This is a genomic window from Methylophilus sp. Leaf408, from assembly GCF_916856905.1.
Classification (GTDB): domain Bacteria; phylum Pseudomonadota; class Gammaproteobacteria; order Burkholderiales; family Methylophilaceae; genus Methylophilus.
The window spans coordinates 518,088-560,165 of the sequence record NZ_CAKASK010000002.1; the positions used below are offsets into that span (position 1 = coordinate 518,088).

A 42,078-nucleotide genomic window follows, 5' to 3' on the forward strand; every position below is an offset into this window, starting at 1 on the left:
GGCGAGCAATTGCTGCAAGCTATCCGCAATATCAGCAAGTTGCCGATAAAATATGTGATCAATACCCATGTGCACCCAGACCATACTTACGGTAATGCTGCTTTTCAGGGAGAGCCTGTCCACTTCGTCGGCCATGAAAAACTGGCCAACACCATGTTGCTACGCAAAGAGCAGTACGAAAAACTTAATGCCAACCTGCTGGGCGAGGCAGGCAAAGCCAGCACCACGATTCCTCCCGATACCGCTGTGCATGACCAATTATCACTGAATTTAGGCGACCGCGTATTACAACTGAAATCGCAAACGGTCGCGCATACGCATACCGACCTGACCGTGCTGGATAGCAAAACCAATACCTTGTTCACCGGCGACCTGGTATTTGCGCAACGTACACCAGTGGTTGAAGGTGATATCAAAGGCCTGATCGCCGTACTGGAGAAAATCAATCAGACTCGATACGCACTGATTGTGCCAGGTCATGGCTTAGAAAGCCCTGACCAGAAAACGATTATTGGTGATGAATTGCGTTACCTCAACCTGTTGTTAGCCGACGTCCGCGCCAGCATCAAAAAAGGTATCAGCATGGAGCAAACCATGGACACTGCTGCCGAATCTGAACGCCAAAAATGGCTATTGTTTGATATTGCCAACCGCCGTAATGTGAATGTGATTTACCCGCAGCTCGAATGGGAGTAAGGCATTACCTGATAACAAGAGATATTCACTTACCTTTAAAACCCTGCAAAATTTGCAGGGTTTTTCTATTTTGAGTCTGTCGTTTCTGCAAATCATGCATAAAGGTGCATGCTGTCTTTATGACATCAACACATAAATAACAACAAAAAACCATTTAAATATCATATAGTTAATGACAAATCACTTTTAAATAATCTTCTATGGCATAACGCTTGCAAAGATACCCCTGAATTTATCAAAAATAATTAGGGAAGTCTTTGTGAAGCATCCATTCTTACGCGCCTATGGCCTGTTTCTGCTGCTGGGCGGTTTAACACAATTCCTGCTTTGGTTATTTGGCGCATCATCCCTGGAAGGATTCAAGGATGCCGTCATTGTTTCCGCTTTGTGGTTGATTCCGCTGTGGTGGCAACCGCAACGGTTGCGCTTTTGGAGCGCAGCGATTGCAATTTTTATCGGTATCTCTGCCTTACCTGGTATCGCTTACTTTTTAATTTATCGTCAAGAGCTGACCCAGAGCTTGATGATGATTTTGTTTGAATCAAACAAAAGTGAATCTCAGGAATATCTGCACAACTATTTTTCCTGGTGGATCTTGCTGGTACTGCTGGCTTGTATCGTCATCCCCGCGCTTTACTGGCGCACATTAAAACCGGCGCAACTGTCGAAATCACGCGCAGCGGTTTATTCATTAATTACTGTGTTGATCGCTTTTTCCTCCCCGTTAAAACATGTGGTTAACAATCAATGGATGTACGCTTATAAGAGCTTTAACAAACATTTCAGCGGCGTGCCACCTTACCAGTTAGCCTTGGGTTACCTGAATTACCAGCAGCAGTTGGATGAAGTTAACCAGACTTTGCTGACCATGAACAAGATTCCGCCTCTGGCGCAATTATCTGAACAAGCCAAGCCGGGGCCAACCACTGTGGTGCTGGTGATTGGTGAATCTACTTCGCGTTTGCATATGGGTTTATATGGTTATGGCCGCGATACCAATCCTGAACTCAACAAAATTAAACATGAGCTGACAGTGTTTGAAAATGTATATTCTCCACGCCCGAACACCATTGAAAGCCTGCAGCAGGTGCTGACATTTGCCAATCAGCAGCATCCTGACGATTACAAGACTAAGCCATCACTGGTGGCGATGATGAAACAGGCTGGCTACCACACTACCTGGATCACCAACCAGCAGACCCTGACTGGCCGCAACACCATGCTGACAACGTTCGCCAAACAGGCAGACAAACAATATTTCCTGAATAACGAGCGCCGGCAGAATGCTTACAGCTTTGATGAAAAGGTATTGGCACCGTTTGCTGAAAGCCTGAACGATCCGCATCCGAAAAAACTGATCGTGGTGCACCTGCTAGGCACACACATGAAGTACAGCTACCGCTATCCGGAAAAGTTTGATGTGTTCAAAACCACCCAAGGTTTGCTTGCCACCGGGCTGGATGAAGAAAAAACCGCATTGATTAACAGTTATGACAATGCTATCCGCTATAACGACTGGATCATGTCGCAGCTGATTTCTACACTGAAAGCCAAGCAACAACATAGTCTGCTGGTTTACTTCTCCGACCACGGTGAAGATGTGTACGACACTGCGCCGCACGACTTCCAGGGACGTAACGAAGCCGCGCCTACCTTACCTATGTACAGCATACCGCTGATCATCTGGCATTCGGATAATTGGTTTAACGCTAAGAAAGTGTTAGCTAATGTGGATACGCATCAGCAATATGACAATGCCGACCTGATATATACCCTGGCCGACCTGGTTGGACTGTCATTCGATGGTTTTCGCCCGGATGAGAGTATCGTCAACGCGCAATTCCTGCCTGATAGCATCCTGGTGGGCGACCCCTATATTGGCAAATTGCAAACGTTACCGGGCACAAAACATTTTCCTGACAGTGAGGTCGCCACATGGAACGCTGGCTTACCAACAAGGGATTAGCCGGGTTATGGCTGCTGCTGGGTGCAAGTGCCCTGGCGATTTTCGCCATGGCGAATTACACCCCGCTCGATTTGATGCTTGCAGACTGGATGTTCGACTTTAGCCGCGGCCAGTTTACTGACCAGCACGTATTTTTCTATGACACGGTCATGCATAGTTATGCCAAATATTTGCTATTGAGCGTGTGGCTGGTGCTATTGGTGTTTGCCATGTTGCCGGGAAGATTGCGTCCAAGCTGGTTATCTCCTGCACAAAAATACCGCTTGCGTTGGGTAGCCGCACTGGCCATCGCGCACAGTAGCTTGGTGTCATGGCTAAAACATCAGATGCCGCATGCCTGCCCGTGGGATATCACGCGCTATGGTGGCACTGCAGACTGGTTTCCTGCATTTGCTGCACACACTTCCCAAATGGCTGGCCATTGTTTCCCCGCCGGGCATGCCAGCAGTGGCTTATGGCTTTCTGCCCTGTGTTTATGCTGGTTACCGCACCACCCACGTAAAGCTTTGGCGGTGATGGTAGCCGGGCTATCGGTTGGTTTTATGCTTGGCTGGAGCCAGCAACTTCGCGGGGCGCATTTCCTCTCGCATACGCTGACATCCATGTGGCTGATGTGCGCTTTGCTGTTGTGCGTATTGTCATTTTCCAGCAGCAATTACCTCATTCGTATTTATCCCAATAACGCTTACTCTAAACGCAGTTACCCATGAAAAAATTTTCCTTGTCCGCGGTGTTCCGCCATTTATTCACCCGACAGATATTAATGATCTGGGGTGTGACGTTGTGGCTGATGGCATTTGATAACTATGCGCTGGTTTCACATTTAAGCCAGCTGTATCCACCACTAGGTGGCCAAAGCGGTTTGCTGCTCAGCCTGTTGCTGTTTTTTACGCTGGTTACCGCCATCTGGCTATTACTGATCAGCCATGGCCGCAGTGCGCGCTGGTTATTGGCATTGATACTGTTCAGCAGTGCATTCGCCGGTTTTTACATGCAGGAGTTTGGCATCATCATCGATACGGTGATGCTGGACAACTTGCTACAAACCGACAATAAAGAGATTGTCGGCCTGCTCTCCTGGGACATGCTCTTTTTTGTCATTGAAATTGGGGTAGTGCCTGCTTTATGGATGCTGTTCAGAGCGCCGCAAGAATGGTTTCAACGTGATAGCCTGCGAATTCGCGCTCTGCACCTGGGGTTTTTAGTGGTGGTGATGGTGGCGACTGTGTGGCCGAACTCTGCCGGATACGCCAGCTTTATCCGCGAGCACAAACTGGCCCGAATGTATGCAAACCCCAGCTTTATGCATTACTCATTAATTAAATGGACTAACCAGCACCTCAGCATTCCCGAGAGTCAGGCGCTGGAACAGGTCGCCACAGATACACAAAGAGTTGGCGCTAACACTAAACACGAGCTGGTCATCATGGTGGTCGGTGAAACCGCGCGCTATGACCGCTTCTCGCTGAATGGCTACCATAAACTGACTAATCCGCGCTTGCAGCAGGAAGATGTAGTCAGCTTTAAACAGGTGACTTCGTGCGGTACTTCTACCGGTGTATCGGTACCTTGCATGTTTTCCATGCTGGGCAGGCAGCAGTATTCGGCGAAAAAAGCCAGACATATGGAGAATGCGCTGGACATTTTGAAAGAACATAATGTCAATGTGTTATGGCGTGATAACAATTCAGACTCAAAAGGTGTGGCTACGCGTATGGCTTACCAGGATTTTCAATCACCGGCACAGAATACAGTCTGCGATACCGAATGCAGGGACGTTGGTATGTTAAATGGCCTGGACCAGTACATCCAGTCTCACCATGGCCAAGACATCATGATCGTATTGCACCAGATGGGTAATCATGGGCCGGAGTATTATCGTCGTTATCCGAAAGCATTCGAAAAATTCACTCCGGTGTGCCGCAGCAGCGATTTATCCAAATGCAGCCAGCAGGAAATCGATAATGCCTATGACAACGCTATTTTATATACCGATTATTTCCTGAGTGAAGTCATACAGCTTCTGAAAAAATACGACAACAGTCATGAAACCGCCATGTTATATGTAGCTGACCACGGAGAATCTCTGGGAGAGCATGGGCTTTACCTGCATGCAGCACCTTATATGATTGCGCCTAAGGAGCAGACTCATGTACCGGCCATTTTATGGCTGGGCAAACAGTTTGATTATTCGATTAACCAGATCAGGCCTTACCAAAATTACCCGCTTAGTCATGATGACGTGTTCTGCACACTCTTGACAGCCTATGAACTCAAATCCAGCACTTGCCATTCGCATTACAGTTGGCTGGTCGCAAACCCGGTGGTGCGTGCAGAGCCCAAATTGCCGCCGCTGCCATTACAGCCGGAGCAGCCACTTGCGCCACCTGCTGTCGTTATCCGTGAGCAGCCAGGTGGGAATCTACAGACAAAGCTGGATCAACCACCGGCGCCGGAACAGGCAGGCAGAATGAAGGCGATAAAAAATGTCGCATTAAGGCGTAGCAGTACTGCAACGTAAAGCGGGCGCTTCACCCAGTATCTTATTGGCCGTCACCCATATGACCGGCTTCACCCGCTCATCGACCTTGCATGCATCTATGTAGCCAATAGCGCTTTCAGTGTAAGCGACGTAACGTATCATCGCTTCTTGTGATTCCACGGTATACGGCGGCTGGATACCGTGGAAATACTGCTCATTCCAGTAACCTACTTGCGACCTCGGACTACTGTGCAATACCTGCTGCGAAAAGCGCAAGCGTAACGGATGGTCACTGGACAAATTGGCCGGATGTAAAGGTTTACCATGGTTGTCATACAGCTTCTTGCGCCAATAAACGGATGCCAGATCATTGGTAGCCACCGGCACCGTATAGGCAGCCTGAGCTGACACAATCACCGCAATCACCGGCTCGTCAGCCAGGGCGAGGCCGGGCAAAAAGCCAGCGACTATGATCCAGATGCTGAGCAAAAAGAAACGCATCAATACATCATCGCAAACGAAGTAGTGAATCCGCGCGGTATATCCTCATATTCGCCATTACCGCCTACGACTTCAAATTTTAGTAACTGGTTTGGTTTTAGCCTTTTGGTTACCCCTATGATCCAGCGCTCGGCGTTGGAGGTGTCAGGCTGATGCAGGCTTTCCAGCCGGGTGATCCAGTACCAGTCATTTTTGATCAGGTAGGCACTTTGCAGGTAAAAACCACTGCCGCCACCCTGGCCATGGTCAATCTTGCGGGTATACGCTTCGCCACTCAGTTCCCAGCGGTTAAACTCGATCAGGAAATCCACACCGAGCAGGCTGTATTTAGGTCCAAACGACTGTTCTTCGCGATACGTGGCGTAATTCAGGCCTATGGTATTCAGGCCGGCATTTTCATCAGTGAAATTGAATACATTATTGAGGGCAACCCGTGCACCACGCATGTCCTTGTACTGCGTTTCACCGCGGCTTTCCGGTTGCGCATTCATAGTCGCGCTGTAAATCTGGTAATCCAGCGAGCGCTCCTGAAAAGGCAATGTGCCAAAAAACTGTATGCCGCTGGTAAAGGTGGGAAACAGCTCAGTAGTTGCCAGAGGCCGGCTAGCTGTCCATACCAGTGGCGATGCATGCAACTGGTTCCATCGGCCTAACGGTGTGAGGAAACGGCCCAGTCGTACGTTGGCACGTTCGGTTAGATTCACATCAAAATACAGACGCTCGGGATTGATATAGGCGTCGCGGAAATCCAGTCCCTGGCGGTGGTTATAACTGGCTACATCTTCCAGGTCCAGTTCGCCGAAAAACTTGATACGGGTGTTTTTATCCCAAGTCACGATCATCGCCAACTCGTTCCAGTTCAGCCGGGTGGTTTCTGTGCGTGGTATATGCAAATCCACACTGGTATATCCCCCAATGCGGAAGCCATCCCAGAAAGAGGAATCTTCCTCCGCCAACAGTGGCTTGCACATCATGCATAGGCTGATTACACTGACCGCGCAACGCAATAAAATGGTGGACATACACACTTTCCGATTAAGCTAATGCAACGCCAATAGTAGAAACCGTATTTTCTCATATTCCATGCCTAAACATTCGCCTTTAACCATCCGAAAAATGCTGCTAATCGCATTTTTGCTGGCAGGATTATTGCCGGCACTATTGGTGAGTGTGCTCAGCTTTTACCAGGCACGCACCGCGTTGCGCACCGAAATAAAACATGACCTGAAAACGACAGGTAAAGCAGTAGGCGAACACATAGACCGCGTGCTGTTTGAACGTGTGCAAAACGTGCGCAGCTGGAGCCAGCTGGCGATCATGCAAGACATGCAAATTGGTGACATTGATAAGCGGCTATCTGTCTTTCTCGAAGAAACCCACTTAAGCTATGCCGCTCAATATATTTCGATTGACGTGGTCGACCTGCAATCCATCATTGTTGCCTCCAGTAATCCGCAGCACATCAACCAACGGCTTACCAGCCCGCCAGTCTGGTTCTCGTTTAAAGAAGACGATCAGCCAATCACCATCTATCATTTGCAAAATGATCAGTTGATGATTGCTACGCCCGTTTATTCTGATTTGACCCTGCAACCTATCGGCCACCTGATTGCCACGTTTAACTGGTCAGTGATCCAGAACTTGCTCAACCATGCCGCTCAACACTCCACTGAGCTTGCCTTGGTAGATGAACATGGCCGACTGCTGGCACAGTCCAGAAACTGGTCACAACCACGCTACAACCTGCATACGCATATCCCCATTGAAAGCACACTGCCAATTTACGGCTGGGAAGTAAAACTCAACAAAGAACATGATGTTGCCGTCGCTCCGGTACACCGCCTGGGGCTTATTTTCATGATCCTTTTAGTGGTGATCCTGTTTTTCTCTTTACTGCTGGTGCGGCCGATTGCAAAGCGCATCACGCAACCGCTGGAAGAACTGATCCGCTTTGTACAGCAATTGCGGCGTCCGAATGTGGTTGCCCCGCCGCTGAGTGGCCCGGTGGAGGTACAGGCGCTGCACCAGACATTCACTAAAATGGCCGCCGAACTGGCCGAGTCTGAACAACAATTGACACGCGCAGCCAAACTGGCAGTGGTTGGGGAAATGGCCGCGGCCATGAGTCATGAGGTGCGTACACCATTAGGCATCATGCGCTCATCGGCTGATGTACTGAAACGCGAACCTACACTGAGTGAAGATGGCCGCGAAGTATTGGGATTTATTATTTCCGAGACCGAGCGCCTGAACAAACTGGTGACGTCGCTGATTGATTCGGCCAGGCCGCGCTTGCCGAGCAAAACGCCACTGGAGCTGCAATCTCACTTGCAACATGTTTGCGATATGTTGCAAAAACAGGCACAGGATAAACATATCCAGCTGTCATTAAATGCACCCGAACCAGTGACTATTGCCGCCGACCAGGACCAGATGACCCAGGTGCTGGTCAACCTGATTATCAATGCCATCCAGATATTGCCCGAGCATGGCCAGGTAGCCATTTCTTTATCTCATGACCCACTTTATGCCTATCTATCGGTGGCAGATAATGGGCCTGGCGTGCCACCAGCGCAGCAGGCACATTTATTTGAAGCTTTTTTTACCCAGCGTGCCGGTGGTGTAGGGTTGGGCCTGGCGGTGGTCAAACAAATCGTCGAAGCACACGGTGGTACAATCACCTACAGCACCAGCCCGTGGCAAGGCGCACAATTCAACCTTGCCTTTCCGTTTGAATAAAGTCCTGAAATTTAAGTCAGAATAAGGCATGACAACCCCAATCACTATCCTCGCCGTTGATGATGAGCCGAATATGCGGCGCCTGCTGGAAATCAGCCTGCGCCAGGCCGGTTATCGTGCCCTTTCAGCTGGCAATGGACGCGAGGCGATGGCGTTTATCCAGCAACAGCAGATAGACCTGGTGGTCAGTGATTTACATATGCCAGGCATGAATGGCCTGCAATTGCTGGAAACCTTGCGCAAAGAACATGAGCATTTGCCCTTCATTATGGTGACTGCACAAGGTGAAATTAAAACTGCAGTTGCAGCAATGAAACTGGGTGCCAGCGATTATATTTTGCGCCCGTTTGAGCTGGAAACACTGGAAGTCGCCATTGATAAAGCCCTGACGCTCAAACGTATCAAGCAGGAAAACAGGTTTTTCAAAGAAACCCAGCAACCGGATATTACCGGCCTGGTAGGCAATAGCCTGGCCATGCAATCACTGAAACAGATGATTCAACAAGCCGCGCCGGAAAAGGCAACGGTATTTATCGTCGGTGAAACCGGCACTGGCAAGGAGCTCGTTGCCAAAGCCCTGCACGAAGCCTCTCCCCGCAATTCGGCGTTATTTGTAGCCATCAACTGCGCAGCTATCCCGGCAGATATTCTTGAATCCGAATTGTTTGGGCATGAGAAAGGCGCTTTCACCGGCGCAGTGAAAGAACGCATTGGTAAATTTGAACTGGCCAATGGCGGTACGCTTTTTCTGGATGAAATTACCGAAATGCCTATTCAATTACAGTCAAAATTACTGCGGGTATTGCAGGAAAATGTCGTCGAGAAACTAGGTGGTAACCGGCAGGTTGCGCTGGATGTGCGGGTTGTTGCCGCAACCAATCGCGACCCAATCCAGGCGGTCAAGGAAGGCAAGCTACGGGAAGATCTTTATTACCGTTTAAACGTGCTGCAATTGCAGATTCCGCCATTGCGTGAACGTAACGACGATATAGGATTACTGTCGGAGTTTTTTCTTGGTAAACGTCAGTGCCAGCTGAGTGAGAGCGCCAGACTTTGCCTGCAACATTATGCATGGCCAGGCAATGTGCGTGAACTGGAGAACATTCTCGAACGCGCCGCGATTCTGGCAGCGAACCAGACCATACAACCGCAACATTTGCCAGCGGATATTGGTAAACAACTCCCCGAGTCATCCATTGAAGTAGCTTCAGATAGCAATGCGCTTTCTATCCCCCGCACCACGGAAGCCATGGAAAAGCGACTGATTTCACAGGCTCTGGAAGCTTGTCAGGGCAATAAAACCAAAGCGGCGAAGCTGCTAGAAATCAGTGAGCGTTCACTCTGGAATAAACTCAACCAATATGGGCTTCGTTAAGTGATTTCACATACTTCACTAGCTGTTTAAATCAGCCTTCCACACATAAGCATCCATCGCCAGAATGCCGTAAGTGGTTTCTGGCGTGAATCTTTTTGGTACACCCTGCCCACTGCCTGCCGCGACAAACAAAGGCATCAGGTGATCTTCGCTCGGGTGCGCCTGTATTGCTTGACGATTCTCCGTGCGGTAATTTAATAATGTTTGTGCTTGTTCTCCAGCCAGCTGATCGGCAATCCAGTCGGCAAACGCATTCACATAAGCTAACGGTGCCGCATCGCGCTGCCCGGTAAAAAGGTCTGACAAGTTGTGCGTAATAGCACCCGAAGCAAGGATCAGCACATTCTGATCATGCAAATCCTGTAATGCCCGGCCCAGCGCGAATTGCGCTGCCGGTGTACTGCGGCTCTGTATTGATAGTTGCGTCACCGGAATATCGGCTTCGGGATACATCAGCGACAACGGTACCCAGGCACCGTGATCCAGGCCACGATCAGCTTGCGTTTGCGCTTGAATATCATGCGCCGCTAATAACTCAACCACTTTGTTAGCCAATGCGGGTGCGCCAGGAGCCGGGTAATGAATGCCATATAATGCCGCCGGAAATCCGGCAAAATCATGAATGGTTGGTGGATGCGCTGCCAGACTGACCATAGGCACGCGCGTGTCCCAATGCGCAGAGATGACCAGTATAGCGTCCGGCCTAGGCAAGGATTCTGCCAGGATTGACAGCATTTTGCCGGTCTCCCCTGGTTCCAGCGCCAGCGTCGGCGCCCCATGCGAAACGAACAAGGTCGTCATCTAGCAGCCCCCGGCTATGTGACTTTATGAACGACGGCGATTATCCAGACTGTAAGCACCGGCGCCGAACGCGACTACCAGCAATAAACCACCCACAATCGTTAAGTTTTTCAGGAACATGATCTGTTGCATCTGGTCAGCCAGATTGAAATGGAACAGAAACGCCGTTGCCAGCGTAAACAGGGCAATACCGGCAGCAGCCCAACGTGCTTTAAAGCCCACCAGCAAAGCAATACCTAACACCAGCTCTACAAACAATGCTATGCCATAAGCGACTTCCGGCATAGGTGCGCCTACACTTTGAATGTAGCCGATGGTGCCTTCAGGATTGGCTGCTTTGCCAAGGCCGCTGATAATAAAAATGTGTGATAACAAAACACGGCCTAAAACGCTGACTGCTGATTGAAATGAATTCATGTTCTACTCCTCCTGTGAATGAGTGGGCATTAGCCATTGAAATAAACTTGTCATGCTGATGACTAATACGTTGTATTGTATTCCTGAATAGAAAAATTGATAATCCCTGTTATTTAAGTATCACTGTCTCATTTAAGTTGACAATATATGCATTCATTTGAAGAGATGCGTTTTTTTATTGAAGTGGTCAAACATGGCAATTTCACCAGCGCTGCTAAAGTGCTGGGGATTTCCAAACAGCTGGTCAGCCGTCGTATCATTGCGCTTGAAGCGCGTTTGGGTGTGCGTTTATTGCAACGCACCACGCGCAAGTTATCACCCACAGAAACGGGAAAAGTTTTTTTCCAGCGTGCTCAGCATATTTTGCAAGCCATGCATGACGTAGAGGTTGAAATCAGTCATCGTTCGGATAAATTACGCGGCTTACTCAAAATCTCCACCCCGCTTTCATATGCCAACTTACGGTTGGCGCCTGCGCTGACCGCCTTTATGCAATTGCATCCCATGCTTGAAATCTGGCTGGATGCAGATAACCGGCAAGTGGACATCGTCAGTGAAGGTTATGACATGGTCATTCGTGTCACTGACCAGCCGGAAGAAGGGATGGTGGCGCGCAAACTGGAAGATGCTGCCATGCGTTTTTGCTGCAGCCCGGACTATATCGCGCGTCATGGCGCACCCCTATCTCCACATGCATTAACATCGCATGCGTGCCTGACACACCGTGCCAGCGAGTGGATATTCAACGAAAACGACCAGCTGCAACGTATTCATATACAACCACGCTTAAGATCCAACCATGGTGAGGTGTTGCGCGATGCCGCGATTGCAGGACTGGGTATCACAGGCTTACCCGCATTTTATGTGATGGAGGCGCTACAAAACGGAAAGCTGGTAGAGGTGCTGGCTGATTACACCATACAACAGGCGGGTATTTATGCCATGTATCCTTACCATAAGCAGGTTTCTGCGAACACGCTGGCATTGGTGGCACATTTGCAGCAATGGTTCGGATCAGGTGAAACCAGATCCGAACTATTGAGCGCTGATCACTGATTAAGAACCAATCGCTTGCCTTTATCCACGCTGTAACCGCCAGGCCCAAAGGCGATGACAACAAGCAGGCCGCCAATAATGGTGATGTTTTTCAGGAACATGATGACCTGTACCGGATCGGCCATATTGCTATGAAACGTCAGCGCCGTGACAAAGGTAAAAATGGCGATCCCCGCTGCCGCTAGTTGCGACCGAAATCCGACTAATAACGCGATGCCTAATCCCAGCTCCACGAACAATGCCACCGCATAGGCTATCTGCGGTAAAGGTAAATGAGCACTTTCAATATAGGCGATAGTACCCGCAGGATCCAACAATTTAGTAATGCCGCTGATAACAAAAATTAAAGACAATAAAACACGCCCCATAAAACTAACCCAACGCTGCCGAACATTCATACTGAATCGCTCCTAATCGTTTTTGGACTCGCCGCCCGCTCGATTCTTTGATCGCTACGGACATCGGTATGATGCATGCCGGTGAAAGGCAGAGTTTGTTACCACCCAGCTAATCAGCCCTCCCTGAACACCGGTGTATCACATTTGTTACTCTGCACCATTCTTGGCTGAAATGCCAGCATGATTTGACTTTGTAATTTAACAATGTTAAGTTAACGTTGTTAACAATAAATTCCGCTACCGAATTCATGCCCCCAAAAGTAAAAACAGATGCTGAAAAACTGGCTATCCGCACCGTCATCATCGATGCGGCACGAGACCTGTTTATTCATCACGGGGTAGATGCAGTGACCATGCGAGGCGTGGCGAACAAGATCGGCTATTCAGCCACCAGCATTTACCTTTACTTCAGTGACAAGGAACAATTACTGCGTGCAGTGGTGGATGCCGATGCACTTAAGCTGGCACAGGCGCTGCACTCTACTTTAGCCATCAGCGATCCGCTGGAACGGTTTTTGCAGTTTGCCCAGCATTATGTGCAGTTTGCGCTGGCTAACCCCAATCATTACCGCATGATGTTCATGACGCCACATCTTCCTTGCGACCCGGCCTTATCAAGCATTGAACAACATAACCCTGAGCAGGACGGCTATGCCCAGCTGATAGGGGTGGCTACCAGCGCTTGTGCGGCCGGCATATTTAAAGATGAATTTAATCATCCTGTTCTCCTGGCACAAACCGTATGGGCATCCATGCATGGGTTGTGCGCATTGCAGATCAACATGGCCGATGATGCCTGGATCAATTGGCAGCCCATCGAAGCCCGTATCGATTTCATGATGCGCATGTGTTTACAAGGATTGTTGAAAGTTACTCCACATGAATAACGCTTTTTTATTGACGCTATGCTTCAGCCTGCTACTGGGTGCCTGCCACAAGGAAAACCAGGAAGTTGCCGCCCCACGCCCGGTATGGGTGATGAAGGTGGGTACTACAGATACTCATGCAAGTGGGAGTTACACCGGTGAAGTTCGCTCGCGCTACGAATCCAGCATCGGCTTCCGCATTGCCGGCAAGATTACTTCTCGTGATGTGAATGTGGGAGACATGGTTAAGAAAGGCCAGTTGATTGCACGGCTGGACCCGAATGATTCCCGGCTTAACGCGCAGGCAGCCAGTGCCGAGGTGCAGACTGCGCAGGCCAACCTGTCACTGGCAAAATCAGAACTAGCCCGTCGCGAGCAGCTTTACCAAAAACAATTCATTTCCAAATCCGCACTGGAAAGCTACGAGACCCAGGTCAAAACCTCGCAGGCTCGCCTGGCACAAGCCCAATCGCAAGCGGCAGTCAGCCAGCACCAAACCGCCTACACACAACTACTCGCTGATCGTGCAGGGGTAATCGGCATGATTCAGGCAGAACCTGGACAAGTGGTTGCCGCCGGGCAGACCGTTGCGCAAATTTATGATTTGCAGACACTTGAAATCCAGATTTCTGTACCGGAAACCACCATAGCGGAGCTGAAGATCGGGGATACGGCACTGGTCACGCTTAAGGAATCAGCACAGCCATATACCGGACGTATCCGTGAAATTTCACCAGCGGCTAACAGCCAGACACATGCTTTCGATTTACGTATCCAGCTACTCAATATTGATCATCGCATCAAGCTGGGAATGACTGCAGACGTAATGTTCTCTGAGGCGAATACCGCGCAAAAAATTATCGTCCCTTCCACCGCGGTGACGCAAAATGGTCAACAAGCAGCAGTCTGGGTAATTGATCCGCAACAGCAAGTACATCTGCGCCCGGTCACGACCGGCTTACTCAGCGAACAAGGGATAGAAATTACTTCTGGCCTGCAAGCAGGCGAAATTATCGCCACTATCGGCGTGCATACATTGACCGAAGGCATGCAAGTACAAGCGGTGACGCCTGCACCCGAGGTGCTTCGCTAAATGACTGCACCTAATATGCCGGATAACCAGCAGAACCCAGAGCTACACCAGCGCTTTAACCTCTCGACCTGGGCATTGAAAAACCAAGCCTTGGTACTGTATTTTATTATCCTGACGCTGATAGGCGGTGTACTGGCGTATACCCACCTCGGGCAATCTGAAGACCCGCCATTCACTTTCAAGGTGATGCTGGTCCGCGCCAGCTGGCCAGGGGCATCAGCCCAGGAAGTCGAGCAGCAAGTCACTGACAGGATAGAGAAAAAACTGCAGGAAATTCCCTCTATCGATTACACCAGCAGCTATTCAAGACCTGGTGAATCGGTGGTTTTCATTGTGATCCGTGATAATACTTTCTCGGAGAAGATTCCCGAATTATGGTATCAAATACGTAAAAAGATAGGCGATATCCGCCACACTTTTCCCAGCGACCTGCAAAGCCTGACCTTTAACGATGAGTTCAGTGATGTCTACGGGACTATGTACGCCATCACGGCCGATGGCCTTAACCCGCAGCAACTGAAACGGCAGGCTGAATGGGTACGGTCACGCTTGCTCAAACTACCAGATGTGGAAAAAGTCGATCTCTTCGGTGAACAGCCACAGAAAATTATTATCGAGATCTCCAACCAGAAACTGACCTCGCTGGGCATCAGTCCGGCCCAACTGGCGCAGATGCTGAAACAGCAAAACACAGTCATCGGTTCAGGCACATTTGATGCAGGGCCGGAACGCATCAGGCTCAGTGTCAGCGGGCGCTTACAAACATTAGAAGATTTGCGTCAGTTTCCTATTCGCGCTGGTAATCAAAACCTGACCCTGGGAGAGATTGCCTCCATCAAACGCGGTTACGCTGACCCGCCTGCACAACGCATACACTTCAACGGCCAGTCGGCATTATTGATTGGTGTTAGCATGCAGCAAGGCGGCGATGTGATTGCACTGGGTGAAGCGTTGCAACAAAACATCACCAGCGTGCAAAAACAGCTTCCGGTAGGTGTGCAACTGCACCCTGTAACGTCACAGCCGGATATTGTCCAGCACTCGGTACAAGACTTTGTACATTCCCTGACCGAAGCCTTGATCATTGTGCTGGCAGTCAGCCTGCTCTCTCTAGGCTGGCGGACCGGCATCGTGGTCGCGGTGGCAATCCCGATCGTACTCGCAGGCACTTTCCTGATGATGGACTGGTTTGGCATAGGCTTGCACAAAATCTCGCTAGGGGCCTTGATTCTGGCATTGGGCTTGTTAGTGGATGATGCCATTATTGCGGTAGAGATGATGGCATCGAAAATGGAACAGGGCTGGGCGCGTATGGACGCGGCCTCATTTGCATTCACCTCCACCGCGATGCCTATGCTGACCGGCACGCTGGTCACTGTAGCCGGTTTTTTGCCGATTGCTATTGCAGTGTCCTCAACCGGGGAATATACCCGTTCCATTTTCCAGGTATCCGCAATTGCGTTGACTTTATCATGGGTGGCTGCGGTGATCGTCGTGCCGTTTTTAGGCTATCACCTGTTACCTGATGCTGCACAACAAACCAGGGCGCCTGGCGGAGTAATGCAAAAAATAAAGTATTTCCTGGGTTTTAAAAACAAGCCTGAAAGCGAAGCAAGCGCTCACCACCACGATATCTATGAGACCAAATTTTATAAACGTCTACAAAATATTGTCAGCTGGTGTGTGATGCACAAAGGTCTTGTCATTATCGCCACTATCATTCTGTTTGCAGTGTCCATGTTCAGTTTTGGCAAAGTACAACAGCAGTTTTTTCCAGACTCCACCCGGCTGGAAATTGTGGTCGATTTGCGCCTGGCCGAAAATGCCAGTGACCAGTCCACCGATGAGGCGGTGAAAAAGCTTGAGCATTGGTTACAGCAATGGCAAAAAAATCACGCGCCGCTACAAAATGTAGTGTCTTATGTCGGCTCAGGAGCCCCGCGTTACTATTTGCCCCTGGATGTGCAACTGCCTCATCGCGCGTTTGCGCAACTGGTGATTCTCTGTGGCAACTTGCAACAGCGGGAAGCTTTACGTAACGACCTGCTGACATTGTTCGAACATGACTTCCCGCAACTGCGCGCATCTATCCTGCGGCTGGAAAATGGTCCGCCAGTGGGTTTCCCGGTACAATTTCGTGTCGACGGGCAGAATCTGCCGGCAATCAGGGAGGTTGCACACAAGATTGCCGATGCCATGCGCGCCAACCCACATTTGCGTAACGTACAGCTAGGCTGGGAAGAGCCAAGTAAAGTGATTCATGTGGATATCGACCAGCACAAAGCCAGGCTGTTAGGGGTGAGTTCGCCTGATATCGCGCAATTGCTGAATACGCAGTATTACGAACAAGTAGTCAGCGAATTCAGGGAAGGCAATGAACGGATAGACCTGGTGATGCGCAGTACCGGGGCAGAACACAGCAAGCTCTCGCAACTGGCGCAACTCACGGTATTAAGCCAACGTGGCGAGCGTGTCCCCCTGGCGCAGGTTGCCAATATCCATGACGGGTTTGAAGAAGGCGTGATCTGGCGGCGTAATCGCGTGCCTTCGCTCACGGTGCGCGCCCACTTACGAGGCAATATGCAAGCGCCGGTAGTGTCTACACAAATCACGAAAGCGATTCAGCCCATACTGCAAAAGCTGCCTGCTGGCGTGACTGTAGAAACTGGCGGTGCGATAGAAGAATCAGCCAAAGGTGCCAAATCAGTGGCCAAAGGTGTGCCCTTGTTTTTCGCGGCGGTATTTACTTTACTGATGTTGCAGTTACGCAGTATCTCGAATGTATTACTGGTGGTGCTCACTGCCCCATTAGGGATGATAGGCATCACCTTCGCCCTGTTGCTGTTTAATATGCCGTTTGGCTTTGTGGCCATGCTCGGCAGCATTGCATTATCCGGCATGATCATGCGCAACTCGGTGATTCTGGTCGACCAGATTAACCAGGATATCGCCGAAGGTGCTTCGCTGGAACAGGCAGTTGTGCAATCTACCGTACGCCGCTTCCGGCCTATCGTGCTCACTGCCGCCGCTGCCATTTTGGCGATGATTCCGCTGACACGCAGTGTGTTCTTCGGACCGATGGCCGTCGCCATTATGGGCGGCTTGGCAGTGGCTACTGTGCTTACCATTTTGTTTGTACCAGCCCTGTATACATTCTGGGCAAGGCTTACCGCAAGAACCGCGAAATGATGACGCAATAAACTATAATACTGAGACCAGACAGGCATTAAATGCAGGGCAGGATTTAAAAGGTAATTGCCTTGAATTCTGCAACTAGATGGACATTGAACTTACACACAGGACTAGACCATGACAGACCAGGCAACCGCACGTTTTAACATGATTGAGCAACAGATCCGCACCTGGGAGGTGCTGGACCCTAAAGTACTGGCAACACTCAACAGTATCCCGCGTGAAAACTTTGTCCCAGATGCTTATCGCGGGCTAGCCTTTGCCGACATTGAGATTCCCTTGGCGCATGATCAGCAAATGCTGAGCCCTAAAGTGGAAGGCCGTTTTTTACAGGCTTTGCAATTGCAAGCGACGGACAAAGTATTACTGATAGGCGCTGGCAGTGGCTACCTGGCGGCCTTGATGGCGCAACACGCTGCGCAAGTGACCGCGCTTGAGATATTCCCTGACTTGTGTGAATTAGCCAGCCAGAACCTGAGCAAACAAGGCATCCATAATGTGCAGGTGATAGAAGCTGATGGTCATAGCGGATTGGAATCCAATGCGCCGTTTGACGCGATTGTGTTCACTGCCTCAAGCCCGGTAGAGGCTGAAGGCGTCCGTCGCCAGCTGAGCATAGGTGGCCGCATGCTGATTGTGCTGGGTAAAGCCCCGGTCATGCAGGCAACCTTGATCCAGCGCCTGGCAGAGCACAGCTACAAACAGGACGTGCTGTTTGAGACCAGCCTGACAGAAATGCAGAACGCACCGCAAGCACAAGCATTCTCTTTCTAAGCTAGATTAACGCGCTATGAATATCTTGTCACGGGTTTTGCTACTGACCGCCTTGTGCATACCGCAAGCCATTCTGGCAGCGTCACAAAGCTTGATGGACGTGTATCAGGAAGCCAAAGCCAATGACCCGGTGCTCGCTTCTGCTGGGAGTGCGAATCAGGCCGCGCAGGAAATCATAGAACAAGCCAAGGCCGGCTATCGGCCTTCGGTTAATTTTCTGGCGGGCGCCAATGCCAACCGTACCGATTTAAAGATTATTGGTAGTCCGGCACCTTTCCCCGGCGGACGCAATAACTTTGAAGGCTACCAGGCCCAGCTGCAAGCCAGGCAACCAATTTTTCGCAAAGAAAACTTGGAACGCATAGACCAGAGCAAAGTGCAGGTCAGCATTGCAGACAAGCAATTTCACCTTGCCCAGCAAGGGCTGATGTTGCGCACTACGCAGGCTTACTTTGATATGTTGCTTGCGCAAGATCGCATCACCTTGATCGAAGCGCAGAAAAAAGCCATTCAACGCCAGTTGCAACAGGCAAACGCGAATTTTGAAGTAGGCACCGCCACCGTGACCGATGTTAACGAAGCGCAGGCACGTTATGACCTGATTGCCGCGCAAGAACTTTCTGCTCTAAATGACATGGAAATTGCCAGACGCAGCCTGCAGGCGATCACAGGCAAACTGCCTGAACAACTCGCAAGCGTTCGCGAAGATATACAGGTCACATCCAATCTGAAAGCCATGCAGGAGTGGCAGGATGTCACTAATGCCAGCAACCTCAATATCCAGATCCAGCAGGAAACCGTGCAGGTAAGTGAAAAAGACATTGAAATTGCGCGGGCCGGACATTACCCGGCAGTGGATGCGGTTGCCAGCTACCAGGATAGTTACAGCAATGGCGGCCAGTACGGATTTGGCGGCGACCTGAAAAGCGCCAGTATTGGTGTGGAAGTCTCCATGCCGCTATACCAGGGAGGCGCCGTTACCTCGCGCGTGCGACAGGCCGCTTTTAACCGGCAAAAAGCACTTGATGACTTGCAGAATGCATTGCGCCAGACCACACTGGAAACCCAGCGCGCCTATTTGAACCTGAATACCAGCATCGCCCAGGTGAAAGCGCTGGAGCAGGCGCTCAAAAGTAGCCAGAGCCAGATGGACTCCACCCAGCTAGGTTACGAAGTCGGTATACGCACTAGCGTAGATGTGCTCAACGCACAACAGCAATATTTCAGCGCCAACCGTGACTTATTGCAGGCTCGCTACAACTATCTGGTCAATATCATCCGCCTCAAAACCGCCAGTGGCATTGTATCGGAAGCGGATTTGCAGGATATAGACCAGCAATTGGCAAGGAAATAGTATGAATACCATCATAGCAAGCACGGACGCCGTCTGGATGCTGGTCGATGTGCAAACACGCTTATGTGCAGCCATGCAAAAAGACGCCATGTCCGCCGTGGTGAATAACATTCAGCGACTGATCCAGGGCGCACAACTCCTCAATATTCCCCTATGGGTGACTGAGCAGTATCCGGAAAAACTGGGCGAAACGCTGCCGGAATTGCAGGCTCTGTTACCAGAGTACACACCACGTTTCGGCAAGCTGGCTTTCTCCGCCTGGCATGAAGCAGCCTTGCAGGAATCTTCCGTCAGCGTCGCACCACAAGTTGTACTGTTTGGCTTGGAAGCCCACATCTGTGTATTGCAAACCGCATTAGATGCACTGGCTTCCGGCAAGCAGGTATTTTTGGTTGAAGACGCAGTGATCTCACGCAATGAAGCCCATCGTTTAAATGCGTTGGCGAGATTACAGGCAGCTGGCTGCATCATTACCAATACAGAATCTGTGTTATTCGAGCCTATGCAAGGCGCAACGCATCCGCAGTTCAAAGCGATCTCTGGGCTGATTCGCTAACTAGACTTATCGCAAAAATGAATCAAATCGAATGGAGTGACTTCACCAAAGTAGAGTTACGCGTGGGACGCGTACTTTCTGCAGAGATATTTCCCGAAGCGCGTAAACCCGCCTATAAGTTACAAATCGATTTTGGTGTTGAGATTGGTATCCGCAAATCCAGTGCCCAAATCACAGCGCACTACACCCCGGAAATACTGGTAGGAAAACTGGTCGTCGCGGTGGTCAATTTTCCCCTTAAACAAATTGGGCCGTTTATGTCTGAATGCCTGGTCACTGGCTTTCACGATGCGGAAGGCAATGTCACATTGTGCATGCCGGAACATGAAGTGCCTTTAGGTAGCAAATTGCTGTAACACAAGACTTACAGAAGAAAGTCATCGATGCATATCCGTGAAGCAACTCTGGCAGACTTTGAGCAGATCTGGCCATTTTTCCATGAGATCGTTTCTGCTGGAGAAACCTATGCCTACCCGCGTGACACAACCCGGGAACAGGCGATTACATTATGGATGGAGACGCCACGAAAAACCTTTGTCGCAGAAGAAAACGGGCAGATATTAGGTAGCTATTACATCAAAACCAACCAGCCTGGTGGCGGTGATCATGTCTGCAATTGCGGTTATATGGTGTCATCCGCTGCGCGTGTTTAGGTCTTGCGACAACCATGTGCGAGCACTCGCAGCAATTGGCAAAATCATTGGGTTACCAGGCCATGCAGTTCAACTTTGTTGCCTCCAGTAATGAAGGTGCTGTGCGCTTATGGTCCAAACTGGGATTTGAAACAGTAGGCAGGTTACCAAAAGCATTCAGACATCCAAGCAGGGGCTATGTGGATGCACTGGTGATGTACAAATGGCTATCAGAACGATGAAAGGAGAAAGGTCATGACCTGTAAAGGCAGCTGCCATTGCGGCAATATTGCATTTGAGGTGCAAGGTGAAATCACCGGCGCGTTAGCCTGTAACTGTTCCCTTTGTCAGCGCAAGGGGTCTTTGCTCTGGTTTGTACCCTTCACAGAATTAAAGTTGCTGACTCCTGAGTCCGCTATCAGCACTTACACATTCAATAAACACGTCATCAAACATCATTTCTGTCCCATATGCGGCATTCACCCTTATGGTCAGGGTATGGATGCGAAAGGCAATGCCATGGCTGCTATCAATATCCGCTGCATTGAGGATATCGATCTGGGCAGTATCCCTGTGCAACATTACGATGGTCGTTCCGCTTAACAAAGTGCTTCTCAGAAGGAATCTGCCCTGAAATTTCTTTGCTTGTGTGATTACGATCTTCTACAGTTGGCGACATTATCTGCTCAGGATATCAGCGCGATTGCGCAAGCTTGTAAACTCAATAAAAAAGCCCGCTTGCGCGGGCTTTTTTCTTCACTGCTAATTACTCAGCAGCTGGTGTTTCTTCTCTTGCAGGCGGGTCGATCAAGGCTTTGATGCTTAAGCGCACTTTACCTTTGTCATCTAACTCAACCACTTTAACTTTCACGATGTCGCCTTCTTTGAGGTAATCACCTACTGCTTTCACACGCTCGTGTGCAATTTGTGAAATATGTACCAGGCCATCTTTACCTGGCAACAATGTCACTACAGCACCGAAATCAAGGATCTTGACCACTGGGCCTTCGTAAACCTGGCCAATTTCGACTTCAGCGGTAATCGCAGCAATACGACGTTGCGCTTCAGCACCTTCTTCTGCACTGGTGCAGGCGATTTTCACGGTACCGTCTTCTTCGATATCGATGCTGGTGTTGGTTTCTTTAGTCAGCGCCTGGATCACGGAACCGCCTTTACCAATCACGTCACGGATTTTGTCCGGATTGATTTTCATGGAGATGATACGTGGCGCAAACTGTGACATTTCGGTGTTTACACCAGACACAGCCTCTTTCATCAGGCCCAGGATATGCGCGCGGCCTTCTTTGGCCTGTGCCAGGGCGACTTGCATGATCTGTGCTGTGATGCCGGTGATTTTGATGTCCATTTGCAGTGCAGTAATCCCTTTATCGGTACCTGCTACTTTAAAGTCCATATCACCCAGGTGATCCTCGTCACCCAGAATGTCAGTCAGCACCGCGACGCGGTTGCCTTCTTTAATCAGGCCCATCGCCACACCGGCAACATGCGCAGTCAGTGGCACGCCAGCGTCCAGCATGGACAAGCAACCGCCACAGACAGAAGCCATAGAGCTGGATCCATTAGATTCAGTGATCTCAGAAACGACACGAATGGTGTAATCAAAATCACCTTTGGCTGGCAATACTGCTTTCAATGCGCGCTTAGCCAGGTTGCCATGGCCAATTTCGCGGCGTTTTGGCGTACCTACACGGCCAGTTTCACCAGTGGCGAACGGAGGCATGTTGTAGTGCAGCATGAAGCTGTCGTAGTACTCGCCACCCAAGGCATCAATGGTTTGCTCATCTTTACCGGTACCCAAAGTAGTTGCTACCAGCGCTTGTGTTTCACCACGGGTAAACAGTGCAGAACCGTGCGTGCGTGGCAATACACCAGAGCGGATCACGATAGGACGCACGGTGCGGGTGTCACGGCCATCAATACGTGGCTCGCCATTCAGGATCTGGCTACGTACGGTTTTCGCTTCCAGCTTGAAGAATTCGTCTTTAATCTTGTTGGCTTCGAGTGTAGAAGTTTCTTCGGTGATTAAAGTGCTCATCACGCGTGATTTCACTTCATCCAGCTTGGCAGAACGCTCGCCTTTGGATTTGATTTTGAATGCCGCATTGATGTCATCAAAAGCAATTGACGAGATTTTTTCGATCAATGCAGTGTCTGGTTCTGGTACTGTCCAGTCCCAGGCATCTTTACCAGCTTCGTTAGCCAGTTCGTTAATGATTTTAATCACAGATTGCATTTGCTCGTGACCGTAAACAACTGCACCCAGCATGATGTCTTCCGGCAACTCTTTAGCTTCGGATTCAACCATCATTACAGCAGTTTCAGTCGCAGCCACTACCAGGTCCAGTGCTGACTCGGTCAGCTGTGAAGCGGTTGGGTTTAAAACGTATTCGCCGTTAATGTAACCCACGCGAGCAGCACCCATAGGGCCGTAGAATGGGATGCCGGACAATGCGATCGCAGCTGAAGCACCAATCATGGCTGGAATGTCAGCATCGATTTCAGGATCGTAAGACAATACGGTGGCTACGATTTGCACCTCATTGTAGAAGGCGTCTGGGAATAAAGGACGCATAGGGCGGTCGATCAGACGCGCGGTCAATGTTTCTTTTTCAGAAGGGCGGCCTTCACGTTTGAAGTATCCACCCGGAATGCGACCTGCCGCATAGGTTTTTTCCTGGTAATCCACAGTCAGAGGAAAAAAGTCCTGGCCCTCTTTGACTGTTGTTTTCGCAGTAGCTGCAACCAGTACCACAGTATCTCCGTAGCTCACCATCACGGCGCCATCTGCCTGGCGTGCCACTTCACCTGTCTCAATTGTCAGGGTGTGCGCACCAAACTGGATGCTTTTTTTAGTAATTTCAAACATTAGTTTTCCTTTTCTACCATGGCTATTCACTACCTAATAGCCAATCTCAACAATAGAAACTTGGAATAAGCATTTATTCCGCGTTTCGCGATATGCGGTGACTTCTGTCAGTGCGCTTTTGTTTTAATGAACAAAACATACCCACAGAAGCCACCCCAGTGGTGATTTTTATCCCTGATTATTTCGAACATTCCAGGGATTTTAAAAACAAAAAAGCCGAGGCAAGCACCATGCCATCGGCTTTTATTTCGTTAAAAGTGAGCTGTAATTTTCGTCACTTTAACCAAATTATTTACGCAGGTTCAGACGCTCAATCAATGTCTGATAACGACTAACGTCTTTACCTTTCAGGTAATCTAACAGGCTACGACGTTGGCTAACCATTGCCAACAGACCACGACGTGAGTGGTTGTCTTTTTTGTTAGCTTTGAAATGCTCAGTCAGGTATGTAATACGGTTAGTCAACAAAGCAACTTGTACTTCTGGGCTAGCCGTGTCGCCTGGACTGCGTTGGAATTCTTTAATAATCTTTGCGGATTGTTCTGCGGTAACAGCCATCTTTATTTTCCTAATTAGCGTCAATATCGCTGCAGCCAGACAACCTATTTGCCTACCGCGTCGACATTCAATTTACTCGAACCGAGCATTATAGAGACAAAGACTCACCTTGCAAAGAAATTTGTTTAAGTAAGTTTCTGTTTTTGCTATTTTTTTAGGCGTTTGGTACTGATGTTACTAAGCAAAATCTTTATAAAACGCTGCGCTTTCAGGCACTGCGCCACGGATACCACAAATAGCGGCGGCAAATTTGGCCGCATCCGCAAGCATGGTTTGCCTAGGCATATCGGCTAGCAGGCCACGTATCACAATGGCGGTGTAAGCATCTCCTGCACCCACGCTATCGACGAATGCTGTTTTTAATGGCACTGGCGCCTCACGGAAACTGCTACCATTTTCATCCAGCCAAAAGCTGCCCTGCTCGCCACAAGTGACAAACATTTCACTTAGCTTAAATGTATCCAGCAACTGCCTGGCTTGCGCATCCAGGTCTGGCGCTTGCGGCAAACCTAGCAATCTGGATACTTCTGGCAATTCTTCATGATTAATCTTCAGCACATCCGCCGCCTGCAAGGCTAACGCCACATTGGTTTTGTCGTACCAGGGCTCACGCAGATTAATATCGCAAAACACCATGGCGCTATCACAGAGCTTTAACCATTGTTCCGCCACGCCCTGCATAGGTGCGTGCCTGAGTGCCAGGGTGCCAAAATAAATCAGCTCGGGTGTGTATTGCTGGGTTAATGCCTCTACCGGCAGCCAATCCAGAGCATCATAAGCCTGATTATCCAGGATTTCGAAGCGATGCCCGTGTTGCTCAAAATGTACGTGCACCTGCCCGGTTGGCAATGCGGCATGCTGCTGTACGCCTTTGGTAGACAAGCCCTTATGGTGCATTTCATCTAATATACGTTGACCCAGAGCATCTTTACCTACTGAGGTTAAGAGATGCACATCCAGCCCGAAGGCATGACAGTGCCGTGCCACATTGTAAGGCGCGCCGCCGATAATGGTTTGCTCGGGAAAAACATCTCCCAATACTTCACCTAGAATCATGACCGAATTTGACATACATTTATCCTGTTTTTATTTGACCAACTTATGAATGCTGAGATGAAGCAACCTTAAAATACCTCAAAAGCACTCTGTTAAAAGGTGTGACCGCAATCACAATCCATTGTTGCACTGAATAATTCATCACTGATGATTAAGATGGAAGAAGCTGAGACCAGGATGATTTCAATAGATTTCATACTTCTAAACAAACCCTGCTATCGCTTTAATAACTGGCACAACAAAAGCATGACAGGCATGTCAGTAATTTTTTTATCTTTTGTGTGCATACGCGAATAACTTTGCTATAATGCGCCTCTTGCAATTCGGGGCGACCTGAATTGTTGTTGGCCAGATAGCTCAGTCGGTAGAGCAGAGGATTGAAAATCCTCGTGTCGGCAGTTCGATTCTGCCTCTGGCCACCACTTCTTCCATGCCTCCCGGCATATTACTCCTGGGTTTGTTGATGTCATTAAAACACTTAACACCGGATGATTTACACCCCTTATTGAATGACCCTTCGGTATTGCTGATTGATATCCGCAATGATCACGAGCTGGTCTCCGGCATATTGCCTGGTGCACTACATGTACCTTTGGGCAATCTAGCCACCGCGTTTAGTCAACTGCCGCAAGATAAAAAACTGGTGTTTTATTGCCGCAGTGGCGTACGCTCGGTATCTGCAGGTGAATTCGCACTTGCGCAAGGCTGTGCTGACGTTTCTCACCTCGCGGGTGGCATATTGGCATGGGCAGGCGCAGGCTTGCCGATTGAACCTGCGTAGTTAAAAATTCATTCCAGGACATTCAAATGGTAAGCGATAAAGAAGTGGATGCACGTAACTTGAATTGCCCTTTGCCTATTTTGCGCTGTAAAAAGGCCTTGAATGATTTAGCCCCGGCGCAAGTGCTGAAGATCATGGCGACTGACCCTGGCTCAAAAAAAGATTTCGATGCGTTTTGCCGCCAGACCGGCCACACCTTACTTGAATTGCAAGAGAGTGATGGCATTTTTACTTTCTGGATTAAAAAACGCACTGCATAACTGCTGTCAGAATCTATAAAAATAAATGAATAAAAAAGCCCGCATTTTGCGGGCTTTTTTTGTTTCCGGAGTTAGCGATTACTTCGCGTTTTCCAGGCTACCCATGGCTTTCGGATAGGTCACTACGCCCCAAGGCATATTTTTAACAGCGATCTGCTTGGTGACTTCAAGTTTTTCTGCATCAATCACCAGCACTGCATCAGATTTACCGCACGCCAACAGAATGTCTTTGTTATTTGGCGTAAAGCTGAAATGCCAGCAACGGTTACCGGTAGGTACTTCTTTGATTTTCTCAAAAGTTTTGGCATCAAACACTTGCAGCAATTTAGCTTTGTTTGTCGCAACAAAAATGCGGTCGCCTTTCGCATCATAGGCAATCCCATACGGTGTTTCGGCAGTGTCTACTGTGCGTACCACATTAAACTCTTTATCCAGCACCAGGAATTTATTACCGAACTCCAGCGTTGCCAGGTAGGTATTTCCGTCTGGAGAAACCTTGATGCCGCGAGGGCGATCACCATGGCTATGCGTCTGCACGGTTTTGATCAATTCGCCGGTTTCGATGTTGTGTACGGTGACAGTATTGTCAGCCTCGTTGGTGATGACCAGTTGCTTGCCATCGGCTGAAAATTCAATCCCTTCAGTTTCCGGGCCGCCAGTGATTTCGCGTACTTTTTCACCTTTGGTTAAATCAACCACAGCGATTTTTGCCGGGATTTTTTCTTCGTCATCATCGTCATCGTCTTCTTCACCCGCTTTTGGTGGAGGCCCGCCTTTAGCGCTAGGTTCTGAAGACACGAAAGCATAGTTGCCACTCACGCGTACGAACTCAGGATTCTTGCCCACATTGATTTGCTGCAACACTTCACCGGTCGCAGTATCAATCACAGAGATGCTTTCGTTATCTTTAGTGGCGACAATCAGCTTCTTGCCGTCGTCAGTCACCGCCAAACCGCGCGGACCTTCAGCTTTGACGTTCAACTGTTTGGACACTTGCATGGTCACCAGGTCAATCACGTCTACACCAGCATCTTGCGTAGATACATAAGCTACCGGGCCGGCGCTCAGATTATCAGAGGCCGGCGCTACAGCTTCAGCAGCAGGCTCTTCCGGTTTGTTACAGGCAGCCACAGTGGCGACCAATGCCAGCAACAGCAAACTGGTACGCGCGCGACGCGCTAAAGGTGAATTCAACATGCAATCTATCTCCTGATTATTATTTAAGTTTAATGACACCAGCAAAATTCATTCTCAGCTACCAAGGCACTGCATACCGCCAATTTCGATCTAACACCAATATGAAATGGTTGATATAAACCACCACATTGGCTGATAAAGACCAAAAATATTTAGCCCAGGAATAACTGATAAGCAGGATTGTTACTTTCATCCCAGTAGGGATAGCCAAGCTGCTTCAGAAATTGCTCGAAAGCCGCTTTGTCTTCCTGTGGCACCTGCATGCCGACCAGCACACGGCCAAAGTCGGCGCCATGATTGCGGTAGTGAAACAAGCTGATGTTCCAGTTGTGACCCATAGATTCAAGAAAGTTCATCAATGCGCCGGGTTTTTCCGGAAACTCAAACCGGTAAACAACTTCGTTGCGCGCCTGTGGCGCATGTCCGCCGACCAGGTGGCGCAGATGCAATTTGGCCATTTCATTGCCAGTCAGGTCCAAAGCTTTCAGGCCTGCAGCATCCAACGCGCGGGTAATTTCAGCCGGTTCATTCGGATTTTGCACCGACACCCCAACAAAAATATGCGCATTTTTTGCGTCGGAATAACGGTAATTGAATTCAGTAATGTTGCGGTTGCCCAGCAAGCGGCAGAAGGATTTAAAAGCACCAGGTGTTTCGGGAATCGTCACTGCAAACACTGCTTCGCGGTGCTCACCCAACTCGGCCCGCTCGGCAATAAACCGCAGGCGGTCAAAGTTCATATTGGCGCCGGAAGCAACGGCTACCAGGCTTTTGCCTTGCAGTTGATGCCGTTCAGCATAGGCTTTCAATCCCGCTACAGCCAGTGCGCCAGCGGGCTCCAAAATACTGCGCGTGTCTTCAAACACGTCTTTGATCGCGGCACAGATCTCATCGTTATCGACCACGATCATCTCATCGACATATTGCTGCACCAGTGCAAAGGTATGCTCTCCAACCTGCTTTACAGCGGCGCCATCGGCAAACAAGCCGACTTGCTCCAGCATGATGCGCTGGCCAGTTTTGAGCGATTCGGTCATGGCTTCGGCATCTTGCGCTTCCACCCCAATGACCTTGATTTCAGGCCGCAATGCTTTGACATAGGCGGCAATACCCGCCAGCAAACCGCCACCACCCACGCAACAGAAAATCGCCTCGATAGGTTCAGGATGGTCCTTCAAAACTTCCATGGCAATCGTGCCTTGCCCGGCAATCACATCCGGGTCATCGTATGGGTGTACAAAGGTCAGGCCTTCGCTTTTTTCAACTTCGAGCGCATGCGCATACGCGTCAGAATAGCTATCGCCAAACAACACTACCTCGGCACCACGCGCCCGTACCGCATTGATCTTGATTGCTGGAGTTGTGGTCGGCATCACAATCACGGCACGACAGCCCAGCTTTTGCGCGCTCAGGGCGACGCCTTGCGCATGGTTACCTGCACTCGCGCAAATCACGCCACGCGCAAGCGATTCCTGCGGCAGATTAGCCATTTTGTTATAGGCGCCGCGCAATTTGAATGAGAATACCGGCTGCATGTCCTCACGCTTGAGCAAGACCTTATTTCTCAGTCTGGCAGACAGGTTTGGCATGATATCCAGCGGCGTGTGGCGGGCAACGGCATAGACTTGGGAGTGTTCGATTTTTTCGCGGTAGTCGGTGGTCATCAAATGCTTTAAGGTTTTAAAACCGCAAGGTTGCAGTGTATGATAGGGAATTGTTTGTATTATAAAGAATTAATCAAGGATTGAAGCAGATGGCATTGGATAAAGCACAACAAGACGCACTTAAACTGGAAGTAGCTAAAGCAGCAATTACCTATGTAAAAGATGGCATTATCGGCGTGGGTACAGGTTCAACCGCCAACTTTTTCATTGATGAATTAGCCAAAGTTAAACACAAAATCGAAGGTGCTGTCGCCAGCTCGGAAGCGACGGCCAAACGTTTGCGCGACCATGGCATTGAAGTATTTGATTTAAACAGTGTCGACAGCCTGGATATTTATGTGGATGGCGCTGATGAAATTACCGAGCATTTGCATATGCTTAAAGGTGGCGGCGGTGCGCTGACCCGTGAAAAAATCGTGGCAGCTGTGGCTAAATCCTTTATCTGTATCTGCGATGAAAGCAAATTTGTTCCAGTGCTGGGTAAATTCCCGTTGCCAGTTGAAGTGCTGCCTATGGCGCGTAGCCAGGTAGCGCGTGAATTGGTCAAACTCGGCGGTCAGCCAAAATTGCGTGACTTCACGACCGACAATGGCAACATCATTCTCGATGTGCACGGCCTGACGATCAGCGATCCAATCGAACTGGAAACCAGAATCAATCAAATTGTGGGTGTAGTTACTAACGGCCTGTTCGCGGCACGTCCTGCAAACGTTTTGCTGCTGGCGACGCCAAATGGCGTTAAAACCCTGACCAAATAATTGAAACCACCCCGCCAATCACTATCATAAAGTTGTCATATTGTACTGATAACCTAGCGGGCACAATAATTAGGAAATTACGTCATGCAATTTGAACACACCTCAAAACAATATGATGTTGAACTGGAATCGGTACGCGCCAAGGTTCTGGAAATGGGGGGGTTGGTCGAACAGCAAATTGTGAATGCGCTGGAATCACTGACGACAGCGGATGTTAATCTGGCTAAAGATGTGATGGCACGTGATGCACGCGTCAATGCACTGGAAGTGCAAGTCGATGAAGACTGTAGCCATATCATTGCCCGCCGCCAGCCTGCGGCACGTGACTTACGCATGATTATGATGATGGTGAAAACCATTACTGACCTGGAACGCATTGGTGATGAAGCCACCAAGATTGCCCGTACCGCTCAGCGTATTTATGAGCAGGACCGCATGTACAAACCTCGATTCAACGAGATTAAATCCATGGTTGGCCTGGTGCGTGAAATGCTGCGTACTTCACTGGACTCATTCGCGCGCCTGGATGTCAGCCAGACTGTTGAAGTCGCCAAGCAGGACGAGCAGGTTGACGAGCAGTTCCGTGCAGCCATGCGTCAGCTGATTACCTTTATGCTGGAAGATCCACGCACAATCTCGATGTCACTTGAAGTGCTGTTTGTGGCAAAAGCGATTGAGCGTATCGGGGACCATGCAAAAAATATCTCTGAATATGTGGTATATATGGTTAAAGGTAAAGATATCCGCCATACCAGCTTGGAAGACATCAAACGCGAAACCATGTCTTAATTATTAAAACAAAAAGCACTCCGAAGAGTGCTTTTTTTATGCCCGGCTAATTAAGCACTGGGTGGAACATAGCCAGTGGCCACATCCGCACCATCCCCAAAGAAATACTTTTCAGTTTGCTCAGCAAGATATTTCCTGGCACTGGCATCGGCCAGGCTCAGGCGGTTCTCGTTGACCAGCATGGTTTGCTGTTTCAGCCACCCTGCCCATGCTTCTTTAGACACATGCAGATAAATCTTTTTACCCAGCTCACCAGGATATGGCGGGAAATCCATCCCCTCCAGCTCTTTACCCAGTTTCACGCACTGCACCATTCTTGCCATGTTAACCCTCATTACACTGCTAAAAGCGTTATCATAGCGCATGTTAAAATGTGATGTAGATTTTTAGAGATAATCCATGCAAAACAAACCCTCCCCGTCACATGAAGAAAGCCCGTTTAAGGGCAAAACCGGCATCCGTCGCCTGGTGAATGCATTCGGTTACTCCATGGATGGGTTCAAAGCCGCCTACCAGCACGAAGATGCCTTCCGGCAAGAGGTCTGGTTATCCCTAGTGCTGATTCCACTGGCGTTTTACCTGGAAGCTGAAGCTTTGCACCGCATTCTGATGGTAGGCAGCGTCATGCTGGTTATGATCGTAGAATTACTGAATTCTGCGGTCGAAGCCGTGGTTGACCGTGTCTCGATTGAGCGCCACGCGCTGGCCAAACGTGCCAAGGATATTGGCAGTGCCGCTGTTTTACTGGCACTGATCAATCTCGGTATCGTCTGGGGACTGATCCTGTTTGGTTAATGGATTAACTAAATAAAAAGGGTTGGCAATTGCCAACCCTTTTTATTGCCTTTAACTTTTAGAAATCAGCCCTGGCCCCTATCAACACCGAACGTGAGCCTGCCGGAGAGATATCCTTGAGGAAAGAAGCATGCTCACGGATTTCATCATTCAGCAGGTTATTTGCTTTAGCAAATAACTCTACGTGATATTTTACTGGCAGCTTGTAAGCCAGTAACGCACTCAGGTTGGTATAGCCATCCGTTTTCAGTTCATTTTCAGCGACATCATTTTGTTTGAAGGCATGCAACACATCCATGCGCGCATTCCAGTTACCTAACCGGTAATCCAGTCCGCCGCCTAGGCGTAATGGCGAAATGCGCGGCAGATACTCGTTGTTACGTGTGTCTTTGGCGTGCACATAATCGCCCCGCATCTTGAGCGTCCATTCGTCGTTAAGGGCAAACTTTCCTTCCAGCTCCAACCCTTTAAACATGGCCGGCACGGCAGTGAAGTTGGCAATCGCCAGACCTGTGCCGGGATCAGTTTCGCCTGTATTCAACAGGCCAATGAAGTTCTGAAAACGCGTCGCGTAAGCACCCAGCGTAATACTGTGGCCGTTGGCCTTCCACTTTAATTGCGCATCAATACCGTTGGAAACTTCTTTATCAAGGTTGGCGTTACCGACTTCAAACTGCCCGGTTGCCACGTGCTCGCCATTGGCATACAGCTCAAAATAGCTAGGTGCACGTTCGTTATGGGACAGGTTTGCTGTCGCACTCCATGCGTCATCAATGCAATATAAACCACCTAAGGCAAAACTGTTGGGATTAAAGCGATTGTTAAATGCCTGAGTGAAGACAGCATCAGCACTGGAAGCCACCGAGGTTTCACCGACGCGGCCACCAAAGGTAATTTTATGCCTATCAATCGGCAACTCTTCGTATACGTAGAGTGCCTGTGTTTGTGTCACCACGCTCGGGACAAATGCCTCTTCACCCAACGCCTGGAAACGGGTATTCTGGAACTGATAACCGACGACGCCATTGATGTTTGCCAAAGGGATATGGGTCGCTTCCAGGCTACCCTCCATACCACGGTTTTTAAAAGTAGTGCCTACTTCGCCACCTTCTAATTCAACGTGCTGGTAATCGGTATGAGCCATACGTAACTTCAACTTCTGGATAGGGCCACGCAGCTCCCTGACCTCACCTGCCAGCTCCCATCTTTGCTGTTCCATATCAATGCGCACATCATCTTCATTCACTACACCGTAATTGTTGTTCAGGCTGGAATAGGAAACCCCCAGGTAGCCGGTATCAAATGTCCAGGCCGCCCCTAAAGCACCGCCATTCGATAACGCGCTGCTATTGTTCAACTTGCCTTTGCCTTTGCTATCGCGCGGCTCTCCATCTGCCAGGCTTTTGCGCTTTGATACGGCATAACCTGGAATATCCAGGTTACTGGTTTCACGAGAATAAACATCGGCATGGATGGCAAACGTACCGTTACCGACATCGACAACCGCAGCGCCATTACGCGTATTATCCGGCCCGCCAAAACGCGCTTCGCCACGTCCCGTCATACCGTTTAAGGACTCTTTGGGAATACGGTGATCAATCGCGTTGACCACACCACCGACTGCGCTGCCGCCATACAATAATGCTGCAGGTCCGCGCACCACATCGACTTGCTCAATAATGAGGGGATCAATCGCCACAGCGTGATCGAAACTGAGAGAGCCCGCATCCAGGATGCCAACACCGTTTTGCATGATACGTACGCGCTCGCCATCGAGACCACGGATAATCGGGCGCGAGGCATTGGGGCCGAATTGCGTAGCGGTCACGCCGGGAATTCCGTTCAAGGTTTCACCCAAGGTGCCTTCGCGGCGTAAGCTTAATTCGCGCCCGCCAAGTACAGACACAGGCACGACCATATCATCCGAGCCTACACCCAGTGGATTACCGGTAATAGGCACATTGTCCAGATCCAGTGTATGGCTGTGCTCTTCGGCATGCAATGTTAAAACTGGAAAGGCTAAGATGGTTGTTAATGCCAGCCACACAGGGTTTAGCTGTAAATGTGGAGCACGTACGATGTGCTTTGCGATATTCATGATCATTCTTTCTCAACAATTAATCGTCCTGCAATTAGGGCCAACCGCACGGGCAGCGGTTGCCAAATCAGCAGGCAAGGATTCAGGTGCGCTCTGGGCGCAAGCAATAGAAATTAAAGCTGAGAAAAAGAGGGTGGTGCGCGTGCAGCATAGACCTTGGTAAAGGACTGCACAGCAGTTGATGAGGTTAAAATGTAATGAGGTTTATCGCATGCAATGACCGGGCAAATAAAGGCTGTTGGTGGCATGCCACCGGCAATCACTGATAAGCCCAGGCATAAGGTACAAGGCTCACCGCCAGTGTGTTGATGATCAGATTGTGATTGGTTGCTAAGATCGTTTAAGTGGCTGATTTCATGTGCAGCCATGCCAATTTGCGTGAACGCAAACAGCACGGAAATGAGCACATAGGTATAAAACCGCTTTAACATGTTGAATATATTAACATATCTGATATGACTTAATATGCAATTTTGTTGCAAAATTATGTCTATTGGTCTATAAGTACTTGTAAAATTGCTTCAACCGCGCTGGCATTGTTTTCCGGAACATATCCGCCTTCCAGCACCCAAACTGTTCTGCCCTGCGCATATTGGTTGGCTAGTGTGACCAGCTTTTGTGCAATCGCTGCATAGCCTGCGTCTGTGTAGCTTAATCCACCGAGCAGGTCACTCTGATGTGCATCTAGTCCAGCCGAGACTAAAATTAGCTCAGGCCGAAAGCGTTGCATGGCTGGTTCCAGTTGTGCATTGAGCGCTTTTAAGATGATAGCTTCATCGCTGCCGACAGGCACATCCACATTTATGGTGTAGCCTTCCCCTTTGCCATGTCCCTTTTCAGTTGGTCTGCCTGACCTGGGATAAAGCGGATGCTGGTGCGCGCTGAAATAAAAAACGCTGTCATGCTCATCAAAGATGTCTTGCGTACCGTTGCCGTGATGGACGTCGATATCCACGATCAGCACTCGCTGCACACCATATCTCTTTTGCGCATAACGCGTCGCCACCGCCACGTGATTGTAAATACAAAAACCCATGCCGCGATCAGCGGTCGCGTGATGACCAGGCGGCCTGACCAGCGCAAAAGCACTTTTACTATTGTGTTGCATGACTGCATCAATGCCGGCCATCGCTGCACCGCTAGCCAGCTTGGCCACTTCAAGTGATTTTTTCGAGATAACGGTGTCGCCAGTACTTAGCGTAAGATAAGGTCGAGCGGGAGTCAGTTGTTGCAGCTCGGCATCCAGCAAATCAAGATAACTGGCTTGATGAACGGAAAGTAAATGTTCACGTGTAGCCGCAGAAAATGTCGGCCAACGCAGTTTTGGACTAATGGTTTTATGTTTTTTTAGATGCTGGACAATAAAGCCAAGCCGGTCTGGCTTTTCCGGGTGACCGGCGCCAGTATCATGCAGCAGGAAACGGTCATCATAGAGTACAGTCACCGATGTGGACTGAGCTTCGATGGGCAAAACGGATAACAACAGCAGACTGATAAAATAATGGCGTAGGATATGCATTGCCACTCTCCTCAAGCTTTATTTGAGACTAGAAGCTGGTAGCCGACTGCCCAGCGCTACAAATTTACGACGCGTTTGGGTGCGATTCTTCCGTTTGCCAGTTGTACACCGAGGCCTAAAAAAAGGCCCGCTTCACTATAAACCCGCACATCGCCATCTGGAATGATTCCCGGTAACCATACTGGATTCCCCTGCTTAAAATAATACGCAGCATCTGCATGCAGCGCTATTTTAGGTAAAGCGCTAATCGCAGTATCCACCGGCAATAATAGCGCATCGCGCGCTTCCATCGTCATGGCTTCCAAACCCTCTAGCGTTACCGTATGCACGATCTGGTAAGTCGCTGTGGCCGTTCTGCGCAGGTCAATCAGGTGTGCACCCACATTTAGTGCCTTGCCAATATCTTCAGCCAGCGTGCGGATATAAGTACCCTTACTGCAAGTGACTTCAATATTCGCAATATTATCCTGGCAATCCAGTAATTGAATGGCGAAAATAGTCACCTGGCGTGGCTTGCGTTCCAGTTCAACGCCTTCCCTGGCGTAAGCATATAAAGGTTTGCCATCCACCTTGAGGGCAGAATACATGGGAGGGATTTGGGTAATCTCACCCGTCAAGGCAGGCAGTACTGCTTCAACCTCCCCTGGCTGCACATTGCACGCGAACTCCTGCACAATATCGCCCTCTTTGTCACCCGTAGTGGTAGTGACGCCAAATTTGACTGTGGCTATGTAGGTTTTATTTTCATCGGTCAGGTGCTGGGCAAATTTGGTCGCTTCACCCAGGCAAATAGGCAGCACGCCAGTCGCCAGCGGATCAAGCGTGCCGGTATGTCCGGCCTTTTGTGCCTGGTAAAGCCATTTAACTTTTTGCAGTGCCTGGTTGGATGAATAACCATGCGGCTTATCAAGCAGTAACACGCCGTGAACGGCGCGTTTGATGCGTTTGGTTTGCATAGAAAGTTATTCTTGCGAGGGAGTGTCGGGTGTAGCTTGTTCCGGGGTTTGCTCGGAGATCGCTTTGTCAATCAGCTTATCCATATGCATCCCGCGGTCTATCGATTCGTCATACACAAAATGCAGTTGTGGCATTGTGCGTAGCATCATGCGTTTACCTAGCTGTGAACGTAAAAAGCCGGCGGCTTTTTCCAGGCCTTCTTGCAGGCCTTTGCTGTTTTTTGCTGCGGTATAAAACACTTTGGCGTGCGCCATATCACCGGCAACCTCAACATCGGTCAGGGTGACCATTTGCACGCGCGGATCCTTTACTTCAAACATCAGCAAATCCGCCAGTTCACGGCGAATTTGCTCAGACACACGGTCATTGCGGGAGAATGCTTTAGCCATTGATTTTCCTGACTTTAAAAGACTAAATGAGGCTAGGCGTCAGCCAAAAAATGGAGCGCGGCATATTGGGCATATGTAAGCGAACATTTTTTGGATGGCAACAACGCATCATGACGATTTTTTAAAGTCAAAGTGTACGGGCCACTTCAACGACTTCATACACTTCCAGAATATCACCCACTTCAATCTCGTTGTAGTTCTTCAGAGACAGACCACATTCAAAGTTGTTTTTAACTTCTTTAACGTCGTCTTTGAAACGTTTCAGTGAGTCAAGTTCGCCAGTATGAATAATGACATTGTTACGCAGCAAGCGGACTTTAGCATTACGTTTAACCATACCATCCTGCACATAACAACCAGCCACAGCACCCACTTTGGAGATACGATAGACTTCGCGGATTTCCACAGTACCAATCATTTGCTCTTTGTGCTCTGGCGGCAACATACCGCCCAAGGCCGCTTTGACTTCGTCTACCGCTTCATAAATGATGTTGTAGTAACGTAAATCGACACCAAGTGTCTCTACCAGTTTTCGCGCACCAGCATCGGCACGGACATTGAAACCGATCAAGACAGCTTTAGATGCGGCAGCCAGGTTAACATCTGACTCGCTAATAGCACCGACTGCAGTGTGAATGATATTAACGCGTACTTCTTTAGTGGACAGCTTTTGCAAGCTTGTAGTCAACGCTTCGAAAGAGCCCTGAACATCTGACTTGATAATCAGGTTAAGGGTTTGTACTGCGCCCTCAGCCATTTGTTCAAAGATATTTTCCAGTTTGGCTGCATGCTGTTTAGCCAGTTTCACATCACGGAACTTGCCTTGACGGAACATGGCGATTTCACGTGCTTTACGTTCGTCGTTGAGGACAATCGTTTCTTCACCGGCACTAGGCACATCCGATAAACCTAACACTTCTACCGGGATAGAAGGACCTGCTTCCTTAATGTCGTTGCCGTTTTCATCCAGCATGGCGCGAACGCGACCATAAGCAGTACCCGCCAGCAACATATCGCCGCGACGCAAGATACCAGACTGCACCAATACGGTAGTTACCGGTCCACGGCCTTTATCCAGACGGCCTTCAATCACCAGGCCTGTAGCCGGTGTATTCTGCGGAGCTGTCAGCTCAAGTACTTCTGCCTGCAACAGCACCGCTTCCAGTAACTCATCAATACCCTTACCCGTTTTAGCAGATACTTCACGGAACATGGCTTCACCACCATACTCTTCCGGCACCACTTCATGGGTAATCAATTCATTTTTCACGCGTTCTGGTTGTGCTTCTGGTTTATCGATCTTGTTGATCGCTACCACGATAGGCACGTTACCCGCTTTTGCATGGTGAATCGCTTCAATTGTTTGCGGCATGACACCATCATCAGCAGAAACCACCAGAATGACAATGTCCGTAGCCTTGGCACCACGCGCACGCATGGCCGTAAAGGCTTCATGGCCTGGAGTATCCAGGAATGTCACCATGCCACGCGGTGTTTCTACATGGTAAGCACCAATATGCTGGGTAATGCCGCCGGCTTCGCCTGAAGCAACACGGCTACGGCGGATATAATCCAGCAATGATGTTTTACCATGGTCAACGTGACCCATGACGGTTACGACCGGTGGACGCGCTTGCATCACGGCTTCGGTCATGTCAGTTTCCTCGAGGAAACTCTCAGGATCGTTGGCAGCAGCGGCTTGGGCTTTGTGCCCCATTTCTTCCACCAGAATAATGGCAGTGTCTTGATCCAGCACCTGGTTGATCGTAACCATCATGCCCATTTTCATCAGTGCCTTGATCACCTCAGCTGCTTTGACTGACATTTTATGTGCCAGGTCAGCGACTGAAATAGTCTCAGGAATCATCACATCTTTGATCACTGGCTCAGTCGGTGCATTAAATGCATGCTGGTCATCTTTATTTGACTTGTGATGCTTGCCTTTAGGCGTGCGCCATCCTTGTGAGGCACCACCAGGCGCATCACCGCGGGTTTTAATGCCGCGTTTTTTGTTTTCGTTATCGTTCCAGTCACGGTTACCAGGCTTGCTCTTTTTATCTTTGCTTTCCGCTGGTTTGTCAGTAACTTTGTTCGCTGGCTTGTGCAACGTGCCTTCAGATAGTTTTGTTGGCGCAGGCTTGTTTTTGGCCGCTTCAGCATCCGCTTGACGTTTTGCCTCTTCTTCGGCACGACGTTGTGTCAATGCCTGTTTGCGTTGTACATCTTCTGCCTGAAGCGCCAACAGTTTGGCATGCCGTGCCGCTTCATTTTCACGCAAAGCGATCTCTTGCACAGATAGCACTGCGGCTTTGGATTTAGCTGGCGCTGCAACCGGCGCTTCTGCTTCAGGTGCAGGCTCTGCCACTTCCGCGACTGGCTCTACTTCGGGTTCCGGCTCAACTTCTACCGCAGGCACTTCGATTTCTGGTTCAGGGACAATTACTGGCGCCTCTTCCAGCACTTCTGGCTCGGCAATGCTAGGCTCTTCAATTGCTGCTTCAGCAGGAGCTTCATACCCGATCTCCTCAGGACGCTCCAATACGCGTTTTTTGCGCACTTCGACTTGAATGGTGCGTGCTTTACCTGAGCTATCAGTTTTCTTGATTTCGGTATTCTGCTTGCGCATCAGCGTTATTTTGTTTTTTGGGGCATTGGCTGCGCCATGCTCTTTACGCAAGTAATCCAGCAATGCAGTCTTGTCACCTTCTTCCAAAAAATCATCCACAGACGTTTTATTAACGCCTGCGCTTTTCAGTTGCTCGATGAGCAAGGTCGTTGGAAGACCCAGCTCTGCGGCAAATTGTGCGACGGTTGAAAGTGCCATGTACTGCTCCAGTTCAATTACTCTATATTCTAATTTAAGGTGTACGCATGATTCTTGCCTGGCGGGTTACAAGAAACCGCTAATTACTTAAACTCAGGTTACAAACCGGACTTTTAAACCCGGGTTGTTTTAACGCCAGGTTATTTAAACCAAGGCGCGCGTGCGGTCATAATTAATGACTTGGCACGTTCATCATCTATTCCGGTCAATTCAACCAGTTCATCCACTGCAAGCTCAGCTAAATCTTCACTTGAGTGAATGTTGTTTGCAGATAATTTGTGCGCGGTGTCGGCATCCATGCCTTCAAGCGTCATCAAATCATGCGTGTCTTCTTCAACTTTCTCTTCTTTGGCGATCGCCTCGGTCAGCAAAGCAGCGCGCGCACGTGAACGTAATTCATTCACGGTATCTTCATCAAACGCGTCGATTTCTGCCATTTCTGCGATCGGCACATACGCAATTTCTTCCAGCGTACTAAAGCCTTCTTGCACCAGAATGTCTGCTACTTCTTCATCCACATCCAGTTTTTCAATAAACAACTGACTGATTTTTGCGTATTCGTCCTGGTTCTTCTGTGCAGCGGCTTCTTCGGTCAGGATATTCAAGCTCCAGCCAGTTAATTCTGAAGCCAGGCGTACGTTTTGACCATTACGCCCAATCGCCACTGCCAATTGCTCTTCGCTTACAACGACATCCATGCTGTGTGCATCCTCATCCACCACGATGGAGCTTACTTCAGCAGGCGCCAATGCGTTGATTACAAACTGTGCCGGGTCCATGCTCCACAGCACGATATCCACACGCTCGCCGCCGAGTTCTGAGGTGACTGCTTGCACACGTGATCCACGCATACCTACGCAAGTACCTACCGGGTCAAGACGCTGGTCATTGGTTTTCACTGCAATTTTTGAACGCAAACCCGGGTCACGCGCTGCTGAACGAATCTCCAGCAAACCTTCTTCAATTTCCGGCACTTCAAGCTCAAACAAACGTTTAAGGAAATCTGGTGCGATACGCGACAAAATCAATTGCGGGCCACGGCCACCACGGTCTACGCGTGACAAATAGGCACGTACACGATCACCAACGCGCAAGTTTTCTTTCTGGATCATCGCTTCACGCGGTAACAGGCATTCAATGCGACCTACTTCAATAATCGCATTCCCCTTTTCCATACGCTTTATCACGCCTGTGACCAGGCTCTCGCCACGGCCTAAAAAGTCCTGGATCATTTGCTCACGTTCAGCTTCACGGACTTTTTGTAAAATCACTTGTTTCGCTGCCTGTGCGCCGATACGACCAAAAGAAATAGACTCTAGCGGTTCTTCATAATAGTCACCGATCTGGCGACCTTCTGCTCGCGGATCTTCCTCGTCGAACTGGTAAGTTGAACTTTCGAGCAGGTCGTACTCGACATATTGCCAGCGTCTGAAAGTACTGTAGTCACCACTTTCGCGGTCAATCTCGACACGAATGTCTGCACCTTCTTCATGATTCTTTTTAGTTGCAGAAGCCAATGCCAGCTCTAATGCCGTAAAAATCACTTCTTTACTGACATTCTTTTCATGTGCCAGAGCATCAACTAACAACAATATTTCACGACTCATCGTAATCTCCAACGCACCGTACGGATTAATTAAAACAAATTAATCAAAAATCGGGCTCAACCGAGCCTTGTCTAAATTATCCAGCGAAAAGCTATACAGCCAGCCATCGCACTCAATCTTCACCTTGCCATCTTCAACACCTTGCAGTACACCTAAAAAGGTTTTCCTGGGCAAAGTCGTTGCCGTGGCTTTAGGGCCATCATCTTTAATACCTATGCGCAACTTAACAAGTGCACGCTCGCCGATAAAGCGGACAAAATCACTTTCTTTACGCAACACACGATCCAGGCCAGCGGAAGAAACTTCCAGCCGGTCATAATCAATGTCCAGCTCAACGGTCAACACATTGCCCAGCTGATTGCTTACCAACACACAGTCATCAATGTTAACGCTGTCTTTAGTATCTTTAGGGTTCAGCTTGTCGATAAACACACGCAGCAATTTACCGCGGCTGGCCACTTCAAAGTCAACCAACTCATACCCCAACTGGGTAACCGTCTTTTCAACAACCGAATGCAAATCTTGCATGGCGAGCCTTAATTCCCAAACATATCGACCAGAAACGAAAAATGGGCGTAAAGCCCATCAATCCACAACATTATACCAAAATTCCTTTGAAATTTAAAGCCATAACTTGATTGATGCAACTGCAATCCCTCAAGTATTTTGACCTTCATAAGACAACGTTTTTTGATTAGCCCTAATGGGTCAATGACATGCTTGTTTTGGATGCTTATGATGCAAGCAAACGAAGGAGAAGACTCACAACAACAGCCTGCCTAGCGGTTAAACGCCTGGATAACGGCGCAAATAACAGCAATACAGATTTCATGGCAGTCTATTTTGAGTTATCTTAATAGACATTGATAACCCGGTGCGTGCACCGGGTTTTTTTATGTACTTTTTTATGTACTTTTGGCTTGGCTTAAAAGCAAAAACCCCGCTATTGCTAGCGGGGTTTTCTTGTAAGGAGCTTGGGGATGACCTACTTTCGCATACGAAGAGTACACTATCATTGGCGCAAGTTCGTTTCACGGCCCT

41 protein-coding genes and 1 tRNA gene (1 of these 42 cut by a window edge) are annotated in these 42,078 nt (G+C 49.3%); 23 read left to right on the forward strand and 19 right to left on the reverse strand.

Translation table 11 applies throughout. The features are described 5' to 3' along the window. The 4 genes from LPA26_RS13390 to LPA26_RS13405 all read left to right on the forward strand — a co-directional run. Positions 1–696, forward strand: partial view of a quinoprotein relay system zinc metallohydrolase 2 gene (locus LPA26_RS13390; RefSeq protein ID WP_229008718.1) — the 3' portion only. The gene continues 234 nt to the left of window position 1, outside the view; the window shows 696 of its 930 coding nt (coding positions 235–930); its start codon lies off the left edge, out of view; its stop codon occupies positions 694–696. A gap of 259 nt (positions 697–955) precedes the next feature. Next, complete coding sequence (gene cptA / locus LPA26_RS13395; protein ID WP_229008719.1) at positions 956–2,662, forward strand: phosphoethanolamine transferase CptA; 1,707 nt, start codon at positions 956–958, stop codon at positions 2,660–2,662. Further along, entirely contained in the window at positions 2,632–3,372 is a 741-nt protein-coding gene (locus LPA26_RS13400) for a phosphatase PAP2 family protein (RefSeq protein WP_229008720.1), read from the forward strand. The genes cptA and LPA26_RS13400 overlap by 31 nt, the downstream gene beginning before the upstream one ends. Then, positions 3,369–5,183 carry a phosphoethanolamine transferase gene (locus LPA26_RS13405; protein WP_229008721.1) on the forward strand — a complete coding sequence of 605 codons (1,815 nt, stop codon included), beginning with the start codon at positions 3,369–3,371 and terminating at the stop codon, positions 5,181–5,183. Before LPA26_RS13400 ends, LPA26_RS13405 begins: the two co-directional genes overlap by 4 nt. Here LPA26_RS13405 and LPA26_RS13410 read toward each other — a convergent pair. Both LPA26_RS13410 and LPA26_RS13415 read right to left on the reverse strand, forming a co-directional pair. Then, entirely contained in the window at positions 5,157–5,645 is a 489-nt protein-coding gene (locus tag LPA26_RS13410) for a hypothetical protein (RefSeq protein WP_229008722.1), read from the reverse strand. The genes LPA26_RS13405 and LPA26_RS13410 overlap by 27 nt on opposite strands. Continuing rightward, positions 5,645–6,667, reverse strand: coding sequence for a hypothetical protein (locus LPA26_RS13415; protein ID WP_055828959.1), 1,023 nt, complete (start codon positions 6,665–6,667; stop codon positions 5,645–5,647). Before LPA26_RS13415 ends, LPA26_RS13410 begins: the two co-directional genes overlap by 1 nt. Positions 6,668–6,728: 61 nt before the next feature. Between LPA26_RS13415 and LPA26_RS13420 the strand changes: the two genes are divergently transcribed. Both LPA26_RS13420 and LPA26_RS13425 read left to right on the forward strand, forming a co-directional pair. Continuing rightward, the gene (locus tag LPA26_RS13420) at positions 6,729–8,384 is read left to right on the forward strand and encodes a sensor histidine kinase (protein ID WP_229008723.1); all 1,656 of its coding nucleotides are present in this window, start codon (positions 6,729–6,731) and stop codon (positions 8,382–8,384) included. A gap of 28 nt (positions 8,385–8,412) precedes the next feature. Then, positions 8,413–9,759 (forward strand): sigma-54 dependent transcriptional regulator, encoded by a 1,347-nt coding sequence (locus LPA26_RS13425; protein WP_229008724.1) that lies wholly within the window; start codon positions 8,413–8,415, stop codon positions 9,757–9,759. A gap of 18 nt (positions 9,760–9,777) precedes the next feature. Here LPA26_RS13425 and LPA26_RS13430 read toward each other — a convergent pair whose 3' ends face one another. After that, positions 9,778–10,560: a class III extradiol ring-cleavage dioxygenase gene (locus LPA26_RS13430; RefSeq protein ID WP_229008725.1), complete on the reverse strand. Its 783-nt coding sequence runs from the start codon at positions 10,558–10,560 to the stop codon at positions 9,778–9,780. A gap of 24 nt (positions 10,561–10,584) precedes the next feature. Continuing rightward, a complete protein-coding gene (locus LPA26_RS13435; protein WP_055828966.1) occupies positions 10,585–10,977 on the reverse strand; it encodes a DoxX family protein in 393 nt (130 codons plus the stop codon). A 147-nt stretch (positions 10,978–11,124) separates the two neighbouring features. Here LPA26_RS13435 and LPA26_RS13440 point away from each other — a divergent pair, with 147 nt between their 5' ends. Next, positions 11,125–12,033, forward strand: a complete 909-nt coding sequence (locus LPA26_RS13440) for a LysR family transcriptional regulator (protein WP_229008726.1) — start codon at positions 11,125–11,127, stop codon at positions 12,031–12,033. Here the strand turns inward: LPA26_RS13440 and LPA26_RS13445 are convergent. Continuing rightward, entirely contained in the window at positions 12,027–12,431 is a 405-nt protein-coding gene (locus tag LPA26_RS13445) for a DoxX family protein (RefSeq protein WP_229008727.1), read from the reverse strand. The two genes, LPA26_RS13440 and LPA26_RS13445, sit on opposite strands and share 7 nt — an antisense overlap. A gap of 248 nt (positions 12,432–12,679) precedes the next feature. Here LPA26_RS13445 and LPA26_RS13450 point away from each other — a divergent pair, with 248 nt between their 5' ends. The 10 genes from LPA26_RS13450 (at position 12,680) to LPA26_RS13495 (ending at position 21,501) form a co-directional block, all read left to right on the forward strand. Beyond that, complete coding sequence (locus LPA26_RS13450; RefSeq protein WP_055828970.1) at positions 12,680–13,318, forward strand: TetR/AcrR family transcriptional regulator; 639 nt, start codon at positions 12,680–12,682, stop codon at positions 13,316–13,318. Then, the gene (locus LPA26_RS13455) at positions 13,311–14,390 is read left to right on the forward strand and encodes an efflux RND transporter periplasmic adaptor subunit (protein ID WP_229008728.1); all 1,080 of its coding nucleotides are present in this window, start codon (positions 13,311–13,313) and stop codon (positions 14,388–14,390) included. Before LPA26_RS13450 ends, LPA26_RS13455 begins: the two co-directional genes overlap by 8 nt. Further along, complete coding sequence (locus LPA26_RS13460) at positions 14,391–17,579, forward strand: efflux RND transporter permease subunit (protein WP_229008729.1); 3,189 nt, start codon at positions 14,391–14,393, stop codon at positions 17,577–17,579. 120 nt (positions 17,580–17,699) lie between these two features. Further along, entirely contained in the window at positions 17,700–18,356 is a 657-nt protein-coding gene (locus LPA26_RS13465; protein ID WP_229008730.1) for a protein-L-isoaspartate O-methyltransferase, read from the forward strand. Between the two features lie 16 nt (positions 18,357–18,372). Further along, positions 18,373–19,710, forward strand: a complete 1,338-nt coding sequence (locus LPA26_RS13470; protein ID WP_229008731.1) for a TolC family outer membrane protein — start codon at positions 18,373–18,375, stop codon at positions 19,708–19,710. A gap of 1 nt (position 19,711) precedes the next feature. Beyond that, positions 19,712–20,266, forward strand: a complete 555-nt coding sequence (locus LPA26_RS13475; protein WP_229008732.1) for an isochorismatase family protein — start codon at positions 19,712–19,714, stop codon at positions 20,264–20,266. A 17-nt stretch (positions 20,267–20,283) separates the two neighbouring features. Next, positions 20,284–20,622 carry a tRNA-binding protein gene (locus LPA26_RS13480; RefSeq protein ID WP_229008733.1) on the forward strand — a complete coding sequence of 113 codons (339 nt, stop codon included), beginning with the start codon at positions 20,284–20,286 and terminating at the stop codon, positions 20,620–20,622. 27 nt (positions 20,623–20,649) lie between these two features. Next, positions 20,650–20,919: a GNAT family N-acetyltransferase gene (locus LPA26_RS13485; RefSeq protein WP_229008734.1), complete on the forward strand. Its 270-nt coding sequence runs from the start codon at positions 20,650–20,652 to the stop codon at positions 20,917–20,919. A 14-nt stretch (positions 20,920–20,933) separates the two neighbouring features. Further along, a complete protein-coding gene (locus tag LPA26_RS13490) occupies positions 20,934–21,140 on the forward strand; it encodes a GNAT family N-acetyltransferase (RefSeq protein ID WP_229008735.1) in 207 nt (68 codons plus the stop codon). 13 nt (positions 21,141–21,153) lie between these two features. Next, the gene (locus tag LPA26_RS13495) at positions 21,154–21,501 is read left to right on the forward strand and encodes a GFA family protein (protein WP_229008736.1); all 348 of its coding nucleotides are present in this window, start codon (positions 21,154–21,156) and stop codon (positions 21,499–21,501) included. Positions 21,502–21,664: 163 nt separating this feature from the next. On the opposite strand, the gene pnp is transcribed toward LPA26_RS13495, so the two are convergent. The 3 genes from pnp to LPA26_RS13510 all read right to left on the reverse strand — a co-directional run bounded on the left by pnp (position 21,665) and on the right by LPA26_RS13510 (position 25,414). Continuing rightward, positions 21,665–23,785 carry a polyribonucleotide nucleotidyltransferase gene (pnp, locus tag LPA26_RS13500; RefSeq protein ID WP_229008737.1) on the reverse strand — a complete coding sequence of 707 codons (2,121 nt, stop codon included), beginning with the start codon at positions 23,783–23,785 and terminating at the stop codon, positions 21,665–21,667. A 288-nt stretch (positions 23,786–24,073) separates the two neighbouring features. Next, positions 24,074–24,343 (reverse strand): 30S ribosomal protein S15, encoded by a 270-nt coding sequence (rpsO, locus tag LPA26_RS13505; RefSeq protein WP_055828993.1) that lies wholly within the window; start codon positions 24,341–24,343, stop codon positions 24,074–24,076. A 177-nt stretch (positions 24,344–24,520) separates the two neighbouring features. After that, complete coding sequence (locus LPA26_RS13510) at positions 24,521–25,414, reverse strand: PfkB family carbohydrate kinase (protein ID WP_229008738.1); 894 nt, start codon at positions 25,412–25,414, stop codon at positions 24,521–24,523. A 331-nt stretch (positions 25,415–25,745) separates the two neighbouring features. On the opposite strand from LPA26_RS13510, the gene LPA26_RS13515 reads away from it, so the two are divergent. From LPA26_RS13515 to LPA26_RS13525, 3 genes are all read left to right on the forward strand, one after another. After that, positions 25,746–25,821 (forward strand) — tRNA-Phe (locus LPA26_RS13515). Positions 25,822–25,862: 41 nt separating this feature from the next. Next, entirely contained in the window at positions 25,863–26,180 is a 318-nt protein-coding gene (locus LPA26_RS13520) for a rhodanese-like domain-containing protein (RefSeq protein WP_162241169.1), read from the forward strand. Between the two features lie 26 nt (positions 26,181–26,206). Then, positions 26,207–26,440 carry a sulfurtransferase TusA family protein gene (locus LPA26_RS13525; protein WP_055829000.1) on the forward strand — a complete coding sequence of 78 codons (234 nt, stop codon included), beginning with the start codon at positions 26,207–26,209 and terminating at the stop codon, positions 26,438–26,440. A gap of 78 nt (positions 26,441–26,518) precedes the next feature. On the opposite strand, the gene LPA26_RS13530 is transcribed toward LPA26_RS13525, so the two are convergent. Both LPA26_RS13530 and ilvA read right to left on the reverse strand, forming a co-directional pair. Next, the gene (locus LPA26_RS13530; protein ID WP_055872073.1) at positions 26,519–27,637 is read right to left on the reverse strand and encodes a beta-propeller fold lactonase family protein; all 1,119 of its coding nucleotides are present in this window, start codon (positions 27,635–27,637) and stop codon (positions 26,519–26,521) included. A 152-nt stretch (positions 27,638–27,789) separates the two neighbouring features. Beyond that, positions 27,790–29,301 carry a threonine ammonia-lyase, biosynthetic gene (gene ilvA / locus LPA26_RS13535; RefSeq protein WP_229008739.1) on the reverse strand — a complete coding sequence of 504 codons (1,512 nt, stop codon included), beginning with the start codon at positions 29,299–29,301 and terminating at the stop codon, positions 27,790–27,792. Between the two features lie 89 nt (positions 29,302–29,390). Between ilvA and rpiA the strand changes: the two genes are divergently transcribed. Continuing rightward, positions 29,391–30,059 carry a ribose-5-phosphate isomerase RpiA gene (gene rpiA / locus LPA26_RS13540; protein ID WP_055872071.1) on the forward strand — a complete coding sequence of 223 codons (669 nt, stop codon included), beginning with the start codon at positions 29,391–29,393 and terminating at the stop codon, positions 30,057–30,059. 84 nt (positions 30,060–30,143) lie between these two features. Next, positions 30,144–30,848 (forward strand): phosphate signaling complex protein PhoU, encoded by a 705-nt coding sequence (gene phoU, locus LPA26_RS13545; RefSeq protein ID WP_055829012.1) that lies wholly within the window; start codon positions 30,144–30,146, stop codon positions 30,846–30,848. A gap of 50 nt (positions 30,849–30,898) precedes the next feature. Here phoU and LPA26_RS13550 read toward each other — a convergent pair whose 3' ends face one another. After that, positions 30,899–31,171, reverse strand: coding sequence for an oxidative damage protection protein (locus LPA26_RS13550; protein ID WP_055829014.1), 273 nt, complete (start codon positions 31,169–31,171; stop codon positions 30,899–30,901). Between the two features lie 76 nt (positions 31,172–31,247). Between LPA26_RS13550 and LPA26_RS13555 the strand changes: the two genes are divergently transcribed. After that, entirely contained in the window at positions 31,248–31,643 is a 396-nt protein-coding gene (locus tag LPA26_RS13555; protein ID WP_229008740.1) for a diacylglycerol kinase, read from the forward strand. Positions 31,644–31,701: 58 nt separating this feature from the next. On the opposite strand, the gene LPA26_RS13560 is transcribed toward LPA26_RS13555, so the two are convergent. The 8 genes from LPA26_RS13560 to rimP form a co-directional block, all read right to left on the reverse strand. Then, positions 31,702–33,741 carry a TonB-dependent receptor gene (locus LPA26_RS13560; RefSeq protein WP_229008741.1) on the reverse strand — a complete coding sequence of 680 codons (2,040 nt, stop codon included), beginning with the start codon at positions 33,739–33,741 and terminating at the stop codon, positions 31,702–31,704. Between the two features lie 113 nt (positions 33,742–33,854). Further along, a complete protein-coding gene (locus LPA26_RS13565; RefSeq protein WP_229008742.1) occupies positions 33,855–34,172 on the reverse strand; it encodes a hypothetical protein in 318 nt (105 codons plus the stop codon). Positions 34,173–34,231: 59 nt separating this feature from the next. Continuing rightward, on the reverse strand, positions 34,232–35,260 hold the full coding sequence (locus tag LPA26_RS13570; RefSeq protein WP_229008743.1) for a histone deacetylase: 1,029 nt from the start codon (positions 35,258–35,260) through the stop codon (positions 34,232–34,234). Positions 35,261–35,316: 56 nt separating this feature from the next. After that, entirely contained in the window at positions 35,317–36,216 is a 900-nt protein-coding gene (gene truB / locus LPA26_RS13575) for a tRNA pseudouridine(55) synthase TruB (RefSeq protein WP_229008744.1), read from the reverse strand. A 6-nt stretch (positions 36,217–36,222) separates the two neighbouring features. Then, positions 36,223–36,606, reverse strand: coding sequence for a 30S ribosome-binding factor RbfA (gene rbfA / locus LPA26_RS13580; RefSeq protein WP_055829027.1), 384 nt, complete (start codon positions 36,604–36,606; stop codon positions 36,223–36,225). 127 nt (positions 36,607–36,733) lie between these two features. Then, on the reverse strand, positions 36,734–39,430 hold the full coding sequence (infB, locus tag LPA26_RS13585; protein ID WP_229008745.1) for a translation initiation factor IF-2: 2,697 nt from the start codon (positions 39,428–39,430) through the stop codon (positions 36,734–36,736). Positions 39,431–39,570: 140 nt separating this feature from the next. After that, the gene (gene nusA / locus LPA26_RS13590; protein ID WP_055829033.1) at positions 39,571–41,037 is read right to left on the reverse strand and encodes a transcription termination factor NusA; all 1,467 of its coding nucleotides are present in this window, start codon (positions 41,035–41,037) and stop codon (positions 39,571–39,573) included. Between the two features lie 39 nt (positions 41,038–41,076). Continuing rightward, on the reverse strand, positions 41,077–41,565 hold the full coding sequence (gene rimP / locus LPA26_RS13595; protein WP_055829036.1) for a ribosome maturation factor RimP: 489 nt from the start codon (positions 41,563–41,565) through the stop codon (positions 41,077–41,079). Positions 41,566–42,078: the final 513 nt, after the last annotated feature.

What these genes read in the sequence shown, in the direction of transcription:
- LPA26_RS13400 (WP_229008720.1), top strand. Translation starts at nt 2,632, where the DNA reads ATGGAACGCTGGCTTACCAACAAGGGATTAGCCGGGTTATGGCTGCTG.
- LPA26_RS13405 (WP_229008721.1), top strand. Translation starts at nt 3,369, where the DNA reads ATGAAAAAATTTTCCTTGTCCGCGGTGTTCCGCCATTTATTCACCCGA.
- LPA26_RS13410 (WP_229008722.1), bottom strand. Translation starts at nt 5,645, where the DNA reads ATGCGTTTCTTTTTGCTCAGCATCTGGATCATAGTCGCTGGCTTTTTG.
- LPA26_RS13415 (WP_055828959.1), bottom strand. Translation starts at nt 6,667, where the DNA reads ATGTCCACCATTTTATTGCGTTGCGCGGTCAGTGTAATCAGCCTATGC.
- LPA26_RS13420 (WP_229008723.1), top strand. Translation starts at nt 6,729, where the DNA reads ATGCCTAAACATTCGCCTTTAACCATCCGAAAAATGCTGCTAATCGCA.
- LPA26_RS13425 (WP_229008724.1), top strand. Translation starts at nt 8,413, where the DNA reads ATGACAACCCCAATCACTATCCTCGCCGTTGATGATGAGCCGAATATG.
- LPA26_RS13430 (WP_229008725.1), bottom strand. Translation starts at nt 10,560, where the DNA reads ATGACGACCTTGTTCGTTTCGCATGGGGCGCCGACGCTGGCGCTGGAA.
- LPA26_RS13435 (WP_055828966.1), bottom strand. Translation starts at nt 10,977, where the DNA reads ATGAATTCATTTCAATCAGCAGTCAGCGTTTTAGGCCGTGTTTTGTTA.
- LPA26_RS13440 (WP_229008726.1), top strand. Translation starts at nt 11,125, where the DNA reads ATGCATTCATTTGAAGAGATGCGTTTTTTTATTGAAGTGGTCAAACAT.
- LPA26_RS13445 (WP_229008727.1), bottom strand. Translation starts at nt 12,431, where the DNA reads ATGAATGTTCGGCAGCGTTGGGTTAGTTTTATGGGGCGTGTTTTATTG.
- LPA26_RS13450 (WP_055828970.1), top strand. Translation starts at nt 12,680, where the DNA reads ATGCCCCCAAAAGTAAAAACAGATGCTGAAAAACTGGCTATCCGCACC.
- LPA26_RS13455 (WP_229008728.1), top strand. Translation starts at nt 13,311, where the DNA reads ATGAATAACGCTTTTTTATTGACGCTATGCTTCAGCCTGCTACTGGGT.
- LPA26_RS13460 (WP_229008729.1), top strand. Translation starts at nt 14,391, where the DNA reads ATGACTGCACCTAATATGCCGGATAACCAGCAGAACCCAGAGCTACAC.
- LPA26_RS13465 (WP_229008730.1), top strand. Translation starts at nt 17,700, where the DNA reads ATGACAGACCAGGCAACCGCACGTTTTAACATGATTGAGCAACAGATC.
- LPA26_RS13470 (WP_229008731.1), top strand. Translation starts at nt 18,373, where the DNA reads ATGAATATCTTGTCACGGGTTTTGCTACTGACCGCCTTGTGCATACCG.
- LPA26_RS13475 (WP_229008732.1), top strand. Translation starts at nt 19,712, where the DNA reads ATGAATACCATCATAGCAAGCACGGACGCCGTCTGGATGCTGGTCGAT.
- LPA26_RS13480 (WP_229008733.1), top strand. Translation starts at nt 20,284, where the DNA reads ATGAATCAAATCGAATGGAGTGACTTCACCAAAGTAGAGTTACGCGTG.
- LPA26_RS13485 (WP_229008734.1), top strand. Translation starts at nt 20,650, where the DNA reads ATGCATATCCGTGAAGCAACTCTGGCAGACTTTGAGCAGATCTGGCCA.
- LPA26_RS13490 (WP_229008735.1), top strand. Translation starts at nt 20,934, where the DNA reads ATGTGCGAGCACTCGCAGCAATTGGCAAAATCATTGGGTTACCAGGCC.
- LPA26_RS13495 (WP_229008736.1), top strand. Translation starts at nt 21,154, where the DNA reads ATGACCTGTAAAGGCAGCTGCCATTGCGGCAATATTGCATTTGAGGTG.
- pnp (WP_229008737.1), bottom strand. Translation starts at nt 23,785, where the DNA reads ATGTTTGAAATTACTAAAAAAAGCATCCAGTTTGGTGCGCACACCCTG.
- rpsO (WP_055828993.1), bottom strand. Translation starts at nt 24,343, where the DNA reads ATGGCTGTTACCGCAGAACAATCCGCAAAGATTATTAAAGAATTCCAA.
- LPA26_RS13510 (WP_229008738.1), bottom strand. Translation starts at nt 25,414, where the DNA reads ATGTCAAATTCGGTCATGATTCTAGGTGAAGTATTGGGAGATGTTTTT.
- LPA26_RS13520 (WP_162241169.1), top strand. Translation starts at nt 25,863, where the DNA reads ATGTCATTAAAACACTTAACACCGGATGATTTACACCCCTTATTGAAT.
- LPA26_RS13525 (WP_055829000.1), top strand. Translation starts at nt 26,207, where the DNA reads ATGGTAAGCGATAAAGAAGTGGATGCACGTAACTTGAATTGCCCTTTG.
- LPA26_RS13530 (WP_055872073.1), bottom strand. Translation starts at nt 27,637, where the DNA reads ATGTTGAATTCACCTTTAGCGCGTCGCGCGCGTACCAGTTTGCTGTTG.
- ilvA (WP_229008739.1), bottom strand. Translation starts at nt 29,301, where the DNA reads ATGACCACCGACTACCGCGAAAAAATCGAACACTCCCAAGTCTATGCC.
- rpiA (WP_055872071.1), top strand. Translation starts at nt 29,391, where the DNA reads ATGGCATTGGATAAAGCACAACAAGACGCACTTAAACTGGAAGTAGCT.
- phoU (WP_055829012.1), top strand. Translation starts at nt 30,144, where the DNA reads ATGCAATTTGAACACACCTCAAAACAATATGATGTTGAACTGGAATCG.
- LPA26_RS13550 (WP_055829014.1), bottom strand. Translation starts at nt 31,171, where the DNA reads ATGGCAAGAATGGTGCAGTGCGTGAAACTGGGTAAAGAGCTGGAGGGG.
- LPA26_RS13555 (WP_229008740.1), top strand. Translation starts at nt 31,248, where the DNA reads ATGCAAAACAAACCCTCCCCGTCACATGAAGAAAGCCCGTTTAAGGGC.
- LPA26_RS13560 (WP_229008741.1), bottom strand. Translation starts at nt 33,741, where the DNA reads ATGAATATCGCAAAGCACATCGTACGTGCTCCACATTTACAGCTAAAC.
- LPA26_RS13565 (WP_229008742.1), bottom strand. Translation starts at nt 34,172, where the DNA reads ATGTTAAAGCGGTTTTATACCTATGTGCTCATTTCCGTGCTGTTTGCG.
- LPA26_RS13570 (WP_229008743.1), bottom strand. Translation starts at nt 35,260, where the DNA reads ATGCATATCCTACGCCATTATTTTATCAGTCTGCTGTTGTTATCCGTT.
- truB (WP_229008744.1), bottom strand. Translation starts at nt 36,216, where the DNA reads ATGCAAACCAAACGCATCAAACGCGCCGTTCACGGCGTGTTACTGCTT.
- rbfA (WP_055829027.1), bottom strand. Translation starts at nt 36,606, where the DNA reads ATGGCTAAAGCATTCTCCCGCAATGACCGTGTGTCTGAGCAAATTCGC.
- infB (WP_229008745.1), bottom strand. Translation starts at nt 39,430, where the DNA reads ATGGCACTTTCAACCGTCGCACAATTTGCCGCAGAGCTGGGTCTTCCA.
- nusA (WP_055829033.1), bottom strand. Translation starts at nt 41,037, where the DNA reads ATGAGTCGTGAAATATTGTTGTTAGTTGATGCTCTGGCACATGAAAAG.
- rimP (WP_055829036.1), bottom strand. Translation starts at nt 41,565, where the DNA reads ATGCAAGATTTGCATTCGGTTGTTGAAAAGACGGTTACCCAGTTGGGG.